Origin of the sequence: Pseudothauera nasutitermitis (genome assembly GCF_004801295.1) — a bacterium.
GTDB classification, from domain to species: Bacteria; Pseudomonadota; Gammaproteobacteria; order Burkholderiales; family Rhodocyclaceae; genus Pseudothauera; species Pseudothauera nasutitermitis.
The window spans coordinates 168,833-213,526 of record NZ_SSOC01000007.1 but is presented as its reverse complement, the minus strand read 5'-3'; the positions used below and the strand labels follow the sequence as shown (position 1 = coordinate 213,526).

General features: G+C 67.3%; 45 protein-coding genes (1 of these 45 running past the window's edge). 16 read left to right on the top strand and 29 right to left on the bottom strand.

What is annotated here, in order from left to right; translation table 11 throughout:
- Positions 1–284 precede the first annotated feature (284 nt).
- Entirely contained in the window at positions 285–737 is a 453-nt protein-coding gene (locus E6C76_RS19170; RefSeq protein ID WP_136349851.1) for a MaoC family dehydratase, read from the top strand.
- 84 nt (positions 738–821) lie between these two features.
- On the opposite strand, the gene folE2 is transcribed toward E6C76_RS19170, so the two are convergent.
- The 4 genes from folE2 to xseB all read right to left on the bottom strand — a co-directional run bounded on the left by folE2 (position 822) and on the right by xseB (position 4,724).
- Positions 822–1,631 (bottom strand): GTP cyclohydrolase FolE2, encoded by an 810-nt coding sequence (gene folE2 / locus E6C76_RS19165; RefSeq protein ID WP_136349850.1) that lies wholly within the window; start codon positions 1,629–1,631, stop codon positions 822–824.
- A gap of 74 nt (positions 1,632–1,705) precedes the next feature.
- Positions 1,706–3,568 (bottom strand): 1-deoxy-D-xylulose-5-phosphate synthase, encoded by a 1,863-nt coding sequence (dxs, locus tag E6C76_RS19160; protein ID WP_136349849.1) that lies wholly within the window; start codon positions 3,566–3,568, stop codon positions 1,706–1,708.
- Between the two features lie 20 nt (positions 3,569–3,588).
- Positions 3,589–4,488, bottom strand: coding sequence for a polyprenyl synthetase family protein (locus E6C76_RS19155; RefSeq protein ID WP_136349848.1), 900 nt, complete (start codon positions 4,486–4,488; stop codon positions 3,589–3,591).
- Complete coding sequence (gene xseB / locus E6C76_RS19150) at positions 4,485–4,724, bottom strand: exodeoxyribonuclease VII small subunit (protein WP_136349847.1); 240 nt, start codon at positions 4,722–4,724, stop codon at positions 4,485–4,487. The genes E6C76_RS19155 and xseB overlap by 4 nt, the downstream gene beginning before the upstream one ends.
- A gap of 125 nt (positions 4,725–4,849) precedes the next feature.
- On the opposite strand from xseB, the gene E6C76_RS19145 reads away from it, so the two are divergent.
- The 3 genes from E6C76_RS19145 (at position 4,850) to E6C76_RS19140 (ending at position 8,546) form a co-directional block, all read left to right on the top strand.
- Complete coding sequence (locus E6C76_RS19145; protein ID WP_136349846.1) at positions 4,850–5,950, top strand: aromatic ring-hydroxylating oxygenase subunit alpha; 1,101 nt, start codon at positions 4,850–4,852, stop codon at positions 5,948–5,950.
- 305 nt (positions 5,951–6,255) lie between these two features.
- Positions 6,256–6,519 carry a hypothetical protein gene (locus E6C76_RS22505; RefSeq protein WP_230976330.1) on the top strand — a complete coding sequence of 88 codons (264 nt, stop codon included), beginning with the start codon at positions 6,256–6,258 and terminating at the stop codon, positions 6,517–6,519.
- Positions 6,420–8,546 carry a FepA family TonB-dependent siderophore receptor gene (locus E6C76_RS19140; protein ID WP_230976329.1) on the top strand — a complete coding sequence of 709 codons (2,127 nt, stop codon included), beginning with the start codon at positions 6,420–6,422 and terminating at the stop codon, positions 8,544–8,546. Before E6C76_RS22505 ends, E6C76_RS19140 begins: the two co-directional genes overlap by 100 nt.
- A gap of 107 nt (positions 8,547–8,653) precedes the next feature.
- Here the strand turns inward: E6C76_RS19140 and ispH are convergent, their stop codons facing one another.
- From ispH to tsaE, 7 genes are all read right to left on the bottom strand, one after another.
- Positions 8,654–9,592, bottom strand: a complete 939-nt coding sequence (ispH, locus tag E6C76_RS19135; protein ID WP_136349845.1) for a 4-hydroxy-3-methylbut-2-enyl diphosphate reductase — start codon at positions 9,590–9,592, stop codon at positions 8,654–8,656.
- Between the two features lie 175 nt (positions 9,593–9,767).
- Complete coding sequence (locus E6C76_RS19130; protein ID WP_136349844.1) at positions 9,768–10,196, bottom strand: FKBP-type peptidyl-prolyl cis-trans isomerase; 429 nt, start codon at positions 10,194–10,196, stop codon at positions 9,768–9,770.
- Complete coding sequence (lspA, locus tag E6C76_RS19125) at positions 10,193–10,705, bottom strand: signal peptidase II (protein ID WP_230976325.1); 513 nt, start codon at positions 10,703–10,705, stop codon at positions 10,193–10,195. The genes E6C76_RS19130 and lspA overlap by 4 nt, the downstream gene beginning before the upstream one ends.
- Positions 10,698–13,496 carry an isoleucine--tRNA ligase gene (gene ileS / locus E6C76_RS19120; protein ID WP_136349843.1) on the bottom strand — a complete coding sequence of 933 codons (2,799 nt, stop codon included), beginning with the start codon at positions 13,494–13,496 and terminating at the stop codon, positions 10,698–10,700. The genes lspA and ileS overlap by 8 nt, the downstream gene beginning before the upstream one ends.
- A 12-nt stretch (positions 13,497–13,508) precedes the next feature.
- The gene (locus E6C76_RS19115; protein ID WP_136349842.1) at positions 13,509–14,459 is read right to left on the bottom strand and encodes a bifunctional riboflavin kinase/FAD synthetase; all 951 of its coding nucleotides are present in this window, start codon (positions 14,457–14,459) and stop codon (positions 13,509–13,511) included.
- A gap of 51 nt (positions 14,460–14,510) precedes the next feature.
- Positions 14,511–15,833, bottom strand: a complete 1,323-nt coding sequence (locus E6C76_RS19110; RefSeq protein ID WP_136349841.1) for an N-acetylmuramoyl-L-alanine amidase — start codon at positions 15,831–15,833, stop codon at positions 14,511–14,513.
- Positions 15,773–16,303: a tRNA (adenosine(37)-N6)-threonylcarbamoyltransferase complex ATPase subunit type 1 TsaE gene (tsaE, locus tag E6C76_RS19105; protein ID WP_136349840.1), complete on the bottom strand. Its 531-nt coding sequence runs from the start codon at positions 16,301–16,303 to the stop codon at positions 15,773–15,775. The genes E6C76_RS19110 and tsaE overlap by 61 nt, the downstream gene beginning before the upstream one ends.
- A gap of 45 nt (positions 16,304–16,348) precedes the next feature.
- Between tsaE and queG the strand changes: the two genes are divergently transcribed.
- Complete coding sequence (gene queG / locus E6C76_RS19100) at positions 16,349–17,389, top strand: tRNA epoxyqueuosine(34) reductase QueG (protein ID WP_230976324.1); 1,041 nt, start codon at positions 16,349–16,351, stop codon at positions 17,387–17,389.
- 37 nt (positions 17,390–17,426) lie between these two features.
- Positions 17,427–18,230 (top strand): glutamate racemase, encoded by an 804-nt coding sequence (murI, locus tag E6C76_RS19095; RefSeq protein ID WP_136349839.1) that lies wholly within the window; start codon positions 17,427–17,429, stop codon positions 18,228–18,230.
- A 19-nt stretch (positions 18,231–18,249) separates the two neighbouring features.
- Here murI and E6C76_RS19090 read toward each other — a convergent pair whose 3' ends face one another.
- From E6C76_RS19090 to E6C76_RS19070, 5 genes are all read right to left on the bottom strand, one after another.
- Positions 18,250–19,110, bottom strand: a complete 861-nt coding sequence (locus E6C76_RS19090) for a sulfurtransferase (RefSeq protein ID WP_136349838.1) — start codon at positions 19,108–19,110, stop codon at positions 18,250–18,252.
- A complete protein-coding gene (locus tag E6C76_RS19085; protein WP_136349837.1) occupies positions 19,107–19,469 on the bottom strand; it encodes a SpoIIAA family protein in 363 nt (120 codons plus the stop codon). The genes E6C76_RS19090 and E6C76_RS19085 overlap by 4 nt, the downstream gene beginning before the upstream one ends.
- Positions 19,470–19,565: 96 nt before the next feature.
- Positions 19,566–20,033, bottom strand: a complete 468-nt coding sequence (locus tag E6C76_RS19080; RefSeq protein ID WP_136349836.1) for a PTS sugar transporter subunit IIA — start codon at positions 20,031–20,033, stop codon at positions 19,566–19,568.
- A 98-nt stretch (positions 20,034–20,131) separates the two neighbouring features.
- Positions 20,132–20,896: an electron transport complex subunit E gene (locus E6C76_RS19075; RefSeq protein ID WP_136349835.1), complete on the bottom strand. Its 765-nt coding sequence runs from the start codon at positions 20,894–20,896 to the stop codon at positions 20,132–20,134.
- A 392-nt stretch (positions 20,897–21,288) separates the two neighbouring features.
- Positions 21,289–22,167: a DMT family transporter gene (locus tag E6C76_RS19070; RefSeq protein WP_136349834.1), complete on the bottom strand. Its 879-nt coding sequence runs from the start codon at positions 22,165–22,167 to the stop codon at positions 21,289–21,291.
- A gap of 127 nt (positions 22,168–22,294) precedes the next feature.
- Here E6C76_RS19070 and glpK point away from each other — a divergent pair, with 127 nt between their 5' ends.
- Together glpK and E6C76_RS19060 are read left to right on the top strand one after the other, a co-directional pair.
- Entirely contained in the window at positions 22,295–23,794 is a 1,500-nt protein-coding gene (gene glpK / locus E6C76_RS19065) for a glycerol kinase GlpK (protein ID WP_136349833.1), read from the top strand.
- Positions 23,791–25,362, top strand: coding sequence for a glycerol-3-phosphate dehydrogenase/oxidase (locus tag E6C76_RS19060; RefSeq protein WP_136349832.1), 1,572 nt, complete (start codon positions 23,791–23,793; stop codon positions 25,360–25,362). Before glpK ends, E6C76_RS19060 begins: the two co-directional genes overlap by 4 nt.
- A 9-nt stretch (positions 25,363–25,371) precedes the next feature.
- Here the strand turns inward: E6C76_RS19060 and E6C76_RS19055 are convergent, their stop codons facing one another.
- Positions 25,372–26,700 (bottom strand): ATP-binding protein, encoded by a 1,329-nt coding sequence (locus tag E6C76_RS19055; RefSeq protein WP_136349869.1) that lies wholly within the window; start codon positions 26,698–26,700, stop codon positions 25,372–25,374.
- Positions 26,701–26,702: 2 nt separating this feature from the next.
- Complete coding sequence (locus tag E6C76_RS19050) at positions 26,703–27,467, bottom strand: response regulator (RefSeq protein ID WP_136349831.1); 765 nt, start codon at positions 27,465–27,467, stop codon at positions 26,703–26,705.
- A 196-nt stretch (positions 27,468–27,663) separates the two neighbouring features.
- Here E6C76_RS19050 and E6C76_RS19045 point away from each other — a divergent pair, with 196 nt between their 5' ends.
- The gene (locus E6C76_RS19045; protein WP_168734385.1) at positions 27,664–28,176 is read left to right on the top strand and encodes a Spy/CpxP family protein refolding chaperone; all 513 of its coding nucleotides are present in this window, start codon (positions 27,664–27,666) and stop codon (positions 28,174–28,176) included.
- 93 nt (positions 28,177–28,269) lie between these two features.
- On the opposite strand, the gene aceA is transcribed toward E6C76_RS19045, so the two are convergent.
- The 4 genes from aceA to clpS all read right to left on the bottom strand — a co-directional run bounded on the left by aceA (position 28,270) and on the right by clpS (position 33,185).
- A complete protein-coding gene (gene aceA / locus E6C76_RS19040) occupies positions 28,270–29,583 on the bottom strand; it encodes an isocitrate lyase (RefSeq protein ID WP_136349829.1) in 1,314 nt (437 codons plus the stop codon).
- Positions 29,584–29,981: 398 nt separating this feature from the next.
- Positions 29,982–30,461, bottom strand: coding sequence for a ribonuclease E activity regulator RraA (rraA, locus tag E6C76_RS19035; protein WP_136349828.1), 480 nt, complete (start codon positions 30,459–30,461; stop codon positions 29,982–29,984).
- A 141-nt stretch (positions 30,462–30,602) separates the two neighbouring features.
- Positions 30,603–32,876: an ATP-dependent Clp protease ATP-binding subunit ClpA gene (clpA, locus tag E6C76_RS19030; protein WP_136349827.1), complete on the bottom strand. Its 2,274-nt coding sequence runs from the start codon at positions 32,874–32,876 to the stop codon at positions 30,603–30,605.
- Positions 32,877–33,185, bottom strand: coding sequence for an ATP-dependent Clp protease adapter ClpS (gene clpS, locus E6C76_RS19025; RefSeq protein ID WP_136349826.1), 309 nt, complete (start codon positions 33,183–33,185; stop codon positions 32,877–32,879).
- A gap of 454 nt (positions 33,186–33,639) precedes the next feature.
- On the opposite strand from clpS, the gene E6C76_RS19020 reads away from it, so the two are divergent.
- The gene (locus E6C76_RS19020; protein ID WP_136349868.1) at positions 33,640–33,843 is read left to right on the top strand and encodes a cold-shock protein; all 204 of its coding nucleotides are present in this window, start codon (positions 33,640–33,642) and stop codon (positions 33,841–33,843) included.
- 128 nt (positions 33,844–33,971) lie between these two features.
- Here E6C76_RS19020 and rpmG read toward each other — a convergent pair whose 3' ends face one another.
- From rpmG to radC, 3 genes are all read right to left on the bottom strand, one after another.
- Positions 33,972–34,139, bottom strand: a complete 168-nt coding sequence (rpmG, locus tag E6C76_RS19015) for a 50S ribosomal protein L33 (protein ID WP_107493707.1) — start codon at positions 34,137–34,139, stop codon at positions 33,972–33,974.
- A 40-nt stretch (positions 34,140–34,179) separates the two neighbouring features.
- On the bottom strand, positions 34,180–34,416 hold the full coding sequence (gene rpmB / locus E6C76_RS19010; RefSeq protein ID WP_102041067.1) for a 50S ribosomal protein L28: 237 nt from the start codon (positions 34,414–34,416) through the stop codon (positions 34,180–34,182).
- A 110-nt stretch (positions 34,417–34,526) separates the two neighbouring features.
- Entirely contained in the window at positions 34,527–35,204 is a 678-nt protein-coding gene (gene radC, locus E6C76_RS19005) for a RadC family protein (RefSeq protein ID WP_136349825.1), read from the bottom strand.
- Between the two features lie 47 nt (positions 35,205–35,251).
- On the opposite strand from radC, the gene coaBC reads away from it, so the two are divergent.
- The 5 genes from coaBC to E6C76_RS18980 all read left to right on the top strand — a co-directional run bounded on the left by coaBC (position 35,252) and on the right by E6C76_RS18980 (position 40,699).
- Positions 35,252–36,457, top strand: coding sequence for a bifunctional phosphopantothenoylcysteine decarboxylase/phosphopantothenate--cysteine ligase CoaBC (gene coaBC, locus E6C76_RS19000; protein ID WP_136349824.1), 1,206 nt, complete (start codon positions 35,252–35,254; stop codon positions 36,455–36,457).
- A 2-nt stretch (positions 36,458–36,459) separates the two neighbouring features.
- Positions 36,460–36,909 carry a dUTP diphosphatase gene (dut, locus tag E6C76_RS18995; RefSeq protein WP_136349823.1) on the top strand — a complete coding sequence of 150 codons (450 nt, stop codon included), beginning with the start codon at positions 36,460–36,462 and terminating at the stop codon, positions 36,907–36,909.
- Between the two features lies 1 nt (position 36,910).
- Positions 36,911–37,369, top strand: a complete 459-nt coding sequence (locus E6C76_RS18990) for an NUDIX domain-containing protein (protein WP_136349822.1) — start codon at positions 36,911–36,913, stop codon at positions 37,367–37,369.
- Positions 37,370–37,471: 102 nt separating this feature from the next.
- Entirely contained in the window at positions 37,472–38,065 is a 594-nt protein-coding gene (locus E6C76_RS18985) for a c-type cytochrome (protein ID WP_136349821.1), read from the top strand.
- Positions 38,066–38,464: 399 nt separating this feature from the next.
- A complete protein-coding gene (locus tag E6C76_RS18980; protein ID WP_136349820.1) occupies positions 38,465–40,699 on the top strand; it encodes an NADP-dependent isocitrate dehydrogenase in 2,235 nt (744 codons plus the stop codon).
- A gap of 143 nt (positions 40,700–40,842) precedes the next feature.
- Here E6C76_RS18980 and E6C76_RS18975 read toward each other — a convergent pair whose 3' ends face one another.
- A complete protein-coding gene (locus E6C76_RS18975) occupies positions 40,843–42,084 on the bottom strand; it encodes an alpha/beta hydrolase (protein ID WP_136349819.1) in 1,242 nt (413 codons plus the stop codon).
- A 195-nt stretch (positions 42,085–42,279) separates the two neighbouring features.
- On the opposite strand from E6C76_RS18975, the gene E6C76_RS18970 reads away from it, so the two are divergent.
- On the top strand, positions 42,280–43,020 hold the full coding sequence (locus E6C76_RS18970) for an SDR family oxidoreductase (protein ID WP_136349818.1): 741 nt from the start codon (positions 42,280–42,282) through the stop codon (positions 43,018–43,020).
- Positions 43,021–43,081: 61 nt separating this feature from the next.
- Here the strand turns inward: E6C76_RS18970 and E6C76_RS18965 are convergent, their stop codons facing one another.
- From E6C76_RS18965 to E6C76_RS18955, 3 genes are all read right to left on the bottom strand, one after another.
- Positions 43,082–43,585 carry a hypothetical protein gene (locus E6C76_RS18965; protein ID WP_136349817.1) on the bottom strand — a complete coding sequence of 168 codons (504 nt, stop codon included), beginning with the start codon at positions 43,583–43,585 and terminating at the stop codon, positions 43,082–43,084.
- Positions 43,586–43,736: 151 nt separating this feature from the next.
- Positions 43,737–44,249, bottom strand: a complete 513-nt coding sequence (locus E6C76_RS18960) for a hypothetical protein (protein WP_136349816.1) — start codon at positions 44,247–44,249, stop codon at positions 43,737–43,739.
- Between the two features lie 229 nt (positions 44,250–44,478).
- Positions 44,479–44,694, bottom strand: the 3' portion of a protein-coding gene (locus tag E6C76_RS18955; protein ID WP_136349815.1) for a universal stress protein. 240 nt of this gene lie beyond the right edge of the window; 216 of the gene's 456 nt are visible here — the last part of the coding sequence; its start codon lies beyond the right edge, outside the window — the gene reads right to left on this strand; the stop codon is at positions 44,479–44,481.

Below are 44,694 nucleotides of genomic sequence, written 5' to 3'. Positions count from 1 at the left end.
CATCCCGAACAGGACCGTGAAACGAGAACGCGCCGATGATAGTGAGGCTCCCCTCGCGAAAGTAGGTCATCGTCAGACTAACCACATACCAAGCCCGCTTGCTCAGCACAAACAGCAAGCGGGCTTCGTTCGTCTACGGCGGATGATTTAACTATTCCCAATAGTTTCCGCTGTGGCGTGCCTTGCCATTGTCACGACAAGCTCGCATTCATCGGGTATGCTGGTCATGCCCCTTGCCGTGCTGCGGCAAGGTCTTGTGTTGATGAGAATTGGGGAAGCAAACGATGAGTGCGGAGCAACGAGACTTCAGCGAATTCTATGGCCTCGACTTCGAGGACCTTCAGGTCGGCCAGAGCGCGGCCTACGGGCGTACGGTCAGCGAGGCGGACATTCTTGCGTTTGCCGGGGTGTCCGGCGACACCAATCCGGTGCACCTGGATGGCGAGTTTGCCGCGTCGACAATGTTCGGCGGCCGGATCGCCCACGGGATGCTGTCGGCGGCCTTCATTTCGACGGTGTTCGGTACCAAGCTGCCCGGCCCGGGTTGCATCTACCTGTCGCAGTCGCTGCGCTTCAAGGCGCCGGTGAAGGTCGGCGATACGGTGGTGGCGCGTGTGACCATCAAGGAACTGGTGGCCGAGAAGCGTCGGGCGATCTTCGAGACGGTGTGCACCGTGGCCGGCAAGGTGGTCCTGGACGGCCAGGCGGAAATCCTGGTGCCTGCGCGTAGCGCCTGATTTCGAAGAGCCGAAATGAAACGGGGCGGATAACCGGCTGCTGGCCGGTTGTCCGCCCCGTTTGTCTTGTGCCGCCAGCGGATGTCAGGCCGCGTTGCGCTTGTCCCGTTCGATCAGGGCGTACGCCGAGTGATTGTGGATCGATTCGAAGTTCTCCGACTCGACCACATAGGCGTCGATGCGTGCCTCGCTGTTGAGCAGGCCGGCAACGTCGCGCACCATGTCCTCGACGAACTTGGGATTGTCGTAGGCACGCTCGGTGACGAACTTCTCGTCGGGACGTTTGAGCAGGCCATAGAGTTCGCAGGACGCCTGATCCTCCACCATGCGCACCAGTTCCTCGATCCACAGGTGGGCGTTGGTGGCGGCCGTGACGGTGACGTGGGAGCGCTGATTGTGGGCGCCGTAGTCGGAGATCTTCTTCGAGCACGGGCACAGGCTGGTCACCGGGACCACCACCTTCATCTTGAACTCGTAGGCGCCGCCTTCGTGGATTTCGCCGGTGAAGGTGACCTCGTAGTCCATCAGGCTCTGTACGCCGGACACCGGCGCCGACTTGTTGATGAAGTACGGGAAGGTCATCTCGACGTGGCCGGTTTCGGCCTCGAGGCGCTGGACCATCTCGCGCAGCATCGGCTCGAAGGATTCGACCGAGATCTCGCGTTCGTTGCCGTTGAGAATCTCGACGAAGCGCGACATGTGGGTGCCCTTGAAGTTGTGCGGCAGACCCACGTACATGTTGAACATGGCGACGGTGTGCTGCACGCCGCCATTCTTGTCGCGCACCCGAACCGGGTGGCGGATGGACTTGATGCCGACCTTGTTGATGGCGATCTGTCGGCTGTCGGCGCTATTCTGGACGTCGGGAATGGCGTGCGCCTCTACGGGTTTCATAGGCTGATCTCTGAGATACGGGGGGAACGCGGGAGGCGTTGATGAGCAAACTCTAACATTCCCGACAAAAACGCTCAACTATTGGCGGGATAGGTGCCCTCAATGGCGGCGAGAACGCCGTCCACATCCAGGCCCACGGAGCGCAGCAGCTGCGTCTGGTCACCGTGATCGATGAAACGGTCGGGCAGGCCCAAGCGCAGCATGCGCGGACGTTGCGGCAATTGGTCCACAACACGCGCGACTTCAGAACCCGCGCCGCCGATCACGGCATTCTCTTCCAGGGTGACGAGAAGCTCGTGGGAGGCGGCCAGTTCGGCGACCAGGGCTTCATCGAGCGGCTTGACGAAGCGCATGTTGGCCACGGTGGCGTCGAGGCGTTCGCCGACCGTCTCGGCGGTCTGTACCAGGCTGCCGAAGGCGAGCAGGGCAATGCGCTTGCCGTGCCGATGGATCTTGCCCCTGCCGACGGGAAGCGCCTGCATGGCAGGTTCGACGGCGACGCCCGGGCCGCCGCCGCGCGGATAGCGCACGGCACTGGGGCCGTCGTGGCAGACCGCCGTGTAGAGCATCTGACGGCATTCGTTCTCGTTGGCCGGCGTCATGATCAGCATGTTCGGCACACAGAGCAGGAACGAGAGGTCGAAGGCGCCGTGGTGGGTGGCCCCATCCGCGCCGACCAGGCCGCCGCGGTCGATGGCCAGCACCACCCGCAGGTTCTGCAGGGCGATGTCGTGGATGAGTTGATCGTAGGCACGCTGCAGGAAGGTCGAGTAGATCGCCACGACCGGCTTGTAGCCTTCACAGGCCAGCCCGGCGGCGAAGGTCAGCGCGTGCTGTTCGGCGATGCCGACGTCGAAATAGCGTTCCGGGAATTCCTGCGCGAAGCGCACCAGGCCGGAGCCTTCGCGCATGGCCGGGGTGATGCCGACGATCTGTGGATCGACTGCCGCCATGTCGCACAGCCAGTCGCCGAATACCTGGGTGTAGGTGGGCTTTTCGCCGCCCTTGCCGCTCTGGATGCCGGCGGTGTGGTCGAACTGGGAAACGCCATGGTAGAGCACCGGGTCGGCCTCGGCGAGCTTGTAGCCCTGACCCTTGCGGGTGATCACGTGAAGGAACTGCGGGCCCTTCAGACGGCGCAGGTTCTGCAGCGTGGGGATCAGCGCCTCCAGGTCGTGCCCGTCGATGGGGCCGTAGTAGCGGAAGCCGAATTCCTCGAACAGCGTTCCCGGCGTGATCAGCCCCTTCACGTGCTCTTCCACGCGGCGCGCGAAGTCGAGCATGGGCGGGGCCACGCCCAGCACCTTTTCGCCGGCACGGCGCGCGGCATGGAAGGTGGAGCCGGACATCAGGCGCGCCAGGATCTTGGTGAGGGCGCCGACCGGCGGAGAGATCGACATTTCGTTGTCGTTGAGGATCACCAGCAGGTTGGCGTCGGCAATGTCGCCCGCGTTGTTGAGCGCCTCGAAGGCCATGCCGGCGCTCATCGCGCCGTCGCCGATCACCGCGATGGCACGGCGCTCCTCGCCGCGCGCGCGGGCCGCTACCGCCATGCCGAGCGCGGCGGAGATGGAAGTGGAGGAGTGCGCGGTGCCGAAGGTGTCGTACTCGCTCTCGCAGCGTCGCGGAAAGCCGGAAATGCCTTCCCAGCGGCGCAGGCCGGTCATGGCCTGGCGCCGGCCGGTCAGCACCTTGTGCCCGTATGTCTGATGCCCCACGTCCCACACGATGCGGTCTTCGGGGGTGTCGAAGACATAGTGCAGGGCGATGGTGAGCTCCACCGTGCCCAGGTTGGAGGACAGATGACCGCCGGTCTTCGAGACCGATTCGATCAGAAAGGCACGCAGTTCGTCGGCCAGCGGATGCAGCTCGCGGCGGTCGAACGCACGCAGATCGGCGGGATTGCCGATACGTTCGAGAAGCGGATAGGAAGACATGGGAGGTCGGGAGGTGGGGTTCAGAACGACCGGCGCGTGATGTATTCCGCCAGGCCGAGCAGCAGGCCGGCGCGTTCGCCCAGGGGCGCCAGCGTGGCGCGCGCATCGGCGAGCAGTTCTTCCGCGTAGCGGCGGGCTTCTTCGAGGCCCAGCAGACTGACATAGGTGGGCTTGTCGTGGTCGGCGTCCTTGCCGGCTGTCTTGCCCAGGGTGGCGGTATCCGATTCGGCGTCGAGGATGTCGTCCACCACCTGGAACAGCAGGCCGACCTGCTTGCCGAAATGGTCGAGCCGTTCGAACGCGGCGCTATCCAGCCCGTCCCCGGCCTGGGCGCCGAGCAGGATCGCCGCGCGGATCAGCGCGCCGGTCTTGTGGATGTGCATGAATTCGAGTTCGGCGCGGTCGAGCCTGCGGCCCACGGCGGCCAGGTCGATGGCCTGTCCGCCGGCCATGCCGCGGGAGCCGGCCGCGCCGGCCAGCAGCGCCAGCATGGACAACTGCCGGGCCGCATCGGTTGCCACGGGTTCGTCGGCCAGCACCTGGAAGGCCAGCGTCTGCAGCGCGTCGCCGACCAGCAGCGCGGTGGCCTCGTCGTACTCGACGTGTACGGTGGGCTTGCCCCGGCGCAGCACGTCGTCGTCCATGCACGGCATGTCGTCGTGCACCAGGGAATACACGTGGATCAGCTCCACCGCACAGGCCACGCGGTCCAGCCGCGCCGGGTCGGCACCGGCGAGGTGGCCGGCAGCATGGGCGAGCAGCGGCCGTACGCGCTTGCCGCCGCCCAGTGCAGCGTAGCGCATGGCCTCGTGCAGCCGGCGGGGTTCCTGGATGGGGGGGGGCAGCAGTTCGCCCAGGGCGTGTTCGGTGCGTTGCTGGATGTCCGCCATCCAGCGGCTGAATTCGCGCGTGGCGCTCATGCCGTGCCCCCCGCACCGGGCTCGAACGGCACCGTGTCGTCGCCCTCGAGCATGCGCACGCGCCCTTCGGCGTCTTCCAGGGTCTTCTGGCAGAACTTCAGCAGCCCGACGCCCCTCTGATAACGTTCCAGGGCGCTTTCCAGCGGCAATTCGCCAGCCTCCATTTCGCGCACGATGGCCTCCAGTTCGGCCACGGCGGATTCGAAGTTTCGAGGGGCGGACGGGGCTTTTGCCATCGATGGAAACCCTTGAGGGAAAGGGTGGAAAATAACCGATCGCGCTGTTGGCGGTCAAACGCCATCTGGCTTAAACTTATCCGTTTGTTTTCACGGATTTCTGGCCCAAAAGAGGAGGATCGGGGATGTCCGACATCGCATCCAAGACTCGCCTGGCCCCGGCCGTTTCGCAATTGCCGGTCTCCTGGTACTTCGACGAGAAAATCTTCGAGCTGGAGAAGAAGCTCCTCTTCGATGGCGGGCCAGGGTACGTCGGCCACGAACTGATGGTACCGGAAGTCGGCAGCTACCGTTCGCTCGAATGGCTCGATCACGCCAAGCTGCTGATGCGCACCGACGCAGGCGTGCACCGGATGTCCAACGTCTGCCGCCACCGCCAGGCCATCATGCTGCAGGGCGCGGGCAAGACCGACCACGTGGTCTGTCCCATCCACCGCTGGACCTACGACCAGCAGGGTGCGCTGCTGGGCGCGCCGCACTTTCCCGAAAACCCCTGTCTGAACCTGCAGCGCGAGGCGCTGGAGAGCTGGAACGGCCTGCTGTTCAAGGGACCGCGTTCGGCCACTGCCGATCTGGCCGGCATGCAGGTGGCCGGGGAGTTCGATTTTTCCGGTTACAAGCTGGACCGCGTGGAACTGCACGAGTGCAACTACAACTGGAAGACCTTCATCGAGGTGTATCTGGAGGACTACCATGTGGTGCCCTACCATCCGGGACTGGGCAACTTCGTCACCTGTGACGATCTCACCTGGCAGTTCGGCGACTGGTATTCGGTGCAGCGCGTGGGCATCACCTCGCTGGCCAAGTCCGGCTCGCCGGTGTACGACAAGTGGCAGAAGGCGGTGCTCGGCTATTACGGTGAGAAAAAGCCGGCGCAGGGCGCGGTGTGGCTCACCTACTACCCCAACATCATGGTGGAGTGGTATCCGCACGTGCTGGTGGTGAGCACGGTGATCCCCACCGACGTGCACAAGACCACCAACGTGGTGGAGTTCTATTACCCCGAGGACATCGTCGAGTTCGAGCGCGAGTTCGTCGAGGCCGAGCAGGCCGCCTACATGGAGACCGCCATCGAGGACGACGACATCGGCGAGCGCATGGACCGTGGCCGGCTGGCGCTGCTGAAGGAAGGGCGCAACGAGGTGGGGCCGTATCAGTCGCCCTTCGAGGACGGCATGCAGCACTTCCACGAGTTCTACCGCAGGCTGATCGAACCGCAGTTGTGAGGCGGCCGCCGCCGCAAACCGGAACGCCCCGCGAAGTCTGCGGGGCGTTTTCTTTTTGGCCTCGTGGTTCCACGGAACGTCTGGCGGGGTCCGCGCGTCCGCCATTCGTTTCAGCAAGTGTGGCGAGATTTGTATCATGAGGATGCAAACAATTACTATTTGCAATAATATTGGCGTCTATAGGAAACCCACCGGGGGAAACCGCGTTGGCGGACATCCCCGGTTTTCTATTCCTGTCCCCGGCATGCCACAGGGCGAGCGGGGGACCCGTCGATATTTTTCTGGCAGGGAGCAGGAGCCTCACAATGACCATCTCACGCACACTTCCAAAGCAACCGGCACCGCGCTGGAGTCGCATCGCCCTGGCCATCTCGACGCTCTCCGCGCTGGGCAGCGCGGCGGCGCAGGAAGGCATCAAGCAGCTTGCAACCGTCGAGGTGTTGGCCACGGCGGAAGAAGAGGCCAAGCAATCCCTGGGCGTTTCCATCATCACGCCGAAGATCTGGAAAAGCGCCCGCCGGCCGCCGACCTGTCCGAAGTGCTGCGCCGTGAGCCCGGGGTCAACCTGACCGGCAGCGCCTCCTCCGGCATGCGGGGCAACCGCCGCCAGATCGATCTGCGCGGCATGGGGCCGGACAATACCCTGGTGCTCATCGACGGCCGTCCGGCGCGCTCGCGCAACGCCTCGCGCCAGGGCTGGACGGGCGAGCGCGACACCGACGGAGACACCGGCTGGGTGCCGCCCGAGGCCATCGAGAAAGTCGAGATCCTGCGCGGCCCGTCGGCAGCCCGCTACGGTTCCGGCGCCATGGGCGGCGTGGTCAACATCATCACCAAACGCCCCACCGACAAGCTCACCGGCTCGATCACCCTGTACGGCAACGACCAGCAGGATTCCGACGAAGGCGACACCTACCGTACCACCTTCAACCTGGCCGGCCCGCTCGGCGAGCGCCTGGGCTTCCGCCTGTACGGCGGCTACTCCAAGACCGAGCCCGACGCGCTGGGCATCAACGCCAAGCATTCCCACGTGCAGAACGGCATCCCCGCCGCCGCCGGCAAGACCGGCAACCGCAACCAGTACATCAACGGTCTGCTCACGCTGGACATCGACAGCAGCCAGAAGCTGGAACTGGATCTGGGCTACAGCCGCAAGAGCGACCTGTATTCCGGCGACACGCAGAACATGAACGGCTACGAGACGGGCAGCTCGGCGATCTTCGACTCCGTGGCCGATCTGCACGGCAAGGAAACCACCGTGGTGTACCGCAGCAGCACTGGCCTGACGCATCGCGGCAACTGGGACTGGGGCAGCTCGCGCGTGGGCCTCTCGTACGCGGAAACCCGCAACCGGCGGGGCACCGAAGGGCTGTTCGGCGGCCCGGAAGGCGCCTTCCTTTCCGAGCAGGGCGCACAGGGCCAGCCGGGCCGCTACACGGCCAAGCTCAAGGAAGCCCGGCTGGATGGTGAGGTCAACCTGCCGCTGAAATGGCTGGGCGTGAATCAGCTGCTGACCGTGGGCGGCGAAATCGCCCATGAATCACTGGACGATCCGGGCAGCACCCGTGCGCTCATCCACCCCAGTACCGGCGCCAGCCTCGATCCGACCAGCCTGCCGGGCCGCACCGGGCGCAACGACATGTCCTACACCAGCTTCGCGGTGTTCGTGGAAAGCAACATTTCCATGAGCGACGACCTGATCCTCACGCCCATGCTGCGCCTGAACCAGCACGAGAAGTTCGGCTTCAATGCCAGCCCCGGCATTTCCGCCTCCTACGCGCTGAACCCGGCGTGGACCTTGAAGGGCGGCGTGGCGCGCGCCTACAAGACGCCCAATCTGTACCAGGCCAACCCCAACTATCTGCTTTTCAGCCAGGGCATCGGCTGCCGCTCCAATGCGCAGCCTTGCTACCTGCAGGGCAACAAGGATCTCGACAGCGAAACCAGCGTGAACAAGGAAGTCGGCATCGCCTACGACGCCAGCGGCAGGCTGCGCGGCAGCGCGACCTATTTCCACAACGACTACAAGGACAAGATCATCGCCGGCGTGACCCCGGTGGGGCAACTCACCCCCGGCAATCGCTATCTGCTGCGCTGGGAGAACACCCCCAAGGCGGTGGTGTCCGGGGTGGAAGGCAACCTGTTCATCGCGCTGAGCGATACGCTGGACTGGAACACCAATCTGACCTACATGATCGACTCCAAGGACAAGACCTACGACCAGCCCTTGAGCATCATTCCCAAGTACACCGTCAACACCACGCTGGACTGGCAGGCCACCGACAAGCTGTCGGTGTCGGCCCAGGTGACCTGGTACGGCAAGCAGGAGCCGGCCACCTATGACATCCGCCGCGGCGAGGAGATCACCGATTCCGGCGGCAAGGTGGGCGCCTATTCGCTGGTGGGCCTCAGCGCCGGCTACAAGTTCGACAAGACCTTCTCGCTGCGTGCCGGGGTAACAAACCTGTTCGACAAGAAGATCTACCGCACCGGCCTCAACAGCGGCACGAGCAACGTCCTGGTGCGCGGCGCGGGCGCCCGCACCTACAACGAGCATGGGCGTGCCTTCTTCGCCAGCCTGACCGCGTCGTTCTGAGCGCGGCGGGGGAAGGTCCGGAAGCCTCCGGGGGATGCCCTCCGGAGGCTTTTTCATGCGCCCGGCGGCACGCGCCGCCGGGAGGAGGGGAGGTCGGTGCCGGCGCTTCAGGCGTCGCGCTGCAATTCCTTCGGCAGCGGGAAGGTGACCTTTTCCGGTACGCCTTCGAGCTGGTGCACGCTGGCCGCACCCAGTTGCTTCAGGCGTTCGATGACCGCCGCCACCAGCACCTCGGGCGCAGAGGCGCCGGCGGTCACGCCGATGCGGCGCTTGCCTGCCAGCCACGCGGGGTCGATGCCCTCGGCGTTGTCGACCAGGTAGGCCGGCACGCCGCGCAGTTCGGCGACTTCGCGCAGGCGGTTGGAGTTGGAGCTGTTGCGCGAGCCGACGACGAACACCACGTCGGCCTGCGGCGCCATGAACTTCACCGCGTCCTGGCGGTTCTGCGTGGCGTAGCAGATGTCGTTCTTCTTCGGCCCGGCGATGTCGGGGAAGCGTTCGCGCAGCGCGGCGATGACCGCGCCGGCGTCGTCCATCGACAGCGTGGTCTGGGTGACGTAGGCCAGCCGGTCCGGCGTGCCGACCCGCAGGCCGGCCACGTCGGCGGCCGATTCCACCAGGTGGATGCCGTCCTTGACCTGGCCCATGGTGCCTTCCACTTCCGGGTGCCCCTTGTGGCCGATCATGACGATCTCGCGCCCGGCCGCGCGCTGGCGGGCGACTTCCAGGTGCACCTTGGTGACCAGCGGACAGGTGGCGTCGAACACGCGCAGGCCGCGCTGCTCGGCGTCGGTGCGCACGGCCGGGGAAACGCCGTGGGCGCTGAAGATCACCGTGGCGCCGGTCGGCACCTCGTCGAGTTCCTCGACGAACACCGCGCCCTTGGCGCGCAGGTCGTCCACCACGAACTTGTTGTGCACCACTTCGTGGCGCACGTAGATGGGCGCGCCGAACAGTTCCAGCGCGCGTTCGACGATGTCGATGGCGCGCTCGACCCCGGCGCAGAATCCGCGCGGGTTGGCGAGCAGCACTTCCTTGTCGTTCATTCTCTAGGGCTCTCTGTGGGCGGTCCCGCTCAGAACTTGTGAATAAATCTACTGCGCGGACCGATGGCAGCGTTGCGCGGTGCTCGCTTCCTCGCCTATCTACTTGATATGTCTCGGTCGCTGTGTGCCGCGCGCCTTGCCCTCGGTCCGCTCGCTACGATTTCTCCACAAGTTCTCAAAGGATGCCGATCACTTCCACCTCGAAGCGGATGGATTTGCCGGCGAGCGGGTGGTTGAAGTCGATCAGCGCGGACTGCGCGTCGATCTCGCGCACCAGGCCGGAATAGCGCGAGCCGTCCGGCGCGGTGAATTCCATGATGCTCATCGCTTCGATCTCTTCTTCGGGCATGTGTTCGCGCTTGACGCGCTCCACCAGATCCTCCCGATACAGACCGAAAGCCTGCTCCGCGTCCAGTTCGAACAGGCGGCGCTCGCCCACGCGCAGGCCGGCGATGCGCTGTTCCAGCGTGGGCAGCAGTTCACCCGCGCCCAGTTGCAGTGTGGCCGGCGTGCCTTCGAAGGTGCTGATCAGCGGCTGGCCGTTGTCCAGCGCGATGCGGTAGTGCAGGGTGACGAGGTGGTTGGGCTGGACGGTCTGGGTCACGTCTTGTTCTCTCTGGAAGGGGCGTTGGCCGGGTGGCGGAAGCTGCCCCACAACATCAGCGCCACGCCGACGAAGATCGCCGAGTCGGCGAGGTTGAAGGCCGGCCAGCTGAAGCGGCCGACGTAGAAATGCAGGTAATCCACCACCGCGCCGTGCAGCAGGCGATCGACCACGTTGCCCAGGGCGCCGCCGATGATCAGTGCGAAGGCGGCGGGCAGCAGGCGTTCGTGCTGGTGCTGGCGCAGCAGCACGGTGAGCCAGGCGCAGATCGCCACCGCCAGGATGGTGAAGAACCAGCGCTGCCAGCCGGGCTGGTCGGCCAGCAGGCTGAAGGCCGCGCCCGGGTTGTAGAGCAGCACGATGTCGAAGAACGGCGTGACCGGCACCACCTGGCCGTAATGCAGCATGGCCAGCACCAGTTGCTTGATCAACTGGTCGGCCACGCCGACCGCCACCGCCAGGCCCAGCCAGCCCGCCATGCGGGCGGAGAACAGGCGTTGCTCAGGCATGGTGGCGATGCTCGCCGGTGCCGTACAGGTTGCTCGCGCAGCGCCCGCACAGCGTCGGGTGTTCGGCATCGGTTCCCACGTCCGGCACGTAGTGCCAGCAGCGCTCGCACTTGGCGTGCGCGCTGGGCGTGGCGACGATGGCCGGCGCCTCGCCCTCGGCGGCCAGCGCGAGGCGCACGGCCGAGGTCATCAGCACGAAGCGCAGATCCTCGCCCAGCGAGGCCAGCGCGTTGTGGGCATCCTCATGCACGCGCAGATCCAGTTCGGCCTGCAGCGAGGCGCCCACCTTGCCGTCGGTGCGCAGCGCCTCGATGACTTTCAGCGCCTCGGCGCGCACGCCGCGAATGATCTCCCAGCGCGCCACCAGGCCGGCTTCGCCGCCCTGTTCGGGCAGGGCGTGGAAGGTGTGCAGCATCACGCTGTCTTCTGCGTCGCCGCTCAGCACCGCCCAGGCTTCCTCGGCGGTGAAGGACAGCACCGGGGCCATCAGGCGTACCAGGGTCTGGGTGACGTGCCACAGCGCGGTCTGCGCCGAGCGCCGCGCCAGCGAGCCGGGCTGGGTGGTGTACAGGCGGTCCTTGAGGATGTCCAGGTAGAAGGCGCCCAGATCCTCGGCGCAGAACACCTGCAGGGCCTGCACCACGCGGTGGAACTCGAACCTGTCGTAGTCGGCCTCGCACTGGGTGGCCAGCTTGCGGGTGAAGGCCAGCGCGTAGCGGTCGATGTCCAGCCACTGGTCGAGCGGCACGGCGTCGCGGGCGATGTCGAAGTCCGCCGTGTTGGCGAGCAGGAAGCGCAGGGTGTTGCGGATGCGGCGATAGACCTCGACCACGCGGTCGAGGATTTCCTTGCTGATCGACAGTTCGCCCGAGTAGTCGGTGGACGCCACCCACAGGCGCAGGATTTCGGCGCCCATCTTCTCGGAGACTTCCTGCGGCACGATCACGTTGCCCAGCGACTTGCTCATCTTGCGGCCGTGCTGGTCCACGGTGAAGCCGTGGGTGAGCAGCGCCTTGTAGGGCGGGTGGCCGTCGATGGCGCAGCCGGTGAGCAGCGAGGAGTGGAACCAGCCGCGGTGCTGGTCCGAGCCTTCCAGGTACAGGTCGGCGCGCGGGCCCTCTGCGTGGCCGTCGTTGTGCGAGCCGCGCAGCACGTGCCAGTGGGTAGTGCCGGAATCGAACCAGACGTCCAGGGTGTCGCTGATCTTGTCGTACTGGGCGGCTTCGGCGCCGAGTAGTTCGGCGGCGTCGAGCTTGAACCAGGCTTCGATGCCTTCCTGTTCCACGCGCTGGGCCACTTCTTCCATCAGTTCGACGGTGCGTGGATGCAGTTCGCCCGTTTCCTTGTGCAGGAAGAAGGGAATCGGCACGCCCCAGTTGCGCTGGCGCGAGATGCACCAGTCCGGCCGGTTGGCGATCATGGCATGCAGGCGGGCCTGCCCCCAGGCGGGGAAGAAGCGCGTGGCCTCGACGCCGCGCAGCGCGCGTTCGCGTAGCGTGGAGCCGTCGGCGACCGTCTTGTCCATGCCGACGAACCACTGCACGGTGGCGCGGTAGATCAGCGGCGTCTTGTGGCGCCAGCAGTGCATGTAGCTGTGGGTGATTTTGGCCTCAGCGAGCAGGCTGCCGACTTCGCGCAGCTTGTCGAGGATCACCGGGCCGGCCTTCCAGATGTTCAGCCCGCCGAAGAAGGGCAGGTCGGCGGCGAAGTGGCCGTCGCCGGTCACCGGGGTGAGGAATTCGTCGCTCTGCATGCCGTTGGCGCGGCAGGACTGGAAGTCGTCCAGGCCGTAGGCAGGCGCGCTGTGCACGATGCCGGTGCCCGCGTCCAGGGTGACGTAGTCGCCCAGGAACACCGGCGACTCGCGGTCGTAGAACGGATGACGGAAGCGCACGCGGTCCAGCTCGCCGCCCTTCACCGAGGCGACGATGCGCCCGGTGAGGCCGTAGCGTTCCAGGCAGGCGGCGACCAGGTCGTGGGCGAGCAGCAGGTAGCGCTCGCCGGTATCGACCAGCGCGTAATCGAATTCCGGATGCAGGTTGAGCGCCTGGTTGGACGGGATGGTCCACGGCGTGGTGGTCCAGATCACCGCCAGCACCGGCTTGACCAGCGTGCCCACGCCGAAGAGGTCGGCCAGGCGCTCGGGTTCTGCGCAGGGGAAGCCCACGTCGATGGCCGGCGACTGCTTGTCGGCGTATTCCACCTCGGCCTCGGCCAGCGCCGAGCCGCAGTCGAAACACCAGTTCACCGGCTTCAGGCCCTTGAACACGTAGCCGGCCTTGACCATTTCCGCCAGGGCGCGGATTTCACCGGCCTCGTTGGCGAAGTTCATCGTCAGGTAGGGGTTGTCCCAGTCGCCCAGCACGCCCAGGCGGATGAACTCCTTCTTCTGGATGCCGATCTGCTCGGCGGCGTAGGCGCGGCACAACTCACGCACCTTGTCGCCCGGCAGGTTCTTGCCGTGGGTGACTTCCACCTTGTGCTCGATGGGCAGGCCGTGGCAGTCCCAGCCCGGCACGTAGGGCGCGTCGAAGCCGGCCAGCGTGCGCGAGCGTACGATGATGTCCTTGAGGATCTTGTTGAGCGCGTGGCCCAGGTGCAGGTTGCCGTTGGCGTACGGCGGGCCGTCGTGCAGCACGAACTTGGGGCGGCCGGCCGAGGCCTTGCGGATCTTCTCGTACAGCTTGTTCTGCTGCCACTGGGCGATCCAGCCCGGCTCCCGCTTGGCGAGGTCGCCGCGCATCGGGAAGGGGGTGTCGGGCAGGTTCAGGGTCTTGCGGTAGTCAGCCATGGCGGTCTTTTTTCAGCCTTGGAGTGCGGTGAGATTCGGATGGGTGGCGAGCCAGGCGCGCGCTTCGTCGGCGTCGCGGCCGATCTGCGCGGTGAGCGCGGCGAGCGATTCGAAACGGGCCTGATCGCGTTGCTTGTGCAGGAAATGCACGCGCAGGTGGGCACCGTAGCAGTCCTGCCGCCAGTCGAAAAGGTGGACTTCCAGCGTCGGGCGTCCGGCGTGGGTCACCGTGGGGCGCGCGCCGACGTTGGCGACGCCGGGGATGGGGTGTGCGGCCAGGCCTTCCACCATGACCGCGTACACGCCGGAAAGCGCCGGCTTGCGGTGCTTCATCTGTACGTTGGCGGTGGGGAAGCCGAGCTTGCGGCCGATCTTGTCGCCGTGCATCACGCGTCCGGCAATGCTGTAGGGGCGGCCGAGCAGGCGCGCGGCGCGGGCCATGTCGCCGTCGGCCAGCGCGCCGCGCACCGCGGAGCTGGACACGCGCTCGCCGTCCAGTGCCAGCGTGGGCATGGCTTCCACGCCGAAGCCGTGGCGTTCGCCGGCGCTGCGCAGCAGGGCGAAATCGCCCTGGCGGCGGGCGCCGAAGCGGAAGTCGTCGCCGATGAACAGGTGGCGCACGCCCAACCCGGCGATCAGGATGTCGTCGATGAAGGCGTCGGCGGACAGCGCGGCCAGGCGGGCGTCGAAGCGGCACAGATGCACGCGGTCCACGCCGGCGGCGGCCAGCAGCAGCAGTTTTTCGCGCAGATTGGACAGGCGGGCGGGGGCATCGGCGGGCGAGAAGAATTCGCGCGCGTGGGGCTCGAAGGTGAGCACCGTGGCCGGCAGTCCGAGCGCGCGGGCCTTGTCGACCAGCTGTCCGAGCAGGGCCTGGTGCCCCCGATGCACGCCATCGAAATTGCCGATGGTGAGTACCGAGGCAGATGTGGCGCGCGGCGGAGTCCCGCGGGAAATCTGCATAACCGCCTGATAAAAAGCGGCAATTATAGCGGCAAAGCGCCCCTCGCGGGCTTAGTCGAGCTGGGCGACCCGCGTGCGGTTGAGCGGCGGGTTCTCGGCGAAGTAGCGCCGGATGCCGCGCAGGATGGCCTCGGCCATCTTCTCCTGATAGGCGTTGTCGTTGAGGCGGCGCTCTTCCTCAGGGTTGCTGATGAAGGCTGTCTCGACCAGCACGGAGGGGATGTCCGGGGCCTTCAGCACGGCGAAGTTGGCCTGTTCCACCTCGGCCTTGTGCAGGCGGTTGATGCCGCCCAGTTCGCCGAGCACGGCGCGGCCGAGCTTCAGGCTGTCGTTGATGGTGGCGGTCTGCGAGAGGTCGAGCAGGGTGCGCGCGAGGTGGCCTTCCTGTTTGGCGAGGTTGACCCCGCCGATCAGGTCGGCGTCGTTTTCCTTCTGCGCCAGCCAGCGCGCCGCCGAACTGGTGGCACCGCGCTCGGACAGCACGAACACCGAACTGCCGCGCGCTTCCGGGCGCACGAAGGCGTCGGCGTGGATGGAGACGAACAGGTCGGCCTGCACGCGGCGCGCGCGCGCCACGCGCTGGTACAGCGGCACGAAGTAGTCGCCGTCGCGGGTGAGCACGGCGCGCATGTTGGGTTCGGCGTCGATGCGGCGCTTGAGGCGCTTGGCGATCGACAGCGTGACGTTCTTCTCGTGGCTGCCGCGCCGGCCGATGGCGCCGGGGTCCTCGCCGCCGTGGCCGGGGTCGAGCACCACGGTGAAGATGCGGTTGGCGGCTGGTTCGGCCTGCGGGCGGCGGTCGCGCGCGACCTGCTGCGGAGTCTCCTCGGCGATCTCGCCGCCCGAGGCGGCCTCCATCGGCGAGTTCTTCTCGATCAGCGCGAGCAGCGGGTCCACCGGCTGCGTCGGGTAGAGGTCGAGCACCAGGCGATGGCCGTAGTCGGCCACCGGCTGCAGGGTGAACACCTGCGGCTTCACCTCGGCCTTCAGTTCGAGCACCACGCGGACCACATCCGGGCGGTTCTGCCCGGCGCGCACCAGACGGATGTACGGATCGCTCTCGAGAATCTTGGAGGGCAGGGTCTGCAGCACGCTGTTCAGTTCCACGCCCTCCAGATCGACCACCAGGCGGTCGGGGTTCTGCAGGGTCATGTACTTGAAGCGCAGTTCGTTGCGTGCTTCCAGCGTGACACGGGTGTATTCCGGCGCCGGCCACACGCGCACCGCCATCAGGCTGGTGGTCGCTGCGTGGCCCACCGGGCTGACCAGCAGGCCGAGGGAGGCGCCGGCGAATTTCAGCAGTTCACGCCGGCTCAGCCCGGGGCGCGGGGCGCCGGGGAAGCCTGCAGGGCTTTCGCGAGTTCGGTCAGACATGTGCGTCCCGCCTCCGTGCGCGCCGTCAGCGCCGCCAGCCGGCCACTGCCGGCGTGCGCGAGAACCAGTTCGAGGTCTGGCGGGACGAGATAGGGCCTGGCCTTGTCCGGCCATTCCACCAAGCAGGCGCCCTGGCCTGCGAAGTATTCGTCCAACCCCGCATCGAGAAATTCTTCTGGTGAATTGAAGCGATAAAAATCAAAGTGATATAAGTCTAATCTAGAAACTACGTAAGGTTCAATCAAGGTGTAGGTGGGACTTTTCACATTTCCACCGTGACCGAGGGCGCGCAGCACCCCGCGCACCAGGGTGGTCTTGCCCGCGCCGAGGTCGCCCTGCAGGTAGATCACCAGCCCCGGACGCAGGCCGGCGGCCAGCGCCGCGCCCAGCGCCACGGTGTCGTCCTCGCCGTGCAAGTGCGCTTTCAGGGCGGCGCCGCTATCATCGGCGGGGTGCAAGATATCGATCATCGGACTCTCTCCGGACAGGGGCTTTCGCCGGATGCGGCGCATGCGTTGAAGCAGCGCATCGTGGCATGGGGCAGGGAACTGGGATTCGACGCCGTGGGCGTCGGCGGCGCCGAACTGGGCGAGGCGGCCGAACGCGGCCTGGCCGCGTGGCTGGCGGCCGGCCATCACGGCGAGATGGATTATATGGCGCGCCATGGCATGAAGCGCGCGCGCCCCGCCGAACTGCTGCCCGGCACCCTGCGGGTGATCAGCGCACGCATGAACTACTGGCCGGATGCCGCCGACGCCGCCGCCAATCTGGCCGATGCGGGGCGCGCCTACGTGTCGCGCTACGCGCTGGGGCGCGACTATCACAAGGTGCTGCGCAACCGCCTGCAACGGCTCGCCACGCGCATCCACGAGGAAGTGCCGCACGGCTACCGGGTGTTCGTCGACTCGGCGCCGGTGATGGAGGTGGAACTGGCCACGCGCGCGGCGCTGGGCTGGCGCGGCAAGCACACCCTGCTGCTCGATCGGCAGGCCGGCTCGTGGTTCTTCCTGGGGGAGATCTTCACCGATCTGCCGCTGCCCGAGGACGAGGCGCCCGTGCCGCACTGCGGGCGCTGCACGGCCTGTCTGGACGCCTGTCCGACCGGCGCCATCGTGGCGCCCTACGAGGTCGATGCGCGGCGCTGCATCTCCTACCTGACCATCGAACTGCACGGGCCGATTCCCGAGGCCCTGCGCCCGGCCATCGGCAACCGCATCTACGGCTGCGATGACTGCCAACTAGTCTGTCCGTGGAACCGTTTCGCGCGGCGGACGGCGGAGCCGGACTTCACGCCGCGCAACCGGCTCGACGAGGCCACGCTGGTGGAGCTGTTCGCCTGGAGCGCGGAAACCTTCGCCGAGCGCACCGCCGGCAGCGCCATCCACCGCATCGGCCACGAGCGCTGGCTGCGCAATCTGGCCGTGGCGCTGGGCAACGCGCCGACCACGCCTGCCGTGCTGGCGGCGCTGCGCGCGCGGGCGGACGACGCTTCCGCGCTGGTGCGCGAGCATGTGGCCTGGGCGTTGGCGCAACACGAAGCCGGCGGCAAGTCGTAGAATTCCGCCCTTTCTCCGGCCCGGCAGACAGACCGCGATGGACGCATCCCGCCCGATAGGGGTTTTCGATTCCGGCATCGGCGGGCTGACCGTGGTGCGCGCGCTGATGGAGCGCCTGCCGCTGGAGAGCATCGTGTATTTCGGCGACACCGCGCGGGTGCCCTACGGCCTCAAGTCGGTGGCCACCATCGAGCAATTCACCGGGCAGATCGTCGATGAGCTGATGCGCCGCCAGGTGAAGATGCTCATCGTGGCGTGCAACACCATGGCGGCGGTGGCTTCCGCGACCGTCGCCGCGCGCGCCTGTGGCGTGCCGGTGCTCGACGTGATCGAGGCGGGCGCGTTGGCCGCGGTGGAGGAGTCGCCGCGCGGGCGGGTGGGCGTGCTGGGCACGCCGACGACGATCAACAGCAATGCCTACGCGCGCCGCATCCACCGCCTGGACCCGGCGCTGCGCGTGGTTTCGCAGGCCTGCCCGCTGTTCGTGCCGCTGGTCGAGGAAGGCTGGCTGGACCACCCGGTGACCCGCCTGACCGCGCAGGAATACCTGAGGCCGGTAATGGCCGAGGACGTCGATACGCTGGTGCTGGGCTGCACCCACTATCCGCTGCTCAAGCCGCTGCTCAAGGAGGTGGCGGGCGAGGGCGTGCGGCTGGTGGATTCGGCGATCACCACGGCCGAACTGGCTGCCCGCCGGCTGGCCGAGCTGAATCTGGCCAGCACGGGTGAGTGCACGGCGGATTACCGCTTCGTGGTCACCGACGTGCCATTGCGCTTCCAGACCATCGGTGAGCGTTTCCTGGGGCGCTCGCTGGGCAGCGTCGAACGGCTGGAGTGGTAGCCCGGGGCTACCTGCCGCGTCATTGCGGGCCGGTGGCCACCGGGCGCGCCGGGTCGGCGCACCATTCGCTCCACGAGCCTGGGTACAGGCGCGAACCGCTCAGCCCGGCGACTTCCATGGACAACTGGTTGTGGCAGGCGGTGACGCCCGAGCCGCACTGATTGACCACCTTGCGCGGATCGTGGCCGCGCAGCGCGGCGGTGAACTCCTCGCGCAGCACGGCGGCCGGCTTGAAGCAGCCGTTGGCGTCCAGGTTGTCCTTGAAGAAGCGGTTGAACGCGCCGGGAATGTGCCCGCCCACGGGATCGAGGTTTTCGTTTTCGCCACGGAAGCGGTCCGGGCTGCGCGCATCGAGGATCACCATGCGATCGGGCTGGCCGAGATGGCGCTCGACATAGGTGGCATCCACGCCGCCCGGCTGCGGCTCCGCCCGGAACGGCACGCTGCGCCTGGGTGGCTCTTCCGTGCTGAGTACCCCGGCGGCCGCGCACCAGGCCTGGAAGCCGCCGTCGAGCACGGCCACGCGGCTATGGCCCAGCCAGCGCAGCAGCCACCACAGGCGCGCGGCGAACATGCCGCCGGCGTCGTCATAGGCCACCACCTGGGTGTGCGGGCCGATGCCGCATTCACCCAGGCGCTGCGCCAGGCGTTGCGGGTCGGGCAGCGGATGGCGGCCGTTGGTGCCGGTGCGCGGGCCGGAGAGATCGTCGTCGAGGTGCAGGAAGCAGGCGCCCGGCAGGTGGCCGCGCGCGTAGGCCTCGCGCCCGAAGGCCGGATTGGCCAGATCGTGGCGGCAGTCGACCAGGCACCAGTCCGGCTCGTTCAGGTGGCGGGCCAGGTCGTCGGCGCCGATCAGCGTGGTGAAGGCCGCGGTGCTCACTGCGCGGCTTCCTCCGCTGCGTCCAGCCAGGCGCGGGCTTCGGCTTCCTCGGGGAAGACCAGCACGTCGGCGTCGACGAAGAGCTGGGTGATCCAGGCGCTCCAGGCCAGCCACTGGTCGTCGGTGAGTACCGCGATGCGGCCGAAGTCGTGGGCATGACGGCGGGAGAACTGGATCTCCTCCCAGGCCACGTCGACGGTGAAGCCGGTCATCTGGCGCAGATCGAAGAGCAGGTTCACGCGGCCCTCGAACTTGATCTTGTAATTGACCAGTTCTTCGAATTCCTTGTAGTCGGCCAGTTCGAATTCGCCGAATACGGCAACGGCGACGAGGTTGGGGCCGTGGTCGATGGTGATCATGGCTTCCTCCGGGGTTTTTGTGGATTGTGCGGACTACTATATCCCCCGGCGCCTGGGGCTTCAATTGTCGTACCCGGTGCGGATGGGCATCCACGCTCATGGACGGGTGTTCGACACGGCGTCGACAAGCACACCACGGGCCTCAGCCGGCGTGCCGGCGCCTTGCAACGCTGCGCGCAAAGCGGCATCGGCGAACAGCTGGGCCAGCGTGGACAGCATGTGCAGATGGGTTTCGTTGGCCTGCTCGGGAACCAGCAGGACGAACAGCAGCGAGACCGGCTGGCCGTCCGGGGCGTCGAACGGCAGCGGCGTGCGCAGGCGCACAAAGGCGCCGGTGGCCTCGCGCAGCCCCTTGACGCGGCCGTGGGGGATGGCGATGCCCTGCCCGAGAGCCGTGGAGCCGAGGCGTTCACGTGCGAACAGGGAGTCAAATACCGGTCCGCGGGCAATGCCCTGGTGTTCTTCGAACAGCCGGCCGATCTGTTCGAAAAGCTGTTTCCGGCTGCTCGCCTCGGTGTCCAGGACGACGTGGGCAAGCGGAAGAATGGATTCAATTGGATTCATGCGGTGTTGTCTGTTGGCGAAGGTGGGCGAGGTCCGGCCGGGCGCCGGGAATGTGTGGCGGCGCCGCGCCGGGAGCGGCGCCGCCTGCGGGCTGCGGTTCAGCCGGTGGTCCGGGTATGGGCGGCGGCCTGCCCGGCGCGCTCGATGCGCTTGCGGCGCGCATCCCAGACCTGTTTGCCGGCGATCAGGAATCCCAGGGCGAGGAAGCCGCCCGGGGGCAGCACCATCAGCAGGAAGCCTTTGTAGTCCGGTACCAGGGTGAGTTCCAGGAAGCGGAACGGTTCGCCGAGCATCAGGCTGGCGCCGGCGAACAGCGTGCCGCTGCCCAGCATTTCGCGGATCCCGCCCATCAGCACCAGCGCCAGGGTGAAACCCAGCCCCATCGCCAGTCCATCGACGGCGGAGGAGGTAAGCGGGTTCTTCGATGCGAAGGATTCGGCACGGCCGAGTACCGCGCAGTTGACCACGATCAGCGCGATGAACAGGCCGAGCGATTTGTGCAGTTCATGCAGGTAGGCGTTCAGCAGCATGTCCACCAGCGTCACCAGGGAGGCGATCAGGATGACGAACACTGGAATGCGCACGCTGTCGCTGATCCAGCGGCGCAGCAGGGCCACCAGGCTGTTGGAGACGATCAGCACGGCGGTGGTCGCCAGCCCCATCGCCAGTCCGTTGGTGGCCGAGCCGGTGACCGCAAGCGTGGGGCAGAGCGCGAGCATCTGTACCAGTACGACGTTCTGTCCCCAGATGCCCTCGCGCAGCAGTCGGGTGTAGCGGTTGTTTTCCTTAGGGGGTATGGCGCCAGTGTCCTGGCTGGTTGAGGCCAGCGGGACCGCGTCGTCCTTGAGCGCGTTCTCTGTCATGGCGAGTTCTCTCCGGAATGAGTGCGGCCACGCTGTTGGCCCGGCCGTGAGGGATGATCCAAACCTGGGTTGCATTCGGGAGGGGCGATGGCACGAGCGCGCCTCGCCCGTCGCATTCAAGGCGGGTGCAGGAAGAACGAACGGATGCGGCAGGGGCTGAGAGGTACGCCGGGAGGGCGCGAGGCGGCCCGCCGCACGGATCGGGCGGAGCGGAAGGCCTGGGAAGGGCAGGGCCTGTTGCCCGGACGGAATCCAGGCGTGGGGAGGTCGATGAAGTGTCGGTCCACGGCGCATGCGCTGTGGCGGCGGCCCGACCGACACGAAAACCTCCCGAGCCGCAGGATGCGGCTCGAAACCCTGACGCGCAGCCTACGCCAGCATGGCGGGCCTGTCTAGATACCCTTGCTGGCGGAAGTGTTTTGTGCGCTCCCGCCGGACCGTGTGGCCAGCCCGGTCAGCACGCCGCTGGCGATGATCAGCGCGATGGCAACCCAGCCTGTCGGGGATAGGTGCTCATCCCAGAAAAGTATGCCGAACAGGCTGGCGAAGATCACCGTGGTGTAGGACAGGCTGGCGGAGACGATGGTGCGTCCGTAGCGATAGGCCCGCGTCATGGCCAGTTGCGCGATCGTGCCGAACAGGCCGATGCCGGCCAGGATCAGCGCGCCGCGCCCGTCGATGGCGTGGAAACCGCCCGATGCGAGCAGCCAGGGCAGCCCGAGCAGCGAGGTGGCGGCGGAAAACCAGAACACCGTGCGGGCTTCCGGCTCTCCGCCGCGCCCCAGTTCGCGCACGCTGACGTAGGCCAGGCTGGCCAGCATGCCGGCGGCCAGGCCGACCGCGGCGCCGGACCACTGGTCGGCCTGCAGGGTCGGGCGCAGCAGCAGCACGATGCCGGCAAAGCCGATGCCCAGCGACAACAGGGCCGGCCAGCGCAGGCGTTCGCGGAACCACAGCGCGAGCAGCAGGGCAATGAAGATCGGTGAGGTATAGCTGAGGGTGGCGGCGGTGGCCAGCGGCAGCAGGCCGATGGCGGCGAAGTAGCACAGCAGCGCCAAGGCGCCCGACAGCGAGCGCGACACTTGCAGGCGCCACAGCGGGGTGCCCAGCGGCATGCCGCTCAGGCGCGCGAACGGCACGGTCAGCAGCAGGCCGGCGAAGCCGCGCCAGAACACCATTTCTCCGGCGGAGAACGTGTCGCTGCCCAGCTTCACGCACACGCCCATGCAGGCGAACAGCAGGCTGGCGACGATCATCCAGAGTGAAGGCATGGCGGGGTACGGGCGGCAAAGGGGCGATCATAGCCCGTTGCGTGCCGCGCAACCGCCGCGATGGAGCCGGTGCGCCGTACGCGGTAAGCTGAACACATCAGGCGATGAAGGTAGGGGAGGCGCGCGCATGGCTTATCTGCTGGCCCTGGACCAGGGCACCACCAGTTCCCGCGCAGTGGTGTTCGATGCCGACGGCAAGGTGTGCGGCGTGGCGCAGCGCGAGTTCACCCAGCACTATCCGCGGCCCGGCTGGGTGGAGCACGACGCCCGGGAAATCCTCGATACCCAGCTGCTGTGTGCCCGCGAGGCGCTCGCGCTGGCTGGCGTGGCAGCTGGCCAGCTGGCCGCGCTGGGCATCGCCAACCAGCGCGAGACCACCATCCTGTGGGAACGCGCCAGCGGCCGTGCGCTGGGGCCGGCCATCGTCTGGCAGGATCGCCGCACCGCCGCCGAGTGCGAACGCTTGCGCGCCGAAGGGCTGGCGGAGGTGGTGCGCGCGAAGACCGGGCTGGAGCTCGATCCGTACTTTTCCGCCACCAAGCTCGCCTGGCTGCTCGATCACATTCCCGGTGCGCGCCTGCGCGCGGAAGCCGGCGAACTGGCCTTCGGCACCGTGGACAGCTGGCTGGTCTGGCACCTGAGCGGCGGCCGGCTGCATGTCACCGACCCCGGCAATGCCTCGCGCACCCTGCTGTACAACCTGCGCGACGGTGTCTGGGACGCCGAACTGTGCGCTGCGTTGCGCATTCCGCCAGCGCTGCTGCCGCGCGTGGTGGACAGCATCGGTGTGTGCGGCGAGAGCGACCCCGCGGTGCTCGGCGCGGCCGTGCCCATCGCCGGCATCGGCGGCGACCAGCAGGCGGCCACCTTCGGGCAGGCCTGCTTTGCGCCAGGCATGGCCAAGAACACCTACGGCACCGGCTGCTTCCTGTTGATGAACACCGGCGAGCGCCCGGTGCCTTCGCGCCACCGCCTGTTGAGCACGGTGGGCTGGCGCGGCCGGGGGCTGTCCGCCTACGCATTGGAGGGCAGCATCTTCATGGGCGGCGCCATCGTGCAGTGGCTGCGCGACGGTCTCGGGCTGATCCGCAGTTCGGCGGAGGTCGAGGCGCTCGCCGCCAGCGTGCCGGACAGCGCCGGGGTGGTGCTGGTGCCGGCGTTCACCGGGCTGGGCGCGCCGTGGTGGGATTCCTGGGCGCGCGGCACGCTGTTCGGCCTGACGCGCGGCAGTGGCGCTGCGCACATCGCCCGCGCCGCGCTGGAGGCCATCGCCCTGCAGACCGTCGATCTGGTCGACGCGATGCGTGCCGACGGCGCAGCGGAACTGGTCGAACTGCGTGTGGATGGCGGTGCGGCGGCCAACGACCTGCTGATGCAGATCCAGGCCGATCTGCTCGGCGTGCCGGTGGTGCGCCCGCGCCTGCTGGAGACCACGGCGCTGGGGGCGGCCTATCTGGCTGGCCTGGGGGTGGGCGTGTGGTCCGGTACCGATGAACTGGCCGCGCGCTGGCATGCCGAACGGCGCTTCGAGCCGAACCTGGGCGATGCTGCCCGCAGCGCCTTGCGCGCCCGCTGGGCGCGCGCGGTGGAGCGCACACGCGGCTGGGCGGCCGAGGACGAGGCATGAGCGCCGGCGCGGCAGGCGCGCAGGGCCTGGCGCGCAACGCGTTGCTGGCGCGGCTGGAGGAGCCGCGCACCTGGGACGTGCTGGTGATCGGCGGCGGCGCCACCGGGCTGGGCTGCGCGGTGGACGCGGCCGCGCGCGGCTATTCCACCTTGCTGCTGGAGGCGCACGATTTCGCCAAGGGCACCAGTTCGCGCGCCACCAAGCTGATCCACGGCGGGGTGCGCTACCTTGCGCAAGGCAACCTGCCCCTGGTGCGCGAGGCGCTCGCCGAACGTGCGCTGCTGCTTGCCAACGCGCCGCATCTGGTACATGCGCAGCGCTTCGTGGTGCCGGCCTACCGGATCTGGGATCAGCCTGTGCTCGGCGCCGGCCTGGCGGCCTACGACCTGCTGGCGGGCGCGCATGGCATCGGCCGCGCGCGCGTGCTTGATGCGGCGCGCACCCTGGCCGCGTTGCCCAATGTGCGGCCGCGCGGATTGCGCGGCGGCGTGGCGTACTGGGACGCCCGCTTCGACGATGCACGGCTGGCAGTGAGCCTGATGCGCACGTTGTTCGATCTGGGCGGCCTGGCGTTGAACCACATGCCGGTCAAGGGACTGGTGATGCAGGCCGGCAAGGTGGCCGGCGTGCAGGCGCAGGATGGCGAACGCGGCACCGCCTACCGGGTGGCGGCGCGTGTGGTGATCAACGCCACCGGGGTGTGGGCGGACGAGGCGCGGCATTGGGAGCGCCCGTTCGCGCCGGTCCTGCTGCGCCCCAGTCAGGGTGTGCATCTGGTGGTGGGGCGGGATTATCTGCCCGGCGAGGACGCTTTGCTGGTGCCGCGCACCGAGGATGGGCGGGTGCTGTTCGCCATTCCCTGGCAGGGCCGGGTGCTGCTCGGCACCACCGATACCGCGCGGCCGGATGCGCCGCTGGAGCCGCGCCCGCTGGAGGGCGAGGTGGACTTCATCCTGCGCACCGCCGCGCGCTATCTGGCCCGCGCGCCAACCCGCGCGGAGGTGTCCAGCGTGTTCGTCGGCCTGCGTCCGCTGGTCGGCGCGGGCAATGCCTCGCCCACGCGCGGGCTGTCGCGCGAACATCTGATCGAGGTTTCGCCCGGCGGCCTGGTCAGCATCGTCGGCGGCAAATGGACCACCTACCGCCGCATGGGCGCAGATGCGGTGGATAGCGCGCGCTCGGTGGCCAGGCTGCCGGCGCGCGCATCCGATACCGCCGCACTGCGTCTGCACGGCGCGGCGCAGGGCGAGGACCCGTATGGCAGCGACCGCGAGCAGGTGGAGGCGCTGCCGGGGGCCGGCCGCGCGATCTGGGCCGGCCTGACGTTGAGCGAGGCGGAGGTGCGCTACGCGGCGCGCTGGGAACTGGCGCGCACGGTGGAGGATGTGCTGGCGCGCCGCCACCGCGCGCTGTTCATCGACGCCGCGCTGGCCGCCGCGGCCGCGCCGCGCGTGGCGGCGATCCTGGCCGAGGAACTGGGCCGCGATGCGGGCTGGGCGCAGGGGCAGGTGGCGGCCTTCCGTGCGCTGGCGGCCGGCTATCTGCCCGGTTCTCCACGCGGATCGTAAACGGGGTTCTCAACCGCGTGCCTGGCGTGGCAGGGTCACGGTGGCCTGCAGGCCGCCTTGCGGATGGTTGGCCAGGGCGACGTCGCCACCCTGGGCGCGCAGCAGGTTGCGCGCGATGGCCAGCCCCAGGCCGGTGCCGCCGGTTTCGCGGTTGCGCGAAGCCTCGGTACGGTAGAAGGGTTCGAAGACCTTTTCCAGTTCTTCCGGCGGCAGGCCGGGGCCATGATCGCGCACGCGCAGGTGGATGTTCGAAGCGTCTTCGCTGAGGTTGATCTCCACCCGTTCGCCGAACTTAACCCCGTTTTCGAGCAGATTCCACAGTGCGCGGCGCAAGGCGCCCGGGCGCGCGGGGCAGGGGGCGGTGGCCTGCCCGTGCACGCGCACGGTCCACCCCATGTCGGCCGCGTCGTCGCACAGCGCTTCCAGCAGGCCATTGAGATCCACCGGCTGTGCCGGCGTAGCGTCGTCCATGCTGCGGGCGTAGTCCAGGCCTTCGCGCACCAGCGCCTGCATGGCGTCCAGATCGGACTGGAAGCGCGCGCGCAGATTGTCGTCGTCGAGCAGTTCGGCGCGCAGGCGCAGGCGGGTGATCGGCGTCTGCAGATCGTGCGAGATGGCCGCGAGAATGCGCGTGCGCTCGGCGACGTGCTCGCGCACGCGCGACTGCATCTGGTTGAACGCGGCGGCGGCCTGGGCGACCTCGGTGGGGCCGCGCGGGTCGAGCGGCGGCGCGCGTTCGGGTTCCTCGCCCAGCCGGCGGGCGGCCTCGGCCATGCGCGACAGCGGGCGGGTGGCGATGCGCACGGCCAGCCAGGTGAGCAGCAGCACGCCGCCGACCAGCGCGGCCAACGCGGCGAGCAGGCGGCCGGGCGGCGGCGCGGGCAGTTCCGGAGCGGGGGGCAGATTGGGCAGGCGTACCGCCAGCGGGCTGCCGTCCGCCAGGTTGACGCGCGCGAGCAGCACGCCGTGCGGGCCGTCACCGCGCGGATGGAGGTACAGCGCGGCCGCGCGTTCCGGCATGGCCGCGCGCAGCGCCGGCAGCAGGGGGTGATTGAGCGGCGCGGGGCGGACATGATCGGGCAGCGGGCGCAGGGTCAGGCGCAGGCGGCGCCGGCCCAGTTCGTCGATCCAGCGTTCGCGTTCGCGCGGGGCGAGACGGTCGAGCACTTCGGCGGTGGCGGCGATTTCCTGCGCGATACCTTCGAACAGCGCATCGCGACCGACGCGGTCGCGCTCGCCGATGAACAGCGCCAGGCTGACCGCCAGCACCAGCGCGATGCCGATCAGCCAGATCAGCATCAGGCGCGCGAACAGGCTGCGCGGCCAGGGCAGGCGCAGCCTCATCGTGCGGCTCCACCCTGACCGACCGGGGTGACCTCGCTGGCCAGCACATAGCCTTCGTTGCGTACGGTCTTGATGATCGCTGGTTCGCGCGCGTTGTCGCCCAGGCGCTGGCGCAGGCGGCTGACCAGCAGGTCGATGGAACGGTCGAACACGTCGGCCTCGCGGCCCTGGGTGAGTTCCATCAATTGGTCGCGGCTGAGCACGCGCTGCGGATGGGCGAGGAACACGCCGAGCATGCGGTACTCCGCGCCGGACAGCGGCACCACGGTGCCCGCGCCGTCGAGCAGATGGCGGTTCACCGTGTCCAGCCGCCACTGGGCGAAATGCAGCTCGCGCGCGTTGGCCGGCGGCGCGGCATCCAGATTGGGCGGCAGGGCGCGCGCGCGGCGCAGGATGGCGCGGATGCGCGCGTACAGTTCGCGCGGCACGAAAGGCTTGGCAAGGTAGTCGTCGGCGCCCATCTCCAGGCCGACGATGCGGTCCATGTCCTCGCCGCGCGCGGTCAGCATCAGGATGGGCGTGTTGGCCTGCGGGCCGCCGGCCGCGCGCAGGTTGCGGCACAGGGTCAGGCCGTCCTCGCCGGGCATCATCAGGTCGAGCACGATCAGGTCGACGCGGTGGCGCTCCAGCGCGCTCTTCATCTCGCGCCCGTCGGCGGCGGTGGTGCAGCGCAGGCCCTGCTTTTCCAGGTAGTCGGCGAGCAGGCCGCGGATTTCGCGGTCGTCATCGACGATCAGCACGTGGTCTTGCGAATTGCTCATGGCGTTTCTCCTTGGCCCGCATCTTAAGCGTTCGGACCTGCAGCTTTGTATCCCAGCGTATCTGTACCGGGCTGCGAGACATCAGGCTGCAAAGCGGGTGGTTGCGGACAAATGCGGCTTACATCGCGCTGGTGTAATGGCCCCGTCGCCCACGGAGTCGGGCGCAGCGAACCACAACCGAGACAAGGAGCACAACATGAAGACCTGGATCAAACCCGCGATTGCCGCCACCGTCATTGCCGTCCATGGCGTCTGGGTGACCGGCGCGTTCGCGCAGGACAGCGAGCGCGGCCCGCGCGGCGACAAGCCTGGCGTCCATCGCATGGCCCCGGAACGCTTCGCCGAGCATGCCGAACTGCGCCTGGCCCGTCTGGAGCTGGCCCTGGCACTGACCGCCCAGCAGCAACCGGCCTGGAACGAGTTCAAGAGCGCGCTCAACGCGCGTACCGCCCGCGCCGCTGAGGAATTCGGCCAGCGCGCGAAGCAGGAGGCGCCGAAGACCGCCGTCGAGCGTCTGCAGCGCCAGGAAGAGGCTGGCAAGCTGCGCCTGGCCGAACTGGGCGAAACCCGCAAGGCGGTCGAGCGCTTCTACGCGCAGCTGTCCGATGCGCAGAAGAAGGTTTTCGACGCCGATTTCGGTCCGCGAGCGCGCGATGGGCATCGCATGGGGCCGCGCGACGGTGGCCGCAAGGCCCCGGGGCGCTGCTGAGCACTCCCTTTCGGAAAGACAACGGGCCACCGCATGCGGTGGCCCGTTTGTTTGCGCCGCGCCGGATGGCGCGACGCGGAGTCGGGATTCGACTCAGTGGAACTGCTCTTCCTCGGTGGAGCCGGTGAGCGCCTTCACGCTGGAGGAGCCGCCCTGGATCACCGTGGTGACGTCGTCGAAGTAGCCGGCGCCGACTTCCTGCTGATGCGACACGAAGGTGTAGCCCTGTTCGCGCGCCTTGAATTCCGGCTCCTGGACCATTTCCACGTAGTGCTTCATGCCTTCGCCGCGGGCATAGGCGTGGGCAAACTGGAAGGTGTTGAACCAATTCACGTGGATGCCCGCCAGGGTGATGAACTGGTACTTGTAGCCCAGCGCGGAGAGTTCGTCCTGGAACTTGGCGATGGTCTTGTCATCCAGGTTCTTCTTCCAGTTGAACGACGGCGAGCAGTTGTAGGACAGCAGCTTGCCGGGGCTGGTGGCATGCACGGCCTGGGCGAACTCGCGGGCGAAGCCCAAGTCCGGGGTGCCGGTTTCGCACCACACCAGATCGGCGTACGGGGCGTAGGCCACGCCGCGGCTGATGGCCTGCTCCAGACCGTTCTTGACGCGGTAGAAGCCTTCCTGCGTGCGTTCGCCGGTGAGGAAGGGTTTGTCGTTGGCGTCGTGGTCCGAGGTGATCAGATTGGCGGCCTCGGCATCGGTGCGGGCGAGGATCAGCGTGGGCACGCCCATCACGTCGGCGGCGAAGCGTGCGGCCAGCAGCTTCTCGACGGCTTCCTGGGTCGGCACGAGCACCTTGCCGCCCATGTGGCCACACTTCTTCACCGCGGCGAGCTGGTCTTCGAAGTGCACCCCGGCGGCGCCGGCGGCGATCATGTTCTTCATCAGTTCGAAGGCGTTCAGCACGCCGCCGAAGCCGGCTTCGGCATCCGCAACGATGGGCAGGAAGTAGTCGACGAATTCCTTGTCGCCCGGGTTGATGCCGCGCGACCACTGGATTTCGTCGGCGCGCTTGAAAGTGTTGTTGATGCGGCGGACCATGGTCGGCACCGAGTCGTAGGCGTACAGCGACTGGTCCGGGTACATGGTTTCGGAGGTGTTGCCGTCGGCGGCGACCTGCCAGCCGGACAGATACACGGCTTCCAGGCCGGCCTTGGCCTGCTGCATGGCCTGGCCGGCGGTGATCGCGCCGAAGGCATTCACGTAGCCCTTCTTGGCGCCGCCATTGACCTTCTCCCACAGCACCTTGGCGCCGCGCTGGGCCAGGGTGTATTCCGGCTGCAGGCTGCCGCGCAGGCGGACGACGTCGGCGGCGGCGTAGCCGCGCTTGACGTTCTTCCAGCGGGGGTTTTCGGCCCAGTCTTTTTCGAGGGCGGCGATTTGCTGTTCGCGGGTCAGGGTCATGATGCTTCCTTCTTTCAGTGTTGGTGTACGAGGGCGGCCCAGTTCACCGGGCGCCGGACCCACCGGGCTGAACGGTTCCGCTGCCGTGTCGGCGAGGGCGGAAAAGTGCGCCGGACGTGAAGAAGTATAGGGAGCATCCTGCAGGGCAGCAATATGTCTTATATAAGATATAAGAAAAAATTTTCTTCAAATCAAACAACGTATTAAAAATTTTGTTTTGGGATGTGAAATTAAAATTGGCCTGGTGAAATGGAAAGTGGCCTGTGCATGCTGCATGCGCACATGGGCGGATACAGCGGCACCTTCGACCCGTGGCCGTCAACATGGCAAGGCCGCCCATCGCACGGAGGCGGCGGGCGGCCTTGCCGGAGGGGCCGCGGCGTGGCGGCTCGGGGGCTTCAGAGCAGTGCGGTGGGGGAGACGATCACGCCGTCTTCGTCGGCGTACACGAACTGGCCGGGCGTGAAGGTGACGCCGCCGAAGTGCACCGGTACGTCGGCATCGCCGATGTCACGCTTGACCGTCTTGCAGGGGTGGGTGCCGAGCGCGAACACGCCGATGTCCATGCCGCCGATGGCGCGCGCATCACGAATGCAGCCATACACCAGAACGCCGGCCCAGCCGTTGGCGACCCCGAGTTCGGCGAGCTGGTCGCCGACCAGCGCGCAGCGCAGCGAGCCGCCACCGTCGATGACCAGGACGTGTCCGTTGCCGGGAGAGGCGAGCGCCTTGCGCACCAGCGAGTTGTCCTCGAACAGTTTCAGCGTGCGGATCGGCCCGCCGAACGCGCGGCGTCCGCCAAAGCTGCGGAACATCGGGGTGGCGACGCTGACCCGGTCGCCATGTTCGTCGCACAGATCTGCGGTATGAATATCCATGAGGCGCTCCTTGCCGAGAGATTCGCGATGACCGGACGATCATAAACGAGCGCGGCATGCCGGGCCATGTCTGCGGGACGGGTGGAAAGCAAAACGGCCACGGCTCCCGCGCGGGGCCGTGGCCGGAAGGAGAGGCCGGAATCAGACCGTGGCGGCTTCGGTCTCGTCGAACACCAGCTTGACTTTGTCCTGCTCGTCGAGGTCGATGGTGACCTTGCCGCCACCGACCAGACGGCCGAACAGCAACTCGTCGGCGAGCGCGGCGCGGATGGTGTCCTGGATCAGGCGCGCCATCGGGCGGGCACCCATCAGCGGGTCGAAGCCGTTCTCGGCCAGCCAGGTCTTGAGATCGTCGGTGAAGTGGGCCTCCACCTTCTTCTCGTGCAACTGGGCCTCGAGTTCGATGAGGAACTTGTCGACCACGCGCAGGATGATCTCGTTGTCCAGCGCCTTGAACGAGATGGTGGCGTCCAGCCGGTTGCGGAACTCCGGCGAGAACATGCGCTTGATCTCGGCCATCTCGTCACCTACCTCGCGTTTCGCGGAGAAGCCGATCACCGACTTCTGCATGGCCTCCGCGCCCGCGTTAGTGGTCATGATGACGATCACGTTGCGGAAGTCCGCCTGCCGGCCGTTGTTGTCGGTCAGCGTGCCGTGGTCCATGACCTGCAGCAGGATGTTGTAGATGTCCGGATGCGCCTTCTCGATCTCGTCGAGCAGCAGCACGCAATGCGGCTTCTTGGTGATCGCCTCGGTGAGCAGGCCGCCCTGGTCGAAGCCGACGTAGCCCGGCGGCGCGCCGATCAGCCGGCTGACCGCGTGGCGTTCCATGTACTCGGACATGTCGAAGCGCACCAGCTCGATGCCCAGGGTGTAGGCGAGCTGGCGGGCGACCTCGGTCTTGCCCACCCCGGTGGGGCCGGAGAATAGGAAGGAGCCGATCGGCTTGTTCGGGTTGCCCAGGCCGGAGCGCGACATCTTGATCGCCTTGGCCAGCGCCTCGATGGCCGCGTCCTGGCCGAACACCACGTTCTTCAGGTCGCGGTCGAGCGTCTTCAGCGCGGCGCGGTCGTCGTTGGACACGGTGCGCGGCGGAATGCGCGCGATCTTGGCGACGATCTCCTCGATCTCGTTCTTGCCGATGGTCTTCTTCTGCTTGGACTTCGGCAGAATGCGCTGCGCCGCGCCGGCCTCGTCGATGACGTCGATGGCCTTGTCCGGCAGGTGGCGGTCATTGATGTACTTGGCCGCCAGCTCCGCCGCGCTCGACAGCGCGGAAGCCGAATACTTGATGCCGTGATGCTCCTCGAAGCGGCTCTTCAGCCCCTTGAGGATCTCCACGGTTTCGGCCACGCTGGGCTCGACCACGTCGATCTTCTGGAAGCGCCGCGACAGCGCGTGATCCTTCTCGAAGATCTGCCGGTACTCGGTATAGGTGGTCGCGCCGATGCACTTCAACTGGCCGGACGACAGCGCCGGCTTGAGCAGGTTGGAGGCATCCAGCGTACCGCCCGAAGCGGCGCCCGCGCCGATCAGCGTGTGGATTTCGTCGATGAACAGAATGGCGCCCTGGTGCTCGACCAGTTGCTTCAGCACCGCCTTCAGGCGCTGCTCGAAGTCGCCGCGATATTTGGTGCCGGCCAGCAGTGCGCCCATGTCGAGGGCGTACACCTGGGCGTTCTCCAGCACTTCCGGCACGCGCCCTTCGACGATGCGGCGCGCCAGCCCTTCGGCGATGGCGGTCTTGCCCACGCCGGCCTCGCCGACCAGCAGCGGATTGTTCTTGCGCCGGCGGCACAGGGTCTGGATGACGCGCTCGACTTCCTTCTCGCGGCCGATCAGCGGGTCGATCTTGCCCACCAGCGCCTGCTGGTTGAGGTTCTGCGTGTAGTTCTCCAGGGCGCCGCCGGAGGACTGGCTTTCCTGCTCCTGTTCGCCCGCTTCCGCTTCGCCCCGGTTCGGTGCGCCCGCACCCTGCTGGGGCGTCTTGGCGATGCCGTGGGAGATGAAATTCACCACGTCCAGCCGCGAGATGTTCTGGCGCTGGAGGAAATACACCGCGTGCGAATCCTTCTCGCCGAAGATCGCCACCAGCACGTTGGCGCCGGTGACCTCCTTCTTGCCGGAGGACTGCACGTGCAGGATCGCGCGCTGGATGACCCGCTGGAAACCGAGCGTGGGCTGCGTGTCGATTTCCTCGCTGCCTTCGACCTTGGGCGTGTGCTCGTTGATGAAGTTGGTCAACTCGCGGCGCAACTCCTCGATGTTGGCGTTGCATGCGCGCAGCACTTCCGCGGCGGAAGGATTGTCGAGCAGGGCGAGCAGCAGATGCTCCACGGTGATGAACTCGTGGCGCTTCTGGCGGGCCTCGACAAAGGCCATGTGCAGGCTGACTTCAAGCTCTTGCGCGATCATTCAGTTTTCCTCCATCACGCACGCCAGCGGGTGCTGGTGTTGCCTTGCATAGGCGACGACCTGTTCCACCTTGGTCGAGGCGATGTCTCTCGGGAAGACGCCGCATACCCCCATGCCTTCTCTGTGGACTTGGAGCATGACCCGCGTGGCACGTTCGCGGTCCATACCGAAAAATTTCTGCAGCACGACGACGACGAAATCCATCGGCGTGAAGTCGTCGTTGAGCAGCAACACCTTGTATAACGGCGGAGGCTTGGTGCGTGTGCGCTCCGCTTCGAGTAGAGACTCGTCCTGCTTGTGCGTGGCCATGAGACCCATTCTAATCAAGTCGAAGCAGAGTGCAACAACGCCGCCGGCCGGGTTTTCAGCCGCTTGTCGTGCCGAAATACAACAGTTCCGGAGCCGCCCGCGGATGCCGGCTTCAGTCGGTAAATGCGGACGTTTCCCCGGACTGCAAGCCATTCCCGTGCCAAGGGTGGTCGGGCTGGCGGCGCGCAGGCGTGCGTATGCCACACCTGGCAGGGAATGATGAGTGGAATACGGGGGAAAGTGCTTGACGCTATGCCGCCAGTTGCGTAAAAGCACTTTCGTATGTCGTGCAAAGAGCAACGCGCCGGCTCTTTCCGCCGGGCCGCCAGGGCGGTCGGGAGGAAGGGGCGCGTCGGATTATCCGCTGCGGCAGTGCCGGTTCCGCTTCCTTCGCATCGACATGCTCGCCGGGTTTTCCGGCCCGTTTTGTGCACACTTGAAGGATCTACGCAATATGGCAACTGGCACTGTTAAATGGTTCAACGACGCCAAGGGGTTCGGCTTCATCACCCCGGATGATGGTAGCGAAGACCTCTTCGCGCACTTTTCGGCGATCAACATGGGTGGCTTCAAGACCCTGAAGGAAGGCGAAAAGGTGAGCTTCGAAGTCACGCAGGGCCCGAAGGGCAAGCAGGCGTCGAACATCCAGCGGGCCTAAGACCCGCCGCGGAGGGCCGTACCGCAGCCAGCCAGTTGTCGAGTACGGTTTCCAAAGACAAGAGGCCGTCGGTTTTCCGACGGCCTCTTGCTTTCTGGAGCGAGTGCCCCGTGTGTGGGGCGGACCGGCTACTTCAGCTTGATTTCCTTGTACAGGACGTGCTTGCGCGCGACCGGATCGTACTTCTTGAACTCGAGCTTCTGCGGGGTGGTGCGCTTGTTCTTCGAGGTGGTGTAGAAATGACCGGTGCCGGCGGTGGATTCCAGCTTGATCTTTTCGCGAATGCCTTTTGCCATGATGCTCTCCGTTCAGTGCGCGGCGTGTCCGAGGGCGTCCTCAGACCTTCTCGCCGCGGGCGCGAAGCTCGGCAACGACTTCGTCGATGCCCTTCTTGTCAATGGTGCGCAGACCGGCGTTGGAAACGCGCAGGCTGATCCAGCGGTTCTCGGCCTCGCTCCAGAACCGGCGGTTCTGCAGGTTGGGGAGGAAACGGCGCTTGGTTTTGTTGTTGGCGTGGGAAACATGATTTCCCACCATCGGTGCTTTACCGGTCACTTGGCAGACGCGAGCCATACGATGCTCCAGGGAATTCGGATTGCGAAAAGCCCTGGAGAATACTCCATCAATGAGGGGTTGCGCAAGTGCCTGATTGATCGAAGGCTGCTGTCCGCGTGCCCGGCGGCCTACAGCAGGCCGCGTTCGGCGAAGGATAGCGGTGTCGCGTGCGCGGTGACCACGAAATGGTCCAGCACGCGCACCTCCACCAGCGCCAGGGCGGCCTTGAGTTCGCGGGTGAGGCGTTCGTCGGCCGGGCTGGGTTCGGCCACGCCGGACGGGTGGTTGTGGGCAAGGATGACCGCAGCCGCATTGTGCGCCAGGGCGAGTTTGACGACTTCGCGCGGATGCACGCTGGTATGCGTCAGCGTGCCGCGGAAGAGCTCGACCGCATCGATGAGCTGGTTGCGCGTGTCGAGCAGCAAGACCGTGAACACTTCATGCGGCAGGGTGCCCAGGCGCAGACGCAGCCAGTCGCGCACCGCGCCGGGATGGTCGAACAGGTCGCGGGCGCTGATTTCTTCCATCAGGGCGCGGCGCGCCAGTTCCATCACCGCCTGCAGTTGGGCATACTTCGCCAGCCCCATGCCGGGTACGGCGACGAATTCGGCTGCCGATGCACCGCACAGCCGGGTGAGGCCGCCGAAGCGCGACAGCAGGTCGCGGCCGAGGTCGACCGCGCTGCGCCCGCGCACGCCGACGCGCAGGAACAGCGCCAGCAGTTCCGCATCGCTGAGTGCCTGGGCGCCGCGCGCCAGCAGTTTTTCGCGGGGGCGTTCGTCGGCTGGCCAGTCGGTGATTGCCATGGGTGTGTGCCCGCTTCGAATGGAATGTTGATTTTAACGCGAATGTCATGAATGAACTCAACGGCAGGAAACTGGTGCTGGGCGTCAGCGGTGGCGTGGCGGCCTACAAGGCGGCCGAACTGACCCGCTTGCTGGTCAAGGCCGGTGCCGAGGTCGATGTGGTGCTGACCGAGGGCGGCGCACGTTTTGTCACGCCGGTCACCTTCCAGGCGCTGTCGGGGCGGCCGGTCTGGTCCGATCTGTGGGACGCGCGCATGGACAACAACATGGCGCACATCGATCTGACCCGCGGTGCGGACGGCATTCTGGTGGCGCCGGCTTCGGCGGACCTGCTCGCCAAGCTGGCCAATGGGCTGGCCGACGATCTGCTGACCACGCTGTGCCTGGCGCGCGAATGCCCGCTGATGGTGGCGCCGGCGATGAACCGGCAGATGTGGGAGAACCCGGCCACGCAGCGCAATGTGGCGCAACTGAAGGCCGACGGGGTGGCCCTGTTCGGCCCGGCGGCGGGCGATCAGGCCTGTGGCGAGACTGGACCGGGCCGCATGCTGGAGCCGGAGGAACTGCTGGAGGCGCTGGTGGCGCAGTTCCAGCCCAAGATCATGGCGGGGCGCAAGGTGGTGCTGACCGCGGGGCCGACCTTCGAGGCCATCGATCCGGTGCGTGGCATCACCAATTCGAGTTCCGGCAAGATGGGCTATGCGCTGGCTCGCGCGCTGGCCCGCGCGGGTGCGGAGGTGGTGCTGGTGAGCGGACCGGTGGCGCTGCCGGCGCCGGCCGGTGTGCGCAGGGTAAGCGTGCGCGGCGCGCTGGACATGCGCGATGCGGTGTTCGCCGCCCTGCCCGGCGCGGAGGTGTTCATCGGGGTGGCCGCGGTGGCCGACTACCGCCCGCAGCAGCGCGCCGAGCACAAGATCAAGAAGGCAGAGGGGGGGCTGGAACTGGTGTTGACGCCCAATCCGGACATCCTCGCCGAAGTTGCCGCGTTGCCGAATCCGCCGTTCTGCGTGGGCTTCGCCGCCGAGAGCCGCGAGCTGGATGCCTACGCCGAAAGCAAGCGGCGGGCGAAGGGCCTGCCGATGCTGGTCGGCAATCTGGTGCAGGATGCGCTGGGCGCCGACGACAACGAGGTGGTGCTGTACGACGACAACGGCCGCTATCCGCTCGGGCGCGCTGCCAAGGACGAACTGGCGCGGCGGATCGTGGAGCATCTGGCCACGCTGCTGGCCGGTGGTGAAATGAGGGAGGAATGAGCATGCACAAGATCGACGTCAAACTGATCGACGCGCGTTTGCGCGAACACCCGCCGGCCTACGCCACGTCCGGTTCCGCCGGGCTGGACCTGCGCGCCTGCCTGGATGCGCCGGTCACCCTGCATCCGGGCGATTCCACGTTGGTGCCCAGCGGGCTGGCGATCCATCTGGCCGATCCGGGGCTGGCGGCGATGGTGCTGCCGCGTTCCGGGCTGGGGCACAAGCACGGCATCGTGCTCGGCAATCTGGTGGGGTTGATCGATTCGGACTACCAGGGACAGATCTTCGTGTCGGTGTGGAATCGCGGGCGCGAGACCTTCGTGATCCAGCCGATGGAGCGCATTGCCCAGCTCGTGGTGGTGCCGGTGCTGCAGGTTGGTTTCAACGTGATCGATGAATTCGGCCACAGCGAGCGCGGTGCCGGCGGTTTCGGCAGTACCGGCAAGCACTGAGATGGCGGCTGCCGTCCATGCCGGCATTCCCACCGGCGTGCATGTAGTGGTGGAGCGCGCCGGACGGGTGCTGCTGATGCGGCGTGCCGGCACCGGATTCTTCGACGGGCTGTTCAGCCTGCCGGGCGGGCACGTCGAGCCGGGTGAATCCATCGTGCGCACGGCCGCGCGCGAGCTGGAGGAGGAAACCGGCCTGCTGCTGCGCGAGGAAGACGCCGAACTGCTGGGCGTCGTGCATCGGTTGTCGGACACCAACCGCATCGATTTCTTCGTGCGCGCGCACCGCTGGACGGGCGAGCCGCGCATTGCCGAGCCGCACAAGTGCGACCGGCTGGAATGGTGCGCACGCGATGCTCTGCCGGCCGATACCGTGTCCTACGTGCGCCGTGCGCTCGCCGCCGGCCCCGGCCCCTGGCTGCTGGAGCTTGGCTGGCCGGGCGGCCCGTCCGGAGGGCAATGAGTTAGATCAAGGATTGTCGGGGCGCCCCCTGGCACGGTTGCCGGACACGGGAACATCAACGGGGGGGAGCGCATGGAACGCCCGGCATACCGATTCGTCCGCATGCTCGTCTGGCTTGCCGCCTGTCCCCTGGCGGCGGGTGCGGCCGACTACCCGGAGGTGGATCTGCAGCGTGCCGAAGAGATCAGCGCGGGGCGCTGCTCCCTGTGCCACGGCGCGCAGGGGGAAAGCTCCACCGTGCTGTACCCGCGTCTGGCCGGGCAGCATTATCAGTACATCGCCAAGCAACTGGCTGATTTCCAGAGTGGCCGGCGCAAGAGCGACACCATGGCGAGCATGGTGCAGGGCCTGACGCCGGAAGAGATGCTCGCGCTGGGCGTGTACTTCGAGAAGAAGCCCACCCGGGCACGCATGGCGACGGACAAGCAGCTGGCGGCGGTGGGTGAGTTCATCTTCCAGCGCGGCAACGAGTTCTCCGGGGTGGCGGCCTGTGCCTCCTGTCACGGCGAACGCGGCCTCGGTTCGCCGCAACTCCCGCGTCTGGCCGGCCAGGTGAGGCAATACACCGAAAGCCAGTTGAAGTCGTTCAACAGCCGCGAGCGCACCAACGACAATGCGGTGATGCATTCCATCGCCTCCAAGCTGACCGAACTGGAGATCAAGGCGGTGGCGCTGTACATCAGCGCCCTGGACTGAAGCAGTCCCGCGCGCCAACTGCGGAGCGAGGGGCCGCCGCCCCCGGTTCCGCATGCCGCCCCGCCGGCTGGTGCCGGGGAGGGGCCGGCAATGCTTGTCGAAGCCTGCGGTCGGCGCCCGTGCGACCGGCTGTTCTCCTGATGCCACATCCCGTGCGGCGCCCTGTCCTGCTGCGCGAATCCGCTCGGACGCCGCCCCGGCGAGGCCGGAAGGGCCGGTGCCGGACGGGTTTCCATGCCTGGTCTTCTATCTTTTATCTTCTGTATTTTTCATGATATGAGATGACTTTTTACGGAGTTCGATGAACGGCCGGCGCGGAGCTATAATACGGTGTTCGGAAGCCATGGCCGGGCCTGCCGTGCGTCCGGTCTTATGTCGTGACAACAAGGGGGAGAAGCAATGCCAACGAAGCAGCCGACCATCATCTACACCATCACCGATGAAGCGCCCATGCTGGCCACCGCCGCCTTCCTGCCGGTGGTGCGCACCTTTGCCGGCGCGGCGGGCATCCATGTCGAAGAGGCCGACATCTCGGTCGCGGCGCGCGTGCTGGCCCAGTTTCCGGAATCCCTCACCGATGTGCAGAAAGTGCCCGACACCCTGGGGGAACTGGGCAAGCTGACCCTGCAGCCGGACGCCAACATCATCAAGCTGCCCAACATCAGTGCCTCGGTGGCGCAGCTGAAGGCCTGCATCAAGGAACTGCAGAACAAGGGCTACAAGATCCCCGACTACCCGGAAGATCCCAAGACCGATGAAGAGAAGGCCATCAAGGCGCGCTACGGCAAGTGCCTGGGCTCGGCGGTCAACCCGGTGCTGCGCGAGGGCAACTCCGACCGCCGCGCGCCCGCCGCGGTGAAGAACTACGCCAAGAAGCACCCGCATTCCATGGGCGAATGGAAGCAGTGGTCGCAGACCCACGTCTCCCACATGCACCACGGCGACTTCTACCACGGCGAAAAGTCGATGACGCTCGACAAGGCCCGCGACGTGAAGATGGAGCTGATCACCAAGTCCGGCAAGACCATCGTGCTCAAGCCCAAGGTCGCGCTGCAGGACGGCGAGATCATCGATTCCATGTTCATGAGTAAGAAGGCGCTGTGCGAGTTCTACGAGCGCGAGCTGGAGGACTGCCGCGAAGCCGGCATCCTGTTCTCGCTGCACGTGAAGGCGACGATGATGAAGGTTTCGCACCCCATCGTCTTCGGCCACTGCGTGAAGATCTATTACAAGGAAGCCTTCGAGAAGCACGGCAAGCTGTTCGACGAACTGGGCATCAACGTCAACAACGGCATGGTCGATCTGTACGACAAGATCAAGGCCCTGCCCGAATCCAAGCGCGACGAGATCATCCGCGACCTGCACGCCTGCCAGGAGCACCGCCCCGAACTGGCCATGGTGGATTCCGCCAAGGGCATCACCAACTTCCACTCGCCCAACGACATCATCGTGGACGCCTCCATGCCGGCGATGATCCGCCAGGGCGGCAAGATGTGGGGCGCCGACGGCAAGCCCTACGATGCCAAGGCGGTGATGCCGGAGTCGACCTTCGCGCGCATCTACCAGGAGATGATCAACTTCTGCAAATGGCACGGCAACTTCGACCCGGCCACCATGGGCACGGTGCCCAACGTCGGGCTGATGGCGCAGAAGGCCGAAGAATACGGTTCCCACGACAAGACCTTCGAGATTCAGGAAGACGGCGTGGCCAACATCGTCGATCTAGCCACCGGTGAAGTGCTGCTGACCCAGAACGTGGAACAGGGCGACATCTGGCGCATGTGCCAGGTCAAGGACGCGCCGATCCGCGACTGGGTGAAGCTCGCCGTGACCCGTGCGCGCAATTCCGGCATGCCGGCCATCTTCTGGCTGGACCCCTACCGCCCGCACGAAGCCGAACTGATCAAGAAGGTGCGCACCTACCTGAAGGAGCACGACACCACCGGCCTGGACATCCAGGTCATGTCCCAGGTGCGCGCCATGCGTTTCACGCTGGAGCGCGTCGCGCGCGGGCTGGACACCATTTCGGTGACCGGCAACATCCTGCGCGACTACCTCACCGACCTGTTCCCCATCATGGAACTGGGCACCAGCGCCAAGATGCTTTCCATCGTGCCGCTGATGGCCGGTGGCGGTATGTACGAGACCGGCGCGGGCGGCTCCGCACCCAAGCACGTGCAGCAGCTGGTGGAAGAAAACCACCTGCGCTGGGATTCGCTGGGTGAATTCCTCGCGCTGGCGGTGTCGTTCGAGGATCTCGGCATCAAGGAAAACAACGCGCGCGCCAAGCTGCTCGCCAAGACCCTGGACGAGGCCACCGGCCGCCTGCTCGACGAGGACAAGTCGCCGTCGCGCCGTACCGGCGAGCTGGACAACCGCGGCAGCCAGTTCTACCTGACCCTGTACTGGGCCCAGGCGCTGGCCGCGCAGGGCGAGGATGCCGAACTGGCCGCGCGCTTCGCGCCGTTCGCCAAGGCGCTGGCCGAGAACGAGCAGAAGATCATCGGCGAACTGAAGGCGGTGCAGGGCAAGGCGGCGGACATCGGCGGCTACTACCTGCCGGATGCCGCCAAGTGCGCCGCGGTGATGCGTCCCAGCGCCACCTTCAACGCATTGCTGGAAACGGCCGCCTGATCGGCGGATGAGGCGCGGGGCCCCGCGCATCGGAAAGCATGGACGCCGGGTTTCGACCCGGCGTTTCTCGTTTACGCGGCCGGTGTCGGTGCTGCGGGTTGCGTTGCCGGGGGCGCCGGAAGGGAAGGCCCGCCGCGCACGAATCAGTGGCCCGGCTGCGCCGAAGGGACGGCGGCCAGCATCGGCGGCTGTCCGCTGCCGTTCAGTACGCGTTCCATCACCGCGCCCTGCCAGGCGAAATGGGGGTTGAAGGTCAGCCGGGCGTGGATCTTGTCCGGCTCACGATACCCCCAGTCGGAAAACCATACCGGCGCGCCCTGCTCGCAGGCCGCGGTGTCGGCCGTCTCCTGACCGTTCCAGCAGAGGCGCAGGCTGCCCGTGGCGCCGTACAGCGGGTTGTCGGCGGAGAACATCAGGCCCATGTGGGAGAACTGGCTGATGCGCAGTTCCGGCAGGTGGTCGCTGCGCACCAGGATGCGCGGGTCGTCGGCGACCTGCGCGGGCGCGCTGCCGTACCAGACCAGCCGGCTGTCCGGGTGGGTGAAGCGGGTGCTGAAGGTCTGCGCGAGATAGGCGGTGTCGAGCACCGAATCGTGCTCGGCCACCACCATCAGCACGGGTTTGCCGTAGGGCGTCCCGGCGAGCGCCTGACGCGCCGCGCGGCTGCTGCGGTAGAACTGCGCGAAGCCGTTGGTCGGCACCGTCAGATAGCGTACCGCGTTCTGCATCGGCCGCACGCCGTCCGGTTCGCGCAGCCAGGGGCGCAGCCAGCCGATCCATGGGGTGACCCAGTCGTAGTCGGTGTCGGACTTGAACGCCGGGGAGAACAGCAGCAGCCCGGCGATGTCGTCCCGCCGGTAGGCGTGGGTGAGCACCAGGTTGGCGCCGGTGGAAAAGCCGCCCAGATACACCTCGCCGACCTCGGCGCGCAGCAGGCGGGTCTGTTCCTCGACGACCCGCCGCCAGTCTTCCAGGCGTACGTCCAGCATGTCTTCCGGCCGGGTGCCGTGGCCGGGCAGCAGCACCGTACGCACCAGGAAGCCGCGTCCGGCCAGTTGTTCGCCGATGTCGTGGAAGGACCACGGCGAATCGCCCAGGCCGTGCACCAGCAGCACGCCGCGCGTGGGCGGGTTGGCGGGGCGCCATTCGCGCGGGGCGTTCCATTCCAGTTCCGCCGTTTTTTCCGTGCTCTGGAAAGCGCGCTGCCGCTCCAGCAGGCTCAGGGCGCCCTGGCGGTACTCGGCGAATGAGGCATGGGTCGGCGTGCGCGGGCGGTCCAGGCCCGCGCACGAGGTGGTCGCCAGCACCACCGCGCAGGCCGCCGCCGCGCCGCCGAGCAGCGCGGGGATGCGAAAGCCTGTACGCCGGGATGGCGGTTGTGCCATGGGGCTCTCCTGCATGGAGCGAGGATCGGCAATCTTCCCCCGGCGGGAAAGGTGGATCAATGCCCATGGACGGGAAACAGCGTTGCGCCTGCGGCAACAATCATGCGGAGTCCGCTGGAGGGCAAGATTGATGAACAAGGGGCAAACAAGAACAATGCGCGCAAGGGCAATGGGCCCTGCGGACCTGGAGCAGCGATGAATACGAATGCGAAGCGAACCGCCGTCGTCACCGGCGGTTCACGGGGCATCGGGCGGGCCATCGCCCGGCGGCTGGCGGCGGACGGGCTGGCGGTGGTGGTGCATTACACGGGCAACGATGCCGCGGCGGCACAAACCGTGGCGGCCATCGAGGCCGCGGGCGGACAGGCGCTCGCGGTGCGGGGAGACGTTGGCGACGCGGGCGATGTCGCCCGCCTGTTCGATGCCGCGCAAGAGGCTTTCGGCGGCGTGCACGTGGTGGTCAACAGCGCCGGCATCCTGCCGATGGCGCAGATCGCACCGGCCGGTCTGGAGGATTTCGACCGTACCATCGCCACCAATCTGCGCGGCGCCTTCCTGGTGCTGGGCGAGGCGGCGGCGCGCCTGGGGGAGGGCGGGCGCATCGTCGCGCTGTCCACCAGCGCGAGCGCGCTCGCACTGCCGGGGTATGGGCCCTACATCGCCTCGAAGGCCGGGGTGGAAGGGCTGGTGCGCGTACTGGCCAACGAGTTGCGCGGGCGCCGGATCACCGTCAATGCGGTGGCGCCGGGGCCGGTCGGCACCGAATTGTTCTACCAGGGCAAGAGCGCCGAGCAGATCGCACGCATGGCTGCCCTGCCGCCGCTGGAGCGTCTGGGCACGCCGGAGGACATCGCCGGTGTGGTGTCCTTCCTGGCCGGGCCGGAGGGTGAGTGGGTGAACGGCCAGGTGCTGCGCGCCAACGGCGGTTTCGCTTGAGCAGGTGAGCTCCGCCGTCGCCGGCCGGCGGGATGCCCACTGGCGTTTTCCGGTGTCGCTGCTAGGTCTTCGCCTGGTCGGCTGCGCCGGAGACCATGCCGGCTGCGGATGACCAGGGCGACAGCGGACGGCCGGCGTCGACTGCCCCGATGGACTGGTCGGGTGGGCCGGCCGGCGTGCCGCGCTCGTCGCTCTGCTCGGTGTTGCGCAGCAGGCGCTCGCGGATGCGCTGGGCGATCTCCAGCTCGACCTGTTCGCGTTTTTCCGGCGGCATGGCTTCCAGGTCTTCCTCGGTCAGTCCCATGCTGCGCAGGACGGCATCGCGCATGCGCTCCATCGGCGATTTGCGCATGTATTCGAAGAACTCCGCGCGGGTGGCTTCATTGTCCGCCTGGATGCGCTCGGCGCGGTTCAGCGGCGGCGTATCGGCCTGCGCATCGTCGGTGCTGGTGGCCGTGCCGGCATACGCGGTGTCGAGCACCGACTGGAAGGAGCCCGCCTTTGAGGCGGACGGCGGCGTGCCGCCCGCTGCAGTGGTTTGCGTGTAAGAGGACGAAATTTTCATCGGAGGCTCCTGCGCTGTGCGGTTTTCCGCTATTGCGCAAGCCTCGTGCCAGGTGTTGTGGCCGCCAAGGGGGGAAATGCGTGGTGGAATGCGGCAGGTTTTGCCGGGGGCGCGGCGGCCTGCGGCAGACTGTGCCGCAGGCTCAGTGTTTTCAGGGCTGCTTGCGCATGAAGCCGGCACAGGCGGGCAGCGGGGCGGGCGGCGTGCCCGGGTCGTGCCGGTCGTGGCGTGCCCGCCAGTCGTTGAGCAGCGCGGCCAGTTCTTCCGGCGGATGGCCGTAGGTGTCCGGCAGGCCGGCCTCGACCCCCGTCAAGGCCCTGGAGAAACGCCGCGCGCCATGGCCGGCGGCCGGCCCGGTGGCGTAGTTCCAGCACACCATGGGCCGTCTGGCGACGCGCGCGACGAAAAAGGCGTCGATGTCCTTCCAGCACACGAACCAGGCGCGGTAGAGCGAGCGCACCTTCATGCCGCGCGGGCCGAGTTCCAGGTAGCTGCTGCCCGGCAGCAGGGCGATGCAGGCCATCAGGGTGAACAGGCCGAACACCCCGGCCACCAGCCAGCCCAGTGCTTCGCCGCGCATCACCAGGTACAGGCCCAGCCCGGTGAAACAGGCCGAGATGCTGAACAGCAGCACGGTGCGCCATGGATCGGGGGTCAGCCTCATCGTCCGCATCCTGAAGTGGAATAGGCGATATTTAAACAGGATATCCGCCAAAGGGGTAGCCGTCCGTCCGGCCCGGGGGCACGGGGTACGTGCTCCGCGTCCGGCGGGGTGGTTGCCGCAATGCTTGCTGCGCGGAGTGTGCAGCAGGCAATGTCCCGCGGCAGGTCGGGGGCCGTAAAGGAAATGCCCCCGTCCGGGGGCATTTCCTTGGGCTTGCGGGGGCGTGCGCTCAATGCGGGCTGCGCACGATGAGCACGGAAACGGCGACCTTGCGCACCAGGTTCTCCGCCACGCTGCCCAGCAGCAGGCGCTGGAAGCCGCGCCGGCCGTGCGAGCCGACCACCAGCAGGTCGGCGCCGGAATCGACAACCGCCTTGGCGATCTGGTCGGCGGCGTGCAGGTCGCCGGAGGACAGGAGGCGGCGCTTGGGCTTCAGGCCGGCTTC

Bases quoted from the DNA above. Each gene is read 5' to 3' on its own strand.
- E6C76_RS19080 (WP_136349836.1), bottom strand. From the start codon at position 20,033: ATGAATCCAATTGAATCCATTCTTCCGCTTGCCCACGTCGTCCTGGAC.
- E6C76_RS18980 (WP_136349820.1), top strand. From the start codon at position 38,465: ATGCCAACGAAGCAGCCGACCATCATCTACACCATCACCGATGAAGCG.
- E6C76_RS18970 (WP_136349818.1), top strand. From the start codon at position 42,280: ATGAATACGAATGCGAAGCGAACCGCCGTCGTCACCGGCGGTTCACGG.
- E6C76_RS19050 (WP_136349831.1), bottom strand. From the start codon at position 27,467: ATGAGCAATTCGCAAGACCACGTGCTGATCGTCGATGACGACCGCGAA.
- E6C76_RS18975 (WP_136349819.1), bottom strand. From the start codon at position 42,084: ATGGCACAACCGCCATCCCGGCGTACAGGCTTTCGCATCCCCGCGCTG.
- E6C76_RS19115 (WP_136349842.1), bottom strand. From the start codon at position 14,459: ATGCAGATTTCCCGCGGGACTCCGCCGCGCGCCACATCTGCCTCGGTA.
- E6C76_RS19170 (WP_136349851.1), top strand. From the start codon at position 285: ATGAGTGCGGAGCAACGAGACTTCAGCGAATTCTATGGCCTCGACTTC.
- E6C76_RS19110 (WP_136349841.1), bottom strand. From the start codon at position 15,833: ATGTCTGACCGAACTCGCGAAAGCCCTGCAGGCTTCCCCGGCGCCCCG.
- E6C76_RS19155 (WP_136349848.1), bottom strand. From the start codon at position 4,488: ATGAGCGCCACGCGCGAATTCAGCCGCTGGATGGCGGACATCCAGCAA.
- rpmG (WP_107493707.1), bottom strand. From the start codon at position 34,139: ATGGCAAAAGGCATTCGCGAAAAGATCAAGCTGGAATCCACCGCCGGC.
- rpmB (WP_102041067.1), bottom strand. From the start codon at position 34,416: ATGGCTCGCGTCTGCCAAGTGACCGGTAAAGCACCGATGGTGGGAAAT.
- E6C76_RS18985 (WP_136349821.1), top strand. From the start codon at position 37,472: ATGCTCGTCTGGCTTGCCGCCTGTCCCCTGGCGGCGGGTGCGGCCGAC.
- E6C76_RS19020 (WP_136349868.1), top strand. From the start codon at position 33,640: ATGGCAACTGGCACTGTTAAATGGTTCAACGACGCCAAGGGGTTCGGC.
- lspA (WP_230976325.1), bottom strand. From the start codon at position 10,705: ATGCCTGAGCAACGCCTGTTCTCCGCCCGCATGGCGGGCTGGCTGGGC.
- E6C76_RS22505 (WP_230976330.1), top strand. From the start codon at position 6,256: ATGACCATCTCACGCACACTTCCAAAGCAACCGGCACCGCGCTGGAGT.
- clpA (WP_136349827.1), bottom strand. From the start codon at position 32,876: ATGATCGCGCAAGAGCTTGAAGTCAGCCTGCACATGGCCTTTGTCGAG.
- folE2 (WP_136349850.1), bottom strand. From the start codon at position 1,631: ATGAAACCCGTAGAGGCGCACGCCATTCCCGACGTCCAGAATAGCGCC.
- aceA (WP_136349829.1), bottom strand. From the start codon at position 29,583: ATGACCCTGACCCGCGAACAGCAAATCGCCGCCCTCGAAAAAGACTGG.
- radC (WP_136349825.1), bottom strand. From the start codon at position 35,204: ATGGCAATCACCGACTGGCCAGCCGACGAACGCCCCCGCGAAAAACTG.
- coaBC (WP_136349824.1), top strand. From the start codon at position 35,252: ATGAATGAACTCAACGGCAGGAAACTGGTGCTGGGCGTCAGCGGTGGC.
- E6C76_RS18990 (WP_136349822.1), top strand. From the start codon at position 36,911: ATGGCGGCTGCCGTCCATGCCGGCATTCCCACCGGCGTGCATGTAGTG.
- dut (WP_136349823.1), top strand. From the start codon at position 36,460: ATGCACAAGATCGACGTCAAACTGATCGACGCGCGTTTGCGCGAACAC.
- ispH (WP_136349845.1), bottom strand. From the start codon at position 9,592: ATGAACGACAAGGAAGTGCTGCTCGCCAACCCGCGCGGATTCTGCGCC.
- E6C76_RS19045 (WP_168734385.1), top strand. From the start codon at position 27,664: ATGAAGACCTGGATCAAACCCGCGATTGCCGCCACCGTCATTGCCGTC.
- E6C76_RS19075 (WP_136349835.1), bottom strand. From the start codon at position 20,896: ATGACAGAGAACGCGCTCAAGGACGACGCGGTCCCGCTGGCCTCAACC.
- rraA (WP_136349828.1), bottom strand. From the start codon at position 30,461: ATGGATATTCATACCGCAGATCTGTGCGACGAACATGGCGACCGGGTC.
- xseB (WP_136349847.1), bottom strand. From the start codon at position 4,724: ATGGCAAAAGCCCCGTCCGCCCCTCGAAACTTCGAATCCGCCGTGGCC.
- E6C76_RS18960 (WP_136349816.1), bottom strand. From the start codon at position 44,249: ATGAGGCTGACCCCCGATCCATGGCGCACCGTGCTGCTGTTCAGCATC.
- murI (WP_136349839.1), top strand. From the start codon at position 17,427: ATGGACGCATCCCGCCCGATAGGGGTTTTCGATTCCGGCATCGGCGGG.
- E6C76_RS18965 (WP_136349817.1), bottom strand. From the start codon at position 43,585: ATGAAAATTTCGTCCTCTTACACGCAAACCACTGCAGCGGGCGGCACG.
- E6C76_RS19145 (WP_136349846.1), top strand. From the start codon at position 4,850: ATGTCCGACATCGCATCCAAGACTCGCCTGGCCCCGGCCGTTTCGCAA.
- clpS (WP_136349826.1), bottom strand. From the start codon at position 33,185: ATGGCCACGCACAAGCAGGACGAGTCTCTACTCGAAGCGGAGCGCACA.
- tsaE (WP_136349840.1), bottom strand. From the start codon at position 16,303: ATGATCGATATCTTGCACCCCGCCGATGATAGCGGCGCCGCCCTGAAA.
- E6C76_RS19060 (WP_136349832.1), top strand. From the start codon at position 23,791: ATGAGCGCCGGCGCGGCAGGCGCGCAGGGCCTGGCGCGCAACGCGTTG.
- E6C76_RS19085 (WP_136349837.1), bottom strand. From the start codon at position 19,469: ATGATCACCATCGACCACGGCCCCAACCTCGTCGCCGTTGCCGTATTC.
- E6C76_RS19070 (WP_136349834.1), bottom strand. From the start codon at position 22,167: ATGCCTTCACTCTGGATGATCGTCGCCAGCCTGCTGTTCGCCTGCATG.
- ileS (WP_136349843.1), bottom strand. From the start codon at position 13,496: ATGGCTGACTACCGCAAGACCCTGAACCTGCCCGACACCCCCTTCCCG.
- dxs (WP_136349849.1), bottom strand. From the start codon at position 3,568: ATGTCTTCCTATCCGCTTCTCGAACGTATCGGCAATCCCGCCGATCTG.
- glpK (WP_136349833.1), top strand. From the start codon at position 22,295: ATGGCTTATCTGCTGGCCCTGGACCAGGGCACCACCAGTTCCCGCGCA.